The 56,897-nt window shown below is 68.3% G+C and carries 57 protein-coding genes and 2 tRNA genes (1 of these 59 running past the window's edge); 26 read left to right on the top strand and 33 right to left on the bottom strand.

Annotated elements, in window-relative coordinates:
* The 5 genes in view from H4281_RS25935 to pknB are tightly spaced (at most 3 nt apart) and all read left to right on the top strand, a layout consistent with a single transcriptional unit that may run on beyond the window.
* Positions 1-1,344, top strand: partial view of a PP2C family protein-serine/threonine phosphatase gene (locus tag H4281_RS25935; protein ID WP_182893540.1) — the 3' portion only. Its footprint begins 33 nt before the window's first position; 1,344 of the gene's 1,377 nt are visible here — the last part of the coding sequence; its start codon lies off the left edge, out of view; it ends in the stop codon at positions 1,342-1,344.
* Complete coding sequence (locus H4281_RS25930; RefSeq protein WP_182893539.1) at positions 1,344-2,831, top strand: FtsW/RodA/SpoVE family cell cycle protein; 1,488 nt, start codon at positions 1,344-1,346, stop codon at positions 2,829-2,831. Before H4281_RS25935 ends, H4281_RS25930 begins: the two co-directional genes overlap by 1 nt.
* Positions 2,828-4,291 carry a peptidoglycan D,D-transpeptidase FtsI family protein gene (locus H4281_RS25925; protein WP_182893538.1) on the top strand — a complete coding sequence of 488 codons (1,464 nt, stop codon included), beginning with the start codon at positions 2,828-2,830 and terminating at the stop codon, positions 4,289-4,291. The genes H4281_RS25930 and H4281_RS25925 overlap by 4 nt, the downstream gene beginning before the upstream one ends.
* Positions 4,292-4,294: 3 nt before the next feature.
* Positions 4,295-5,530 (top strand): serine/threonine-protein kinase, encoded by a 1,236-nt coding sequence (locus H4281_RS25920; RefSeq protein ID WP_182893537.1) that lies wholly within the window; start codon positions 4,295-4,297, stop codon positions 5,528-5,530.
* A complete protein-coding gene (gene pknB / locus H4281_RS25915) occupies positions 5,527-7,512 on the top strand; it encodes a Stk1 family PASTA domain-containing Ser/Thr kinase (protein WP_182893536.1) in 1,986 nt (661 codons plus the stop codon). Before H4281_RS25920 ends, pknB begins: the two co-directional genes overlap by 4 nt.
* Before the next feature lie 63 nt (positions 7,513-7,575).
* Here pknB and H4281_RS25910 read toward each other — a convergent pair whose 3' ends face one another.
* The 4 genes from H4281_RS25910 to H4281_RS25895 all read right to left on the bottom strand — a co-directional run bounded on the left by H4281_RS25910 (position 7,576) and on the right by H4281_RS25895 (position 10,130).
* Complete coding sequence (locus H4281_RS25910; RefSeq protein WP_182893535.1) at positions 7,576-7,905, bottom strand: effector-associated constant component EACC1; 330 nt, start codon at positions 7,903-7,905, stop codon at positions 7,576-7,578.
* A gap of 130 nt (positions 7,906-8,035) precedes the next feature.
* Positions 8,036-8,680, bottom strand: coding sequence for a hypothetical protein (locus tag H4281_RS25905; RefSeq protein WP_182893534.1), 645 nt, complete (start codon positions 8,678-8,680; stop codon positions 8,036-8,038).
* Entirely contained in the window at positions 8,668-9,471 is an 804-nt protein-coding gene (locus H4281_RS25900) for an ABC transporter ATP-binding protein (RefSeq protein WP_182893923.1), read from the bottom strand. The genes H4281_RS25905 and H4281_RS25900 overlap by 13 nt, the downstream gene beginning before the upstream one ends.
* 14 nt (positions 9,472-9,485) lie before the next feature.
* Entirely contained in the window at positions 9,486-10,130 is a 645-nt protein-coding gene (locus tag H4281_RS25895; RefSeq protein ID WP_182893533.1) for an aminodeoxychorismate/anthranilate synthase component II, read from the bottom strand.
* Positions 10,131-10,240: 110 nt separating this feature from the next.
* On the opposite strand from H4281_RS25895, the gene H4281_RS25890 reads away from it, so the two are divergent.
* The gene (locus H4281_RS25890) at positions 10,241-11,557 is read left to right on the top strand and encodes an FAD-dependent oxidoreductase (RefSeq protein WP_182893922.1); all 1,317 of its coding nucleotides are present in this window, start codon (positions 10,241-10,243) and stop codon (positions 11,555-11,557) included.
* Here the strand turns inward: H4281_RS25890 and H4281_RS25885 are convergent.
* Entirely contained in the window at positions 11,554-12,447 is an 894-nt protein-coding gene (locus tag H4281_RS25885; protein ID WP_182893532.1) for an NADP-dependent oxidoreductase, read from the bottom strand. The two genes, H4281_RS25890 and H4281_RS25885, sit on opposite strands and share 4 nt — an antisense overlap.
* A 62-nt stretch (positions 12,448-12,509) precedes the next feature.
* Here H4281_RS25885 and H4281_RS25880 point away from each other — a divergent pair, with 62 nt between their 5' ends.
* Both H4281_RS25880 and H4281_RS25875 read left to right on the top strand, forming a co-directional pair.
* Positions 12,510-13,109 (top strand): TetR/AcrR family transcriptional regulator, encoded by a 600-nt coding sequence (locus tag H4281_RS25880; protein WP_312872181.1) that lies wholly within the window; start codon positions 12,510-12,512, stop codon positions 13,107-13,109.
* Between the two features lie 130 nt (positions 13,110-13,239).
* Positions 13,240-13,626 (top strand): SCO5389 family protein, encoded by a 387-nt coding sequence (locus tag H4281_RS25875; protein WP_043831500.1) that lies wholly within the window; start codon positions 13,240-13,242, stop codon positions 13,624-13,626.
* Between the two features lie 24 nt (positions 13,627-13,650).
* On the opposite strand, the gene H4281_RS25870 is transcribed toward H4281_RS25875, so the two are convergent.
* From H4281_RS25870 to H4281_RS25860, 3 genes are read right to left on the bottom strand one after another with little or no spacing between them, the layout of a single operon-like run.
* On the bottom strand, positions 13,651-14,664 hold the full coding sequence (locus H4281_RS25870; protein WP_237597689.1) for an LLM class flavin-dependent oxidoreductase: 1,014 nt from the start codon (positions 14,662-14,664) through the stop codon (positions 13,651-13,653).
* Positions 14,634-14,792 (bottom strand): hypothetical protein, encoded by a 159-nt coding sequence (locus tag H4281_RS25865; RefSeq protein ID WP_182893530.1) that lies wholly within the window; start codon positions 14,790-14,792, stop codon positions 14,634-14,636. Before H4281_RS25865 ends, H4281_RS25870 begins: the two co-directional genes overlap by 31 nt.
* Complete coding sequence (locus H4281_RS25860) at positions 14,792-15,745, bottom strand: class E sortase (RefSeq protein WP_220507861.1); 954 nt, start codon at positions 15,743-15,745, stop codon at positions 14,792-14,794. Before H4281_RS25860 ends, H4281_RS25865 begins: the two co-directional genes overlap by 1 nt.
* Before the next feature lie 634 nt (positions 15,746-16,379).
* Between H4281_RS25860 and crgA the strand changes: the two genes are divergently transcribed.
* Both crgA and H4281_RS25850 read left to right on the top strand, forming a co-directional pair.
* On the top strand, positions 16,380-16,646 hold the full coding sequence (crgA, locus tag H4281_RS25855) for a cell division protein CrgA (RefSeq protein WP_037809181.1): 267 nt from the start codon (positions 16,380-16,382) through the stop codon (positions 16,644-16,646).
* Between the two features lie 85 nt (positions 16,647-16,731).
* On the top strand, positions 16,732-17,160 hold the full coding sequence (locus H4281_RS25850) for a PH domain-containing protein (protein ID WP_312872180.1): 429 nt from the start codon (positions 16,732-16,734) through the stop codon (positions 17,158-17,160).
* Here the strand turns inward: H4281_RS25850 and H4281_RS25845 are convergent.
* The gene (locus H4281_RS25845) at positions 17,146-18,108 is read right to left on the bottom strand and encodes a rhomboid family intramembrane serine protease (RefSeq protein WP_182893529.1); all 963 of its coding nucleotides are present in this window, start codon (positions 18,106-18,108) and stop codon (positions 17,146-17,148) included. The two genes, H4281_RS25850 and H4281_RS25845, sit on opposite strands and share 15 nt — an antisense overlap.
* A gap of 43 nt (positions 18,109-18,151) precedes the next feature.
* The gene (locus H4281_RS25840; protein ID WP_009085526.1) at positions 18,152-18,676 is read right to left on the bottom strand and encodes a peptidylprolyl isomerase; all 525 of its coding nucleotides are present in this window, start codon (positions 18,674-18,676) and stop codon (positions 18,152-18,154) included.
* 206 nt (positions 18,677-18,882) lie between these two features.
* Here H4281_RS25840 and H4281_RS25835 point away from each other — a divergent pair, with 206 nt between their 5' ends.
* Positions 18,883-19,524 (top strand): hypothetical protein, encoded by a 642-nt coding sequence (locus tag H4281_RS25835; protein ID WP_182893528.1) that lies wholly within the window; start codon positions 18,883-18,885, stop codon positions 19,522-19,524.
* Between the two features lie 63 nt (positions 19,525-19,587).
* On the opposite strand, the gene H4281_RS25830 is transcribed toward H4281_RS25835, so the two are convergent.
* Positions 19,588-20,040 (bottom strand): DUF6918 family protein, encoded by a 453-nt coding sequence (locus H4281_RS25830; protein WP_182893527.1) that lies wholly within the window; start codon positions 20,038-20,040, stop codon positions 19,588-19,590.
* A 140-nt stretch (positions 20,041-20,180) separates the two neighbouring features.
* Complete coding sequence (locus H4281_RS25825) at positions 20,181-20,708, bottom strand: DUF2020 domain-containing protein (RefSeq protein WP_182893526.1); 528 nt, start codon at positions 20,706-20,708, stop codon at positions 20,181-20,183.
* Between the two features lie 95 nt (positions 20,709-20,803).
* Between H4281_RS25825 and H4281_RS25820 the strand changes: the two genes are divergently transcribed.
* Together H4281_RS25820 and H4281_RS25815 are read left to right on the top strand one after the other, a co-directional pair.
* Positions 20,804-21,475, top strand: a complete 672-nt coding sequence (locus H4281_RS25820; protein ID WP_182893918.1) for a hypothetical protein — start codon at positions 20,804-20,806, stop codon at positions 21,473-21,475.
* 1 nt (position 21,476) lies between these two features.
* Positions 21,477-22,115 carry a pyridoxine/pyridoxamine 5'-phosphate oxidase gene (locus tag H4281_RS25815; RefSeq protein WP_182893525.1) on the top strand — a complete coding sequence of 213 codons (639 nt, stop codon included), beginning with the start codon at positions 21,477-21,479 and terminating at the stop codon, positions 22,113-22,115.
* On the opposite strand, the gene H4281_RS25810 is transcribed toward H4281_RS25815, so the two are convergent.
* Positions 22,112-22,999, bottom strand: coding sequence for a hypothetical protein (locus H4281_RS25810; RefSeq protein WP_182893524.1), 888 nt, complete (start codon positions 22,997-22,999; stop codon positions 22,112-22,114). The two genes, H4281_RS25815 and H4281_RS25810, sit on opposite strands and share 4 nt — an antisense overlap.
* Positions 23,000-23,106: 107 nt before the next feature.
* Between H4281_RS25810 and H4281_RS25805 the strand changes: the two genes are divergently transcribed.
* From H4281_RS25805 to H4281_RS25795, 3 genes are read left to right on the top strand one after another with little or no spacing between them, the layout of a single operon-like run.
* Positions 23,107-23,550: a helix-turn-helix transcriptional regulator gene (locus H4281_RS25805; RefSeq protein WP_009085513.1), complete on the top strand. Its 444-nt coding sequence runs from the start codon at positions 23,107-23,109 to the stop codon at positions 23,548-23,550.
* Positions 23,551-23,560: 10 nt separating this feature from the next.
* Positions 23,561-23,971, top strand: a complete 411-nt coding sequence (locus H4281_RS25800; protein WP_037809456.1) for a VOC family protein — start codon at positions 23,561-23,563, stop codon at positions 23,969-23,971.
* Between the two features lie 43 nt (positions 23,972-24,014).
* A complete protein-coding gene (locus H4281_RS25795; protein ID WP_182893523.1) occupies positions 24,015-26,393 on the top strand; it encodes an ATP-binding cassette domain-containing protein in 2,379 nt (792 codons plus the stop codon).
* Here the strand turns inward: H4281_RS25795 and H4281_RS25790 are convergent.
* On the bottom strand, positions 26,390-27,790 hold the full coding sequence (locus H4281_RS25790; RefSeq protein WP_182893522.1) for an amidase: 1,401 nt from the start codon (positions 27,788-27,790) through the stop codon (positions 26,390-26,392). The two genes, H4281_RS25795 and H4281_RS25790, sit on opposite strands and share 4 nt — an antisense overlap.
* Before the next feature lie 97 nt (positions 27,791-27,887).
* Between H4281_RS25790 and H4281_RS45715 the strand changes: the two genes are divergently transcribed.
* Entirely contained in the window at positions 27,888-28,706 is an 819-nt protein-coding gene (locus tag H4281_RS45715; protein WP_182893521.1) for a helix-turn-helix domain-containing protein, read from the top strand.
* A gap of 22 nt (positions 28,707-28,728) precedes the next feature.
* Positions 28,729-29,928 carry a glycosyltransferase 87 family protein gene (locus tag H4281_RS25780; RefSeq protein ID WP_182893520.1) on the top strand — a complete coding sequence of 400 codons (1,200 nt, stop codon included), beginning with the start codon at positions 28,729-28,731 and terminating at the stop codon, positions 29,926-29,928.
* Here the strand turns inward: H4281_RS25780 and H4281_RS25775 are convergent.
* Positions 29,910-31,985, bottom strand: coding sequence for a HelD family protein (locus H4281_RS25775; RefSeq protein ID WP_312872179.1), 2,076 nt, complete (start codon positions 31,983-31,985; stop codon positions 29,910-29,912). The two genes, H4281_RS25780 and H4281_RS25775, sit on opposite strands and share 19 nt — an antisense overlap.
* 64 nt (positions 31,986-32,049) lie before the next feature.
* On the opposite strand from H4281_RS25775, the gene H4281_RS25770 reads away from it, so the two are divergent.
* On the top strand, positions 32,050-32,673 hold the full coding sequence (locus H4281_RS25770) for a TetR/AcrR family transcriptional regulator (RefSeq protein ID WP_182893519.1): 624 nt from the start codon (positions 32,050-32,052) through the stop codon (positions 32,671-32,673).
* Between the two features lies 1 nt (position 32,674).
* On the opposite strand, the gene H4281_RS25765 is transcribed toward H4281_RS25770, so the two are convergent.
* From H4281_RS25765 to H4281_RS25755, 3 genes are all read right to left on the bottom strand, one after another.
* Positions 32,675-33,208 carry a GntR family transcriptional regulator gene (locus H4281_RS25765; protein ID WP_182893518.1) on the bottom strand — a complete coding sequence of 178 codons (534 nt, stop codon included), beginning with the start codon at positions 33,206-33,208 and terminating at the stop codon, positions 32,675-32,677.
* An 82-nt stretch (positions 33,209-33,290) separates the two neighbouring features.
* Positions 33,291-33,932: a hypothetical protein gene (locus tag H4281_RS25760; protein WP_182893517.1), complete on the bottom strand. Its 642-nt coding sequence runs from the start codon at positions 33,930-33,932 to the stop codon at positions 33,291-33,293.
* Positions 33,933-34,037: 105 nt separating this feature from the next.
* The gene (locus H4281_RS25755; RefSeq protein WP_182893516.1) at positions 34,038-35,132 is read right to left on the bottom strand and encodes an alpha/beta hydrolase family protein; all 1,095 of its coding nucleotides are present in this window, start codon (positions 35,130-35,132) and stop codon (positions 34,038-34,040) included.
* Between the two features lie 162 nt (positions 35,133-35,294).
* Between H4281_RS25755 and H4281_RS25750 the strand changes: the two genes are divergently transcribed.
* Complete coding sequence (locus H4281_RS25750) at positions 35,295-36,359, top strand: ankyrin repeat domain-containing protein (protein ID WP_182893515.1); 1,065 nt, start codon at positions 35,295-35,297, stop codon at positions 36,357-36,359.
* Here H4281_RS25750 and H4281_RS25745 read toward each other — a convergent pair.
* Entirely contained in the window at positions 36,356-36,988 is a 633-nt protein-coding gene (locus H4281_RS25745) for a TetR/AcrR family transcriptional regulator (protein ID WP_182893514.1), read from the bottom strand. The genes H4281_RS25750 and H4281_RS25745 overlap by 4 nt on opposite strands.
* A 72-nt stretch (positions 36,989-37,060) precedes the next feature.
* On the opposite strand from H4281_RS25745, the gene H4281_RS25740 reads away from it, so the two are divergent.
* Positions 37,061-37,501 (top strand): ester cyclase, encoded by a 441-nt coding sequence (locus H4281_RS25740; protein WP_182893513.1) that lies wholly within the window; start codon positions 37,061-37,063, stop codon positions 37,499-37,501.
* Here H4281_RS25740 and H4281_RS25735 read toward each other — a convergent pair whose 3' ends face one another.
* From H4281_RS25735 to dnaA, 14 genes are all read right to left on the bottom strand, one after another.
* Positions 37,502-38,134 carry an antibiotic biosynthesis monooxygenase gene (locus tag H4281_RS25735; RefSeq protein ID WP_182893512.1) on the bottom strand — a complete coding sequence of 211 codons (633 nt, stop codon included), beginning with the start codon at positions 38,132-38,134 and terminating at the stop codon, positions 37,502-37,504. It lies immediately after the preceding gene.
* A 251-nt stretch (positions 38,135-38,385) separates the two neighbouring features.
* A tRNA-Ala gene (locus H4281_RS25730) sits at positions 38,386-38,458 on the bottom strand.
* Positions 38,459-38,488: 30 nt separating this feature from the next.
* Positions 38,489-38,659: a DLW-39 family protein gene (locus H4281_RS25725; protein ID WP_020663676.1), complete on the bottom strand. Its 171-nt coding sequence runs from the start codon at positions 38,657-38,659 to the stop codon at positions 38,489-38,491.
* A gap of 159 nt (positions 38,660-38,818) precedes the next feature.
* On the bottom strand, positions 38,819-39,589 hold the full coding sequence (locus H4281_RS25720; protein ID WP_182893511.1) for a phosphotransferase: 771 nt from the start codon (positions 39,587-39,589) through the stop codon (positions 38,819-38,821).
* Positions 39,586-40,968 carry a hypothetical protein gene (locus H4281_RS25715; RefSeq protein WP_182893510.1) on the bottom strand — a complete coding sequence of 461 codons (1,383 nt, stop codon included), beginning with the start codon at positions 40,966-40,968 and terminating at the stop codon, positions 39,586-39,588. The genes H4281_RS25720 and H4281_RS25715 overlap by 4 nt, the downstream gene beginning before the upstream one ends.
* Before the next feature lie 90 nt (positions 40,969-41,058).
* A tRNA-Ile gene (locus H4281_RS25710) sits at positions 41,059-41,132 on the bottom strand.
* A gap of 50 nt (positions 41,133-41,182) precedes the next feature.
* Positions 41,183-41,833, bottom strand: coding sequence for a DUF3566 domain-containing protein (locus H4281_RS25705; protein WP_182893509.1), 651 nt, complete (start codon positions 41,831-41,833; stop codon positions 41,183-41,185).
* 35 nt (positions 41,834-41,868) lie between these two features.
* A complete protein-coding gene (gene gyrA / locus H4281_RS25700; RefSeq protein ID WP_182893508.1) occupies positions 41,869-44,472 on the bottom strand; it encodes a DNA gyrase subunit A in 2,604 nt (867 codons plus the stop codon).
* A 48-nt stretch (positions 44,473-44,520) separates the two neighbouring features.
* On the bottom strand, positions 44,521-46,488 hold the full coding sequence (gene gyrB / locus H4281_RS25695) for a DNA topoisomerase (ATP-hydrolyzing) subunit B (protein WP_182893507.1): 1,968 nt from the start codon (positions 46,486-46,488) through the stop codon (positions 44,521-44,523).
* A 197-nt stretch (positions 46,489-46,685) separates the two neighbouring features.
* The gene (locus H4281_RS25690; RefSeq protein WP_182893916.1) at positions 46,686-47,321 is read right to left on the bottom strand and encodes a DciA family protein; all 636 of its coding nucleotides are present in this window, start codon (positions 47,319-47,321) and stop codon (positions 46,686-46,688) included.
* Between the two features lie 109 nt (positions 47,322-47,430).
* A complete protein-coding gene (recF, locus tag H4281_RS25685) occupies positions 47,431-48,585 on the bottom strand; it encodes a DNA replication/repair protein RecF (protein WP_037809147.1) in 1,155 nt (384 codons plus the stop codon).
* A gap of 18 nt (positions 48,586-48,603) precedes the next feature.
* Positions 48,604-49,494: a phosphogluconate dehydrogenase (NAD(+)-dependent, decarboxylating) gene (gene gnd / locus H4281_RS25680; protein ID WP_182893506.1), complete on the bottom strand. Its 891-nt coding sequence runs from the start codon at positions 49,492-49,494 to the stop codon at positions 48,604-48,606.
* Between the two features lie 49 nt (positions 49,495-49,543).
* On the bottom strand, positions 49,544-50,677 hold the full coding sequence (gene dnaN, locus H4281_RS25675; protein WP_182893505.1) for a DNA polymerase III subunit beta: 1,134 nt from the start codon (positions 50,675-50,677) through the stop codon (positions 49,544-49,546).
* A gap of 913 nt (positions 50,678-51,590) precedes the next feature.
* Positions 51,591-53,282 (bottom strand): chromosomal replication initiator protein DnaA, encoded by a 1,692-nt coding sequence (gene dnaA / locus H4281_RS25670; protein ID WP_182893504.1) that lies wholly within the window; start codon positions 53,280-53,282, stop codon positions 51,591-51,593.
* A gap of 601 nt (positions 53,283-53,883) precedes the next feature.
* Here dnaA and rpmH point away from each other — a divergent pair.
* The 5 genes from rpmH to H4281_RS25645 are packed head-to-tail and all read left to right on the top strand — an operon-like array spanning position 53,884 to position 56,535.
* Positions 53,884-54,027, top strand: coding sequence for a 50S ribosomal protein L34 (gene rpmH, locus H4281_RS25665; protein ID WP_037363527.1), 144 nt, complete (start codon positions 53,884-53,886; stop codon positions 54,025-54,027).
* Between the two features lie 22 nt (positions 54,028-54,049).
* Complete coding sequence (rnpA, locus tag H4281_RS25660; protein WP_182893503.1) at positions 54,050-54,481, top strand: ribonuclease P protein component; 432 nt, start codon at positions 54,050-54,052, stop codon at positions 54,479-54,481.
* Between the two features lie 6 nt (positions 54,482-54,487).
* The gene (gene yidD / locus H4281_RS25655; RefSeq protein WP_037809137.1) at positions 54,488-54,814 is read left to right on the top strand and encodes a membrane protein insertion efficiency factor YidD; all 327 of its coding nucleotides are present in this window, start codon (positions 54,488-54,490) and stop codon (positions 54,812-54,814) included.
* Between the two features lie 4 nt (positions 54,815-54,818).
* Entirely contained in the window at positions 54,819-55,967 is a 1,149-nt protein-coding gene (yidC, locus tag H4281_RS25650) for a membrane protein insertase YidC (protein ID WP_182893502.1), read from the top strand.
* Positions 55,968-55,995: 28 nt separating this feature from the next.
* The gene (locus H4281_RS25645; protein WP_067578310.1) at positions 55,996-56,535 is read left to right on the top strand and encodes a Jag family protein; all 540 of its coding nucleotides are present in this window, start codon (positions 55,996-55,998) and stop codon (positions 56,533-56,535) included.
* Positions 56,536-56,897: the final 362 nt, after the last annotated feature.

The following is a 56,897-nucleotide window of genomic DNA, read 5'->3' as shown; positions in this document are numbered from 1 at the left end:
GACCGGGGCCTGGTGCGTTCCAACAACCAGGACTCCGTGTACGCCGGCCCGCGTCTTCTCGCGCTCGCCGACGGCATGGGCGGGCACGCCGCAGGTGAGGTGGCCAGCAAGGTCGTCATCGCCTCGCTCGCCCCGCTCGACGACGACGAGCCGGGCGACGACCTGCTCGCCCAGCTTCGCGAAGCCGTCCAGAACGGCAACGCGGCGATCGCCGAACTGGTGTCCCAGGACCCCGACCTGGACGGCATGGGCACCACGCTCACCGCCGTCTTGTTCGCGGGAAGCAGACTTGGTCTGGTCCACGTCGGCGACTCGCGCGCGTATCTGATGCGCGGCGGGCAGTTCGCCCAGATCACCCGCGACGACAGCTTCGTCAACGAACTGCTCGAACAGGGCCGCATCACGCCGGAAGAGGCCGCGGTGCACCCGCAGCGGTCGCTGCTGCTCAAGGCGCTCACCGGGCACGAGGTCGAACCGAGCCTCACCGTGCGCGAGGCGCGTCCCGGTGACCGGTACCTGATTTGCTCCGACGGTTTGTCCGGAATGGTCAGCGACGAGACACTCGCCGAGGCCGTGCAGATCCCGGATCCGCAGGACTGCGCCGACCGGATGATCGAACTGGCGCTCAAGGGCGGCGGCACGGACAACGTGACCGTCATCATCGCCGACGTGGTCGACGTCGATTTCGGCGACGACGCCCCGATCGTGGGCGGAGCCGCCGGCGACGGCAGCGACGAGATGCATCAGGGGGACTCTCCCGCGGCACGGGCGCGCGCGCTGACTCAGCCGCCGCCGCAGCCGCGACCGGAGCAGCAGCCTCCGCCGGAGGACCCGAAAGCGAAACGGCGGAAACGGTTCCGCTGGCTCGTGGGGGCGGTCGTGGTGCTGATCGTGCTGGGCGCCGCCGCGATCGCGACTCGATACTTCGTGCTCAGCCAGTACTACGTCGGAGAAGGCCCCGATCAGGAGGTCGTGATCTACCGCGGCGTCCCGGGCAGCATCCTCGGCATCGACCTGCACTCGCTCGAGCAGGGCTCGTGCCCGCCGGGCCAGCTGTGCACCGACAAGCTCCGCGTCTCCGCGTTGCAGGAGGACGCCCGGATCGCCGTGCAGAACGGCGTGAAGCGCGAAAGCCTCGACGACGCGCGCAAGTACATCGACGATTTCCTCCGTCTCAAGAAGAAGCTGTCGGACTGCAAGCCGGCCAATCCTCCGGGCGTCCCGCAGTCGGGCGCGCCCTCGTCCAGCGTGGCTCCTCCCGGGGGCACGCCTTCGTCGGCGAACCAGCCTGCGGGGAGGGACTGCTCGACGGCGGGTACGCCGCCGACGGGGGGCGGTAACTGATGGGCCAGCCGCTGGCCGACCCGATGTCCGCCCAGTTCGCCACGAATCCGCCGCGAGACCTGCCCAAGCGAAGGGGCACAGAGCTCGCGTTGCTGGCGTTCGCGGCGGGCATCGTCACGCTCGCGCTGGTCATCGTCGAGGCCAATCAGGAGCAGGAGCTGACGCTCTCGATCCTGTGGGTGGGACTCGCTTACCTGGGCGTGCTCGCGACGACGCACCTCGCCGTGCGCCGCTGGGCCCCGTACGCCGACCCGGTGCTGCTGCCGTGTGTCGCGCTGCTCAACGGGATCGGGCTGGTGATGATTCACCGGCTCGACCTGGCGAAGGCCGAATCGGCGTTGCAGCGCGGCAAGGAGTACTCGCCGGAGATCACCAAGCAACTGCTGTTCACCGCGGTTTCGCTGGTGCTGTTCGTGATCGTGCTGGTGGTGGTCAACGACCACCGCACGCTGACCCGCTACAGCTACATCGCCGGCCTGGTCGGGCTCGGCGCGCTCGCGCTGCCCGCGGTGCTGCCCGCAAGCCTGTCCGAGGCGGGCGGCGCGAAGGTGTGGCTGAAGCTGCCGTTCTTCTCGATCCAGCCGGGCGAGTTCGCGAAGCTGCTGCTGATGATCTTCTTCGCGTCGTTCCTGGTGTCCAAACGCGATTTGTTCATGGTGGCGGGCAAGAAGTTCCTCGGCGTGGAACTGCCGCGCGCCCGTGATCTGGGCCCGATCCTGATCGCCGCCGCCGTCGCGATCGGCGTGCTGGTCTTCGAGAAGGACCTCGGCACGTCGCTGCTGTATTTCAGCATCATCCTGGTGATGCTCTACGTCGCGACCGAGCGCGCGATCTGGGTCGTCGTCGGGCTGACGTTCTTCGTCGGCGGCTGCCTCATCGCCTACAACCTGTTCGGCCACGTCCAGCAGCGGGTGGAGAACTGGCTCAACCCCACCGGCCCGCGCTACGACGTGCTGGGCGGCAGCTACCAGCTCGCGCAGGGCCTGTTCGGGCTCGGCACCGGCGGCGTCGGCGGCACCGGGCTCGGCGCTGGCCGTCCGGACATCCCGCCCGCCGCGAGCACCGACTTCATCACCGCCGCGATCGGCGAGGAGCTCGGCTTCATCGGGCTGGCCGCGGTGCTGATGCTGTACATGCTGCTGGCGATGCGCGGCATGCGCAGCGCGCTGGCGGTGCGCGACACGTTCGGCAAACTGCTCGGCGGCGGGCTCGCCTTCACCATCGTGATCCAGATCTTCGTGGTCGTCGGCGGCGTCACCGCGCTCATCCCGGAAACCGGCGTCACCGCGCCGTTCCTGTCCTACGGCGGCTCTTCGCTGCTGGCGAACTACATCCTGGTCGCCCTGATGCTGCGCATTTCGGACGCGGCGCGCAGGCCGGCCACCCGGCCGAAGCCGCAGCAGCCGCAGGCTCCGATCGCCGAGGCGCACACCGTGATGGTGCGGCGTCCGCCAGTCGAAGGCGACCCGAACGGGAGGACCGCGTGAACGCCCCCCTGCGCAAGGTCGGCATGGCGATGCTCGCGATGATCGTGCTGCTGCTGGCCAACATCACCTACGTCCAGGTCATCAAAGCCGACACGTACCGCACCGATCCGCGCAACCAGCGCGTGCTCTACGACGAGTACTCCCGCCAGCGCGGCCAGATCGTCACGCCGGACGGCACCGTGCTCGCCGGCGTGAAGCCCTCGACCGACAAGTTCAAGTTCTTCCGCACCTACGCCGACGGCCCGATGTACGCCCCGGTCACCGGGTACTACTCGATCAACTACGGCGCGGGCGGGCTCGAGCGCGCCGAGGACGACGTGCTGAACGGATCGGATCCGCGGCTGTTCGTGCGCAGGCTTTCGGACATGGTCACCGGCCGCGATCCGCGCGGCGGCAACGTGAAACTCACCATCGACCCGAAGGTGCAGAAGGCCGCCTACGACCTGATGACGCAGCGCGGCTACACCGGCGCGGTGGTCGCGATGGAGCCGAAGACCGGCCGGATCCTGGCGATGGTCTCGACCCCGTCGTACGACCCGAACCAGCTGGCGACGCACGGCACCGACCAGAACAAGGCCTGGGACGCCTACTCCAAAGACAAGAACAACCCGATGCTGAACCGGGCGATCTCGGAGAACTACCCGCCCGGGTCGACGTTCAAGATCGTCACCGCCACCGCGGCGCTGGAGAGCGGGATCGGCCCGGACACCCAGATCAGCACCGCGCCGAACGTGCAGCTGCCGGGCACGAACACGACGCTGGAGAACTACGGCGGCGAAACCTGCCCCGGCAACACCTTCAAGGACGCGCTGGCGCATTCGTGCAACGTCCCGTTCGCGACCTTCGCGGGCCAGCTCGGCGCGGACAAGATGAAGGCGGCCGCGGTCAACTTCGGCATCGGGCAGACCGACCTCACCGTGCCGATGCGGGTCGTCGGCTCGACCGTCGGCCCGCTCGACTCGCCGGGCGCGCTCTACCAGAGCGGCATCGGCCAGCGCGACGTCCGGCTCACCCCGCTGCAGGACTGCCTGCTCTCGGCGACCGTCGCGAACAACGGTTACGCGATGAAGCCGCAGCTGATCCAGTCGATCCTGGCCCCTGACCTGTCGACGGTCGAGAACGTCGACCCGGAGCAGCTCACCGGCAAGCCCGCGCTGTCGCCGGAGAACGACAAGATCCTCACCGACATGATGATCGCGTCGGAGTCCTTCACCAAGGGCGGCGGCAAGAACGACGCGCTGAAGATCGCGTCGAAGACCGGTACCGCCGAGCACGGCGCCGACTCGAAGAACACCGCCCCGCACGCGTGGTACACCGCGTTCGCGCCGTCGGACAACCCGCAGATCGCCGTGTCGGTCATCGTCGAGAACGGCGGCAACCGCGGTCTCGCCGCGACCGGCGGCACGGTGGCCGCCGAGATCGGCCGTGCCGCCATCGCCGCCCGGCTCGGGGGTGGATAGCCGATGCTGTCCTCGGGTCAGCTGCTGGCCGAGCGCTACAAGCTGACGAACCGGATCGCCGTCGGCGGGATGGGCGAGGTCTGGCAGGCGAGCGACACCCGGCTCGACCGGATCGTCGCGGTGAAGGTGCTGAAGGCCGAACTGTCCGGCGACGCCGAATTCCTGCACCGGTTCCGGACCGAGGCACGGATGACCGCCTCGCTCAACCACGCCGGGATCGCCGCGGTGCACGACTACGGCGAGACGGTCAACGAGGACCTGTCCATCGCGTACCTGGTGATGGAGTACGTGGAGGGTGATCCGCTCGCGGGCATCCTCGCCAAGCACGGGCGGCTCACCGCGGACTACACGCTCGACCTGCTCGAGCAGGCGGGCACCGCGTTGCAGGCCGCGCACGAACAGGGCCTGGTGCACCGCGACGTGAAGCCGGGCAACATCCTGGTCACCCCCGCGGGCAAGGTGAAGATCACCGACTTCGGCGTGGCCAAGGCCGCCGACGCCGCGCCGGTCACGCGGTCCGGCATGGTCATGGGCACCGCGCACTACATCGCGCCGGAGCAGGCGCTCGGCCAGGACGCGGAACCGGCCAGCGACGTGTATTCGCTCGCGGTGTGCGGGTACGAATGCCTCGCCGGGCATCGGCCGTTCCTGTCCGAGAACGCGGTGACGGTCGCGATGATGCACATCCGCGACGTCCCGCCGCCGCTGCCGCCGGACGTCCCGCCGGGCGCGCGGGCGGTGATCGAGGCGACGCTCGTGAAGGACCCCCGGCAGCGCTACGCCAGCGGCGGCGAGTTCGCCGGCGCGATCGCCGCGGTCCGGGCAGGCCGCCCGCTGCCCACCCCGCTCGGCCTGGTCAACGCCGCCTACGCGGCAGGCCAGGCGCCGCCGGTGCCCCCGGTTCCGCCCGCAGTGCCGCAGGCGGCCGGCGCACCGGTCGGACCCAGTTCCAACCCGGCGTTCCGGCCGCTGTCGGCTCCGCCGGGTCCACCGGTCCCGCCGCCGAAACGGAACCAGTGGGGCTGGTGGGTGCTGCTCGCGGTGGTCATCGTCGTGGTCTTGGTGGCCGTGGCGTTCTTGATCGCGAGAGTGGTGTCCTCCGGCAACGGAGGACCGCCGCGAAGCGTGGACAGCGGGAGCGAACCGACCTCAGCCACCCCGGCCGGTACGAGCGAGGCCCAGGGCCTGCAAGGCATGATGACCACACCTTGGACGGAATGGAACGGCACGAAGCGATGACGACACCCAGACTGCTCTCCAATCGGTACGAGCTGGGCGACACGCTCGGGTACGGCGGTATGTCCGAGGTCCACCACGGGCACGACGTGCGGCTGGGCCGGGAAGTCGCGATCAAGGTCCTGCGCGCGGACCTCGCCCGCGACCCGCAGTTCCAGGAGCGGTTCCGCCGCGAGGCGCAGAACGCCGCCGCGCTGAACCATCCCGCGATCGTCGCCGTGTACGACACCGGCGAGGCGAACACCGACGTCGGGCCGCTGCCGTACATCGTGATGGAGTACGTCGAAGGCCGGACGCTGCGGGACATCGTCAAGACCGAGGGCCCGCTGTCGCAGAAGCGCGCGATGGAGGTCATGGCCGACGTCTGCGCCGCGCTCGACTTCTCGCACCGGCACGGCATCGTGCACCGCGACGTGAAGCCGGCGAACGTGATGATCACGAAGAACGGCGCCGTCAAGGTGATGGACTTCGGCATCGCGCGCGCCATGCACGACGGCCAGTCGGCGATGACGCAGACCGCGGCCGTCATCGGCACCGCCCAGTACCTCTCGCCGGAGCAGGCGCGCGGCGAGTCGGTGGACGCCCGGTCGGACGTCTACGCGGCGGGCTGCGTGCTGTACGAACTGATCACCGGAGAGCCGCCGTTCACCGGCGATTCCCCGGTCGCGGTGGCGTACCAGCACGTGCGGGAGGACCCGAACCCGCCGTCGTCGGTCAACCCGGCGGTGTCGCCGGAGCTGGACGCGGTCGTGCTGAAAGCGCTGGCCAAGGGCCCGGCGAACCGGTACCAGTCGGCCGCCGAGATGCGTTCCGACCTGGTCCGGACGCTGTCCGGGCAGCGTCCGTCGGCCCCGATGGTGATGTCGGACGACGAGCGCACCCAGGTGATGAACGCCGACCGGCGCCAGCCGCAGGCTTACGACGAGTACGCCGACGAGCCGGACGAGGACCCGCGGGCCAAGCGCCGCCGCCGGATCATCTTCGGGGTGATCGCCGCGCTGCTCGTGGCGGGCGTGGTGCTGTTGATCTTCTGGCTGAGCGGATCGTTCCGCGACAAGAACGAGACCGCGCAGATCCCGCCGGTGGTCAACCAGCAGGTCACCCAGGCGAAGACGGCATTGCAGCAGGCGGGCTTCTCGTCGTTCGCGCCGAACAAGACCGTGGTGTGCGGTCCGGAGGCGAACAACCCCGGCGGGCAGACCTGCACCGAGGACCAGATCGGCAAGGTCATCGCGATCGACCCGGAGGTCGGCAAGACGGTGCCGACCACGTCCACGATCACGCTCACCGTCGGGCAGAAGCCGGGCAGCACGACCGTGCCGGACCTGCACGGCAAGTCGGCGGACGAGGCGAAGGCGGCGCTCGAGCAGGCGAAGCTGAAGCTCGGCAACACGACGTCGCAGCCGGTCGACAACCCGAGCGACGTCGGCAAGATCGTGTCGCAGAACCCGACCGCGAACTCCTCGGCCACCGAAGGCACGCCGGTGGACATCGTCGTCGGGTCCGGCGTCAACCAGAAGGAAGTGCCGAACACGGTCGGCAAGGACTACGCGACGGCGAAGCAGATCCTGCAGAACGCCGGGTTCAAGCCCCAGCGGGTCGACCAGGCCTCGGACCAGCCTAAGGACCAGGTCATCGAGCAGCAGCCGAACGGCGGCAACCTGCCCCCGAACAGCACGGTGAAGCTGATCGTGTCGTCCGGCCCGCAGCAGATCCAGATGCCGGACCTGACCGGGATGACCGAGGATCAGGCGACGCAGAAGCTGCAGAGCCTGGGCTGGGCGGGCAGCATCCAGACGCAGTCGACGCACGGCGGCGGCGGCCAGCCCAACACCGTGGTGAAGCAGAACCCGCAGGCGGGCAGCCAGATCAGCCCGACCCAGTCGATCACGCTGACGATCAAGGAGGACGACGGCAGCGGCTCGACGACGTCCAGCTCCAGCGGCGGGATCTTCCCGCCGGGCGGAATCCGCAACAACGGCTGACCAGTTTCACGAGAAGGGCCCGCACGGTGCGCACCGTGCGGGCCCTTTTTTCGCGCCGGCCGATCAGTCTTGGTCGAGGAAACTCCGCACGCTCGCGAGCACCTCGTCTACGTCATGCCCGCCGCCGCAGTCGACGTCCAGCTCTTCGACGGCCCCGGACCGCTTCACCGTGAGCGACACCTGCCGTCCGGCGCGCTGCCGGTGCAGCCAGCCGAAAAGCGACCGGCAGAAGGTGCCCGCCGACCGGCTGCTCACCATCACGACCACTTCGCTGCCCGGCCCGGCGAGCCGCACCCGCCCGGCCAGTTCGTCCTCGGCGCCGAGCCAGGAAACCAGCTGCTGCAACTCGTCCGCGGAGCCGTCCACGGTGATCGCGGCGATCCCTGCCGTCACGAATGCTCCCCTCCCGGGCCCAACAGACGGCGCGAGGGTAACCGACTCGCCGCCTGACCCGGAACCCCCAAATCGGCATTTGCCGAATGCAATATGCAGACAGCCGACAAACTGAGGAATATTCCCGCTCTCAGGACCGATGCGCCGAGACCGCGCCCACCACAGTCATGCTCGCCGCCAGCAATACCACCGACGTGCCGATCGCCAAGCCGAGCGGGCCGCCGTACGGAGCGCCGCTCATCAACGCCTCCAGCAGCGGATGCACCAAGGGGACCCATTTCCCCAGCAATACCAAGCCAAGCACGAGAACAGCGGCGAGCACGGTCCAGCCGATGCGCGAAACCAGCAGCCGCGAGCACGGCAGGCCGATCGCGATGCCGACCAGAGCGCACGCGAGATGGGTCGCGAGCCCAGCGCTGATGATCTGCCCGTGCAACTGATTCCGATGCGTCGCGGCCCACGCGACGGTCACCACCGTGCACACCAGGGTCCAGCCGAACACTGTCAGCACCGCGCCGCCGATGGTCTTTCGGTTGCCGCCCGCGTGGTTGAGCGTGATCAGGCGCTGTACCGGATCTTCGATGTCCAGCAACGCGATCGTGAGCCAGCAGCCGAGTACGAGAACCCCCGCGCCGCTCACGCCGAACAGCGGAAGCACTGGCGAACTCGGGTCCGCGTAAAGGATTGAGCACAACGCGAGGTACGCGAGTGCGGCGGGCAAATAACGTTGCGAATGGCCGAGCAGCGCCAGGTAGTAGCGGCTCACTGCGAGCACGGTGCCACCTCCCGCACCGACCAACCGCCGGACAGCGCGCGCAGCAGCACGGCGTCGGCGTGTTCGGCGTCGACCGTCAGTACCACACCGCCCGCCTGGTCGGCGACCGCGTGCACGCCTGGTTCGGCGGACCAGTTGTCGACGCTCGACGACACCGGCAGCAACGTGATCCGCTTGCGTTCCGGATGCGTTTCCAGCGGCGCGACCCGGCCGGAGTCGAGCCGATATACCTCGTCCGCGTGTGCGCGCACCACGTCCGGCCGGTGGTCGGTGAAGACGACGCTCGCGCCGCGTGCGCGGGTTTCCGCTACCAGTTCGCCGAGCACCGTGTGAGTGCCGACGTCGAGGCCGGACCAGGGTTCGTCGAGGATCAGCAGATCCGGCCGCGCCAGCACGGCTTGGGCAAGACCGACCTTCTGCGCATTGCCTTTCGACAGCGTGCGCAGTTGCGCGTCCGGGCTGCCGACCAGTGCGAGCCGCTTCAGCAGCGGATCGATCCCGGAGAGATCAGCCAGCCCGCGGATCCGCGCGAGATGCCGCAGGTACGCCCGCGCACTCAGCCGCTGGCCTCCGGGGAACCGGTCCGGCAGATAGCCGACCGCCGGGCTCCCGGTGATGTCGCCGTACGACGCCCGCGACACCCCGGCGAGGATCCGTAGCAAGGTCGATTTGCCCGATCCGTTGGCGCCGAGGATGCCGACGACCTGCCCGGCGGGCACCTCGAAATCGATGTGCGTCAGGACGGGTTCGCCGCTGCCGTACCGTTTTCCGACTCCGCTGAGCCGGATCAGCGGGGTCGGCGCGGTCACGCAGTCGCGGCCTTCTGCAGGGTGCGGGTGGCCCGCTCCAGGTCGTCGACGACGGTCGGCGCGACCGGGTGGCCCGCCGAGGCCATCCAGTTCGCCAGCATCCGGTGGCCGCATTCGGTAAGCACGGATTCGGGGTGGAACTGCACACCCTCCAGCGGCAGTTCGCGGTGCCGCATACCCATCACGATGCCGCTTTCGGTGGTGCCGGTGACCTCGAAAATGTCCGGATCGATGGTGTCCGGCAGCACGGTGAGCGAGTGGTAGCGAGTGGCGGTGAACTCCTCCGGCAGCCCGGCGAGGATGCCGGAGCCGGTGTGCCGCACCTGGCTGGTCTTGCCGTGCAGCAACTCGTCCGCGCGGTCGACGGTGGCTCCGAAGTGCACGCCCAGCGCCTGGTGGCCGAGGCACACGCCCAGCATCGGCGTGCGCGTCTCGGCGCATTTCGCGATCACTTCAATGCTCTGACCTGCACGTTCCGGCGTTCCGGGACCTGGGGAGACGAGCACCGCGTCGAAGTCCGGCACGCGGTCGAGGTCGACGACGTCGTTGCGCCACACCGTGCAGTCGGCGCCGAGCTGCGCCAGGTACTGGACGAGGTTGTAGACGAAGCTGTCGTAGTTGTCGACGACGAGAACGCGCATGCCGCCAGCTTAGCGGCTCCCACCTGCTGGACCGTACGCCAGATCACAGTGAAAGTTAGGATCACCTAACTTACCGTGGACCGGTGAGCCGAATCCTTCGTGTCGCCGTGGTGGGCGCTGGCCCCGCCGGCATCTACGCCGCCGACCTGCTGGACAAGTCCGGCGCGAACGTCGAGATCGACCTGTTCGAGCGCATGCCCGCGCCGTTCGGGCTGATCCGCTATGGCGTCGCGCCCGACCACCCGCGCATCAAGGGCATCGTCAACGCCCTGCACAAGGTGCTGGACCGGCCGAACATCCGGCTGCTCGGCAACGTCGACTACGGCACCGACCTGAAGCTGGACGACCTGCGCGAGTTCTACGACGCGGTCATCTTCGCGACCGGCGCGATGGCCGACCGCGCGCTCGACCTTCCCGGCATCGACCTCGAAGGCAGCCACGGCGCCGCCGACTTCGTGTCCTGGTACGACGGCCACCCGGACGTGCCGCGCACCTGGCCGCTGAACGCGTCGTCGGTCGCGGTGCTCGGCGTCGGCAACGTCGCGCTGGACGTGGCGCGCGTGCTCGCCAAGACCGCCGACGAACTGCTGCCGACCGACATCCCGGCGAACGTTTACGAGGGCCTGAAGGCCAGCCCGGTCACCGACGTGCACGTGTTCGGCCGCCGCGGTCCTGCGCAGGCGAAGTTCTCGCCGCTGGAACTGCGCGAACTGGACCATTCGCCGAACGTCGAGGTCATCGTGCACCCCGAGGACATGGAGTTCGACGAGGCCAGTGTCGCCGAACTGCGGTCCTCGAAGCAGACCGACATGGTCGTGAAGACGCTGCAGGAATGGGCGATTCGCGACGAAGGCACTCGTCCGCGGCGGCTGCACCTGCACTTCTTCCACGCGCCGGCTGAGGTGCTCGGCGAAGACGGCAAGGTCGTCGGCCTGCGCACCGAACGGACTGAGTACCGCGACGGCAAGGTCGTCGGCACCGGCGAGTTCCACGACTGGGACGTGCAGGCGGTGTACCGCGCGGTCGGCTACCTGTCGTCGCACCTGCCGGAAATCCCGTTCGACCACACCGCGGGCGTGATCCCGAACCAGGGCGGCCGCGTGCTGGACCTGGACGAGAACCAGGTCCCCGGCGTGTACGTGACCGGCTGGATCAAACGCGGCCCGGTCGGCCTGATCGGCCACACGAAGGGCGACGCGGCCGAGACCGTCGCGAACCTCCTGGCGGACGCGGACACTCTCGCCGCCCCGCGGCATTCGTCGCCGGACGCGATCCTGGAATTCCTTGCCGCGCGCGGGATTTCGTTCACCACCTGGGAAGGCTGGGGCAAACTCGACGCGCATGAGAAGTCGCTCGGCGAGGCTGAAGGACGCGAGCGCGTGAAGGTCGTGGAGCGCGACGAGATGGTGCGGGTTTCGCGCGCCTAGTTCAGGTAGACGATCTTTCCGCGGGCGTGCCTGCTTTCGCTCAACTCGTGCGCGGCCGCGGCTTCGCTCAGCGGAAAGGTCGCTGCGACTGGGATCTTTAGACGTCCTTCCTCCGCGAGTTTTACCGCTGCGGCAAGCCCGTGTACTGCCAACGGATCCGCGCCGGGGAGCGCTGCGCTGTGCGAGAAGTGCACGCCGTGCTGCGGCGCGGTGGCGTCGGTGATCGTCACGACCCTCGCGGGTTCCCCGGCGATCTCGATCAAGTCCGGCAGTGCTCCCCCGGCACAGTCGAAGACCGCGTCGACGCTGCGGACTCGGTCGACCAGCCCCGGGCCGTATGCCGTCGCTTCAGCACCAAGGGAACGCAGGAAATCGTGGTTGCGCGGGCTCGCCGTGCCGATAACGGTGGCACCGCGCGCGATCGCCAACTGAACCGCGACCGCGCCGACCCCGCCCGCCGCGCCATGTACCAGGATCGTTCCGCCAGGAAGCTGGTCCAACACCCGGGTCGCGGTTTCGACCGCCCCTGCGGCGCCTCCTGCCTCAGCCCAGCTCCACGCGTCCGGTTTGACCGCCCAGTGCACCAGAACGGCGTATTCAGCGTTGGCTCCACGACGATTCGCGTCGGTCATCCCGAAGACGTGTGCACCGGGCTCAATCCCGGTGACCCCATCGCCCACTTCGTCCACCACGCCAGCCGCGTCGTATCCCGTCCGGAACGGGAGCCTCATGCCTTTGCGCGCCCCAGACCGGATGGCGGTTTCGCCCGCGGAAAACCCGGACGCACGCACGGAAACGCGAATCTCCCCAGGCCCCGCGTGTGGTTCGGCGACATCGACGACGTGCACGACGCTGGGCGGGCCATACTGGTCGAACTGGACGGCTTTCATGCGTTCGACGGTATTCCAGCAGGTCAGCGACCCAGCCGGAAGTGAGAGGGGTGACGGCCGAAGTGAGACGGACCGATGCCGCCCACAACCGCGTCCGCATCCTCGCGGCGGCCCGGGTGGCTTTCACCGTCCGCGGATACAGCGTGCCGATGCGGGAAATCGCGCGGCAGGCAGAGGTGAGCGTCGCGACGGTTTATCGGCATTTTCCGGCCAAAGACGCACTGATCGCCGAAGCGTTCGCCGAGGAGCTGGCGCTGTGCTCGTCAATCGTCGAGGAGGGTTTGTCGGCGGCTGATCCGTGGCAGGGTTTCGTCCTGGTGCTGGAAAAGCTCACCGAGGTGCATGCCCGTGAGCAGGGCTTCCGCGCATTCGTCGCACAACTGCCACGAAGACTCGACTTCGCCGCCGACCGCGCCCGCACGCTGCGGCTGCTGCTCGAACTCATCCGCCGAGCGAAGGACACTGGCCAGCTGCGGGCGGATTTCGTGCTGGAAGACCTCGTGCTGGCGTTGGTCGCCAACGAGGGAATCCAGGTGGAACCGGCTTCCGCGCGCGTCGCAGCGGTGCGTAGGTTCACGGCGTTGCTGCTCCAGTCGTTCCGGGCTCACCCGGATGCCGGACCGCTGCCGCCTGCCGTGCGGGTGCCGCTCACCCGGGCTTAGCAACGGCACTCGCCGTGCGGCTGTTCCGGTGGGAGTGATCCACCAAAGTGGTGATGAAACTCGTTTTCTCTTGTGGCCGGGTCCGGCGGGCCGGTAGCTCTGAGGGGTACCGCTGACCATGGAGGTTGTCTTGTCCTTGGACGTATCGCCCGCGCTGCTGGAAAAGGCCGAACGCGGGGAGGTCTCCGACGCCGAGTTCGTGGCCTGCGTGCGGGAATCGCTGCCGTACGCATGGGAGGTCATCACCGGAGTGATCGCGGAAGCGGACACCGCCGCGGACGGATTCGCGGACAACGAAACCCCGCCGCCGGACGAGACCGCCCGCGGGCAGCTGCTGCGAGCACTGGCCTCGGACGCGATCCGGGGCGGGCTGGAACGGCACTTCGGGGTGAAGCTGGCGTTCCAGAACTGCCACCGGGTGGCCGTTTTCCGGGACACGGACGGGGATCGGTACCGGGCGTTCGTTTCGCCTCGGGGGCAGTTGCTGAACCAGAGCCCTGAACTGCGGGACTGCTGAGCACCGAGGGCTCGAACCTGCGACCTAGAGACTAGAAGGCGCAAGTCCCCGCAGCGCGGGCAACACCTCAGCACCGATCCGCGCGATATTGGCGAGAGTCCCCTCCGGCGTGCCGGACCCTTCCACGAACATGATCACGTGGGACACCCCGGTGCGCCGGAGGCTCGTCCGCAGAGTCTCGACGCACTGCTCAACCGGACCGACCGGATGGATCGCGCACAGCTTTTCCGTGTATTCCCAAGGATCCCGAGCCGGACCAGGACGATCGTCCACCGGCACGTGGGCGGCTAAGCCATCCGACAGCCAACCCGGCAAAGCGCGGCGCACCACCGCGGAAGCATCGTCGCCGACCTGGCACAGCACCGTTGACACGTGGGCCGCGGGGGCACCGTAAGCGGCGACAGTTGCCGCCTTCTCCGCGTCATCCGCGTGCAGGCCGAGCAACAACGGCAACTTACGTTCCGCGGCAAGCCGGACCGCGGAGGAAGTGGGGCCGCCGCAGGCCACTACAACGTTCAAAGATCGTTGCGGGACCGGGCGAAGCCCGACTTCCCGGAAAGCAAAATGCGAGCCCTCGGCCGAGACTCGGCCAGTCGCGGCGGTCAGCAGAAGATCCACCGACTCGGCGAAACCTGTTTCGTAGCGCGGCAATCCGGTGCCGAAGACTTCGAGATCTTGCCACGGCCCACCCCGTCCGACGCCTAAGCGCAGGCGGCCGTCGGAAACGGCGTCGAGCATGGACCACTGCTCCGCCAACGCGACCGGATGCGTCGTCGACAGCACGCTCACCGCGGTGCCGACGCTGATTCGCGACGTCTGGCCGAGCACGTGCGCGGCGAGCGTGATGGCCGACGGGCACACGCCATACGGCATGAAGTGGTGCTCGGCCAGCCACACGTCGTCGAAACCAGCGGCTTCGGCGGCGCAGGCCGCACGGACGGTGCGCCGCAGGACGGCGGCGTCGTCCTGGCCCGGGAAGCGGCCCGAGACCAGGAAGACCCCGAACCTCAGTTGTTCACCGACACGTTGTTGAACCACAGCAGCGGGTCCAGCCACGGGAACACCACGAACATCAGCAGCGCCACGATTCCCAGCACCAGCACGAGCGCGAGCACGAATTTCACCGCGAACGGTCCGGGCAGATGCCGCCAGAGCCAGCCGTACATCAGGACGCCACTCCGATCTTCTTCAGCAACGTCGTGTAATCCGGCACCTGCGTCTTCGGCACCTGGCGGGTCAGCACCGAGGTGATGATCAGCCGCTCCTTCGCCGAGAACTGCGGGTGGCACGTGGTGAGCGTGAGCAGCGAAGCCTGCTGCGCCTTCGGCAACGCCCCGGCCGGCTTGTACGGCACCGGGTTCACCGCGTCGCCCTGGCTCGGCTGGACTACCTTGCGGCCGAACGTCTCGTCGTACGGACCACCGCCGGGGATGCTCGAGTTGCGCAGCGTCCCCACGCCCTTGCACTCCGGCTGCGCGCCCTTGCCGCTGCTCCAGCCCTTGATCTCGTCGTCGTACGGCAGCACCTGGTAGATGAAGAAATCGGTGTGCGTTTCGATCACGATCTGGTCGCAGGAACTCAGGTTGTCCAGGTCGTTGAACGGCGCGCCCTTGCCGACGCGGTGCCCGGCGATGCCGAAGTTGCCCGGTTCGCCCGGCAGCGCGGTGCCCTTGTAGTGGCCGGGGCCGACCGCGAGCGAATCCTCGCCGGTGCCTTCCTGGATGGTGAAGTTGAAGTCCGCGCCGAACGACGGGATGTGGATGCGCGCGAACGCCTTGCCGTCGATCAGCTCGGGGTGCAGCGTGCGGTCCTTCGCCCAGTCGCCGTCGAGCTGGTCGCTCGCGGTGTGCTGTTTCTCGGCGGAGAACAGGTCGGTGACCCACACCTCGTACACCATGAACAGCAGCACGACCACGCCGAGCGTGATGAAGATTTCGCCCGCGGTGCGGATCGCGAGCCCGCCCTTGCCCAGCGGCGGCGGGGTCTTCTTGGCCTTCTTGTCGTCCTCGTCGGCGACCGCGACCGCCGAGAACACCTCGGTCGGCTGCTCGGCGAACTCCGGGCCGGTCATCCGCCGCCGGGACGGATCCGGGGCCGCGGCGCCCACCCGGCGGGGCATCTGACGGCCTTCTTCCGGCTGACGACGGCGTCCGGCGGGGTCTCCTGGCTGTGCGGCGCGGGGATCTCCGGTACGACGCGGGTCGCCGGGACGTCGCTGCGGGGCTCCTTCGGCGCGGAACTCAGCGGTACGGCGGGGCCCGTTCTCGCGCGGGAAATCACCGCCGCGGGGGTCACCCTCGCGAGGCCTGCCTTCGCCCGTCCGGCCCTGCCCGGGCCGGTTTTCGCCGCCGTCCCGGCGCGGCCCGCCCCGGTCGATCGGCGTGCGCTGTTCGGGTGATCTCCGGCCTGGGTCCCCGGCCACTCTTCGCCGCGGCGGGGTCTCCCCGGATTGCCTTCTCGGCGGCGGCGCCTGGCGGCGGACCGGGCGGTCAGGTCCCGTGCCGGGGCGGCGGTCGTCCTCGCCCGGCCAATCTTGCGGCGTCACGCAAGCTCCTCCCGCGCCCGGCCGGAGTCCTCCTCGGCACTCCAGGTGGCGCTATTGTCACAGTCTGAGAAACCCGACCGCTCCCGCCCGGTGCTGCGGAGCCGTCCTTTACGTTAACGTGTGCACGTGGCGCTGGTTGCGCACCCCGACAGCGGGACCTCGTCCAGGATGCCGCCACCAGGAATGCCCGAGAGCACGCGAGGAAACGATGCCGAAGTCGAAGGTCCGCAAGAAGACCGCGTACACCCCGCCTGTCGACCGCCGCACCCCGGTGAAGGTCCAGGCCGCGGGACCGTCGAACCTGTTCTACAAGATCGTCATGTTCGGCCTCATGCTCCTCGGGCTGGTGTGGCTGGTCGTGAACTACATCGCGGGCGACAAGGTTTCGTTCCTCAGCGAGCTCGGAAACTGGAATTTCGCGATCGGATTCGCCGCGATGATCGCCGGTCTGCTGATGACGATGCGGTGGCGCTGACCATCCGCCGGATCGGCTTTGCTCCGGTCGGCCGATTGACACCGAATCACACCGGTGTGACTCATCCCCAGTGTGGATAACCCCTGTGGATAACCACCCGACCTCGTGGGCCCCGCGCCGAAACCTCGTGGTAGTGGCGTGGGGCCTGACCACGTTGCTGCTGGTCGGAACGGTCCTGGACACGCTCTTCGGCGACGGAAAGGGCGCGGTGCTCACCGGCCTCGCGACGCTGGCAGTCGGCGCGTTCGCGGTCCACTGGACGCTCGTGCGGCCGCGTCTGTCCGCCGACGAGCACGGTCTTCAGACCCGCACGCTCACCGGCACGCACCAGCTCCCCTGGACCGGCACGACGGTCCGGCTGCGCAGCACCCGCCGTCTCGGCCGCGACGGCGTGACGCTTGAACTGGAGCACGACGAGCAGCTGTTCATCTTCGGGCAGACCGACCTCGGCGAGGATCCTCGCGACGTGCTGGACGTGCTGACTGAACTGCGGGCCCGCTCAGCCGGAGCGTGACTGCGTGCAGCCGTAATCAGTCCGGCCTTGGAACTGGTGGAACTCGCACGACACGGTGGGGATCTGGGTGGCTCGCCAGCTGATCAGCCCGACGAGCGCGACCGCGACGATGACCGTGCCGATCGCCTGCCACCTGGCCAGGTTCCGGGCCGGCGCGTACAGCATCGCGGCCGTCACCAGTGCCCCGGTGACCAGCCCGCCCGCGTGCGCGTAAATCGAGATGCCGGGGATGGCGAAGGTGACGTAGGCGTTGATCACCAGGTTGACGAGCAGCGCGGAGGGGTTCAGCCGGAGCTTCAGCACGATGACCGCGTAGCTGCCGAGCAGTCCGAAGATCGCCCCGGACGCGCCCGCGGTGGCGCCGTCGACGTCCTGGAAGAGCAGCACCGCGGTCGAAGCGCCGAGCATCGACACGAAGTAGAGCGCCAGGTACCGGATCTTGCCGAAGACCTGCTCCAGCGCCCGGCCCATCATCCACAGCGAGAAGGCGTTCGCCGCGATGTGAATGGGCCCGTAGTGCAGGAAGCCGGAGGTGAAGATCCGCCACAGCTCGCCGCCGCCGAGCGTGGCCGACGGCCACAGGACGCCCGCCTGTTCGACGGGAGCGACCTGGTTGGCGAACAGGCTCTTGGCCTGGAGAACGGTGATCAGGAAGACCACCACGTTCACCGCGATCAGCGTCGCGGTGACGGTGTAAGAATTCGAAAGCCGGGCCCCGGCGATCGTGCGGGAGCCCATTCCGGCGTCGCGGTACTGCCGGTGCTGCTGTTTCTGCTGTTGCGCCCCGGTCTGGACGCAGTCCGTGCACTGGAACCCCACCGGGGCTTCGCGCAGGCAGTCCGGGCAGGCCGGACGTCCGCAGCGGGCACAGCTGAGGCCGGTCGGGCGGTTCGGATGCCACCAGCAACCGGGAAGAGACGGCGCGGACGGGTTCGGCGGTTGGCTCACGATGACTCCAACCTACCGAAACCCCATCCCTGCCTGCGGCGCGTCAGTCTTCGACGGTGATCTTCTCGATGACCACGTCGGACAGCGGGCGGTCCGCCGGTCCGGTCGCGGTCGTCGCGATCGCGTCGACGACGTTGCGGGACTCCTGGTCCGCCACCTCGCCGAAGATCGTGTGCCGGAAGTTCAGGTGCGAGGTCGGCGCGACGGTGATGAAGAACTGCGAGCCGTTGGTGCCCGGCCCGGCGTTCGCCATGGCCAGCAGGTACGGCTTGGAGAACTGCAGCTCGGGGTGGAACTCGTCGCCGAACTTGTAGCCGGGGCCGCCGCGGCCGGTGCCCGTCGGGTCACCGCCCTGGATCATGAAGCCGTCGATGACCCGGTGGAAGATCGAGCCGTCGTAGAACGGACCGGAGTTGCCGCCCTTCGCGTTCGGCTGGGTGTACTCCTTGGAGCCGGTGGCCAGCCCCACGAAGTTCGCCACGGTCTTCGGCGCGTGGTCGGGCAGCAGGTTCACGTGGATGTCACCCTGGTTGGTGTGCAGGGTGGCCTTGCGGGCGCTTTCAGTCACGCCGCCATCGTGCCACCCCTTCGCACAAATGGGGGGTTCAGGGGGCGTCCCCGGCCCGTCGCGCTGGACACCGGCCCAGGAAGAGGGCACTTTCCCGAGGTTTCCGGAAGGCCCGCAGCGGGAAGCCGCAGCGGTGCGGGCGGAAAAAGGGCAGGATAGATGTCAAGCAACAGATCTGTTTCACAACGATTGATGAGGTGAAGACCATGACCCGGGCCGTGGAATCGGTCGGTGAGTCGGCCAAGTCCGGCTCGGCGGACCTGCGGAAGCTGGTCGTCGAGGCGGGCAAGGCGGGCGCGAAGGCCGCCGAGGCCGGCGCGGAGGAGCTGGGCAAGCGGGGCCGTCGCGCCCAGCGCAAGCTGGCGAAGAAGACGGAGCTGACTCGCAAGGAGCTGAAGAAGAGCTCCGCCGCGGCGCGCAAGGAAGCGCTCGCCCGCATCGCCGAGCTGAAGAAGCCGGGCCGCAAGGCCAAGAAGGCCGCGATCAAGGCCGCCGCGTCGGCCGGTGAGTCGAAGCGGCGCGGCAAGAAGGACTTCAAGGCGGCGAAGAAGGAATTCCGCGCCGCTCTGGAGGAGGCGAAGAGCGCCGCCAAGGGCACCCGCAAGCGCCGCCGCTGGCCGTGGCTCCTCGGTCTCGGCGCGGTCGCGGTCGGCACCGCTGTCGCGTTGAAGTCGCGGCAGCAGGAGCCGCCGGTCGCACCGGCCCCGCCGAAGGCCACCCCGCCGGCTCCGCCCGCCCCGCCCGCGAAGCCGGCTCCGGAGGCCAAGGACGCGAAGGACGCCAAGCCGGGCGAGCCGAAGACGAACGGCAAGGCGCCGAGCACGTCGGCTGCGGAGAAGAAGAACTGAACGCGCGAAAAGGGCCCCGGGAAGTGCGTCCCGGGGCCCTTTTTCGTATGTCGCTCAGCCGGTTCAGGCCGCGGCGGCGTGCTTGTCGATCAGCTGGCCGAGACGCGGCAGCGCCTCCTCGACGTTCTTCTTGCCGTTCGGGCGCAGCTTCGAGTAGACCTTCTTGATGCTGTCGCGGCTGCTGCGCTCGGCGCGGGCGTCGGTAACCCCGAGCAGCGCGTCCGAGGCCTCGTCCGAGCGGCTGGTCAGGTAGGCGCCGAAGTCGTTGCCGCCCTGGGCGCGGAAGTCGCCGTAGAAGGGCTCGAGAGCGTTGGAGAAGTCGTCCAGCAGGCTGTCGATCGCGGACGGGATGATGCCCGGCTTGATCTTCTTGACGGCGGCGAAGCCGGTCTTCACGACCGCGCCGGAGACCCCGCCCTTGTCGGCGACCTCGGCGTCCACGAGCTCCGCGAAGTCGGAGACCACGGTGGGGCGACGGCTCGAGTCAAGCAGGATTTCCTTGAGGGTGTCAGCCACGAATCTGTCCTTGTCGTCGAAAAGGGGTAACCAAGTATGTGGTGCCGGACCGGCACCCGGCGCGCGAGTGTTGGGGGGACCGCGCGTGCTGCTTAGAGTAATACAAGATCAACTTCACTCACCCGTGCGGAGCCCGTTACTCAGAGCTTCAGGGCAGCGATAGCCTTTTTCGCCACTGTGCGTGCTTTGATGCTCTGCTTTTGGTTGCTCGTCACGATGACGGCGGCCTCGCCCTTCGCGACGGCGTAGACCACCCCGTCGCCGGCCGGCTGATAGCCGCCCTTCCACCCCGCCGGTTCCGTCGCCGGATTCGACGTGTCGACCGGCGCGGCCTTGTTGACCAGCGCCGTAGCGACGTCGCTCTTGCCCACGTACACCCGCACGGTCAGCTGGAGACTGCCGTCCGGGCGGTAGAAGAAGCACGTCGGATGCGGCTCGTCGTCGGACACGCTCACCTTGGTGACGTGCTGTCCGTTCGCGTCCTGCACCGTCTCGTTCGACAGGTACGGGCACTCCGCGGTGCGCACGGGCTGCGGATCGGGCGGCAGCCCCGCCGACGCCGACGCGGAACTAGCCGGCGCCGAAGACGGGGTCTCCTTCGCCGGGCTCGACGGAGTGCAGCCGGCGAGCAGGACCAGGGCTGGGGCGAGAACGAGAAGTCGGCGCATGGCGGGCACAGTCAACCATGCCCGGTGAAGTCCGTGCGAAGGCGGCGCGTGCGACGATGGCGGCGGATTCCGCTCAGCCCGGGGAGGTCGCGGACGTGCTCACGCCCGAGCAGTATTTGCAGGTGGTCGCCGAACGCGTGGTGCGCAGCGGCGGCAGGCTCAACACCGTCCAGATCGGACCGGTGACGTGCGCGGTCGGCCTGTTCACCGAGTCGATCATGCTGTCCACGATGAACTACTGCGTGGTCGCCGGGGCGTATCCGAACATCGACGCGGCGACGCTGCAGCAGTTCACCGGCATGGCCACCCAGCACGCCCGTGCCAACGTGCAGGGCACGATCGGCTGGACCGCGGCGTCGGTGGTGATCTGCGGGCTCGTCGGCCACGTGCACCCGGACGCCGCGCAGTTGGCGAGCGCGAAGACGAGCAACCAGTTCGGCGGCGAAACCCGGATGGTCGCGGTGGATCCGCACGCGGGCATGACCTACGCGTTCACCGGAGGGAAGCTCTGGGGCGCGGCGATGCACGGCGCGATCAACGCGAAGCTGACGTTCTGCTTCCCGCAGCCGGGCGAGGCTTTCCAGCAGGTGCAGTGGCAGCAGCAACAGGCCGCTTACCAGCAGCCTCCGCAATCGGGTCCCGGCGGTTTCCCCGGGCAGATCCCGCAGGGGCCGATGCCGCAGACTTCTCCCCCGCCCGCCGCGGGGCCGGCCGGGCCGCAGCCGCCGCACTACCCGCCGCCGGGGCAACCGCCGTACGGTCGGTGACATGGTTTCGTTGCGCGGCTGGCAGTCGTTTCCCGAACAGCTCCCGGAATTCGATCCGGACCACACGCCGGAAACGCCGGAGGAGCTGTTCCTCGCCTGGCTGACCGAAGCGGGCGAGCACGTGCTGGCCCCGCACGCCGTCACTCTGTCCACAGTGGACGCCGATGGGGCTCCGGACGCTCGCGTGGTGATCCTGAAGAACGTCGACGAGGACGGCTGGGCGGTCGCGACCAGTTCGGAGAGTCCCAAGGGCCAGCAGCTGGCGGCGAACCCGCGCGCGGCGTTGACGTTCTTCTGGCCCGGCCGCGGACGTCAGGTCCGGGTGCGCGGCTTGGTGGTCCCGGCCGCGCCCGAGGTGTCCGCCGACGACTTCCTCGCCCGGCCGCCCGCGTCGCGGGCCGAGGCGTACGTCGGGCATCAGTCGGAGGTGCTGTCCGATCCGGAGAAGCTCGTCGAAGCAGCCGCGGCGGCCGCGGATTGGGTAGCGGAAAACCCGGACGTGGCACCGGAAACGTGGACGCGCTACCTGATCCAGCCGGAATCGGTGGAGTTCTGGCAGGCCTCGCACGACCGGCGGCACCTCCGGGTCCGCTACCGCCGCGAACCCGCGGGCTGGGTACGCGAACGCCTCTGGCCCTAGCCGAGCCGCGAGTTGGCGCGCAGCTTGGAGATCGCGCCGACGGTGGCGTAACCACGCCATTCCAGCGCGGCCGCCGGGGAGAAGCTGGCGAAGTCGACCGTCCAGCCGCCGTCGGGCTGCTGGCCCTGTTCCAGCCGGGTCAGGTCCGCCTCGATCGCTTCCGCGGTGAACAGCCGCCGCGACGGTCCCGGCACCGGGCTGAAGTCCAGCGGACGCAGCACCTCGCCCTCGGAACCGCCCTGTACCGGCACGATTCCGCTCTCCGGCAAGAACTTCCCCAGCTTCGTCAGGAGTTCGCCCGCTTCCGGATACCGCTCGTACCCAGCGTCGAGCAGGTGGATCGCGAAGCTCAATTCGATGACGTGCGGCATCTCCTCAAGCTCCCGGATCGCCCGCAGGCACCTCTCGGTCGCCCGCGCGAGCCACGGATGCGCCGCGACCGCCTCGTCGTGTTCGGCGACCCGCCACGCGGCCGAAGTAACGAACGCGGTGCTCTGCAACGAGAACACCGTCGGATCGGCTCCGGTCCAAAAGGGAGCGCACGCGGTCGGGTCGGCGACCGGGAACGCGAACGGCAGCCCGCCGTCCGGGAACGCCACCGATTCCAGCCAGTCGCACAACTGCACTGCGTGCGGCGTGGTCACCGGTGCGACGTCGGCGAACATCTCGAACGCGTGCAGCGCGCCGCCCGGCTGGCTTTCCGGCGCGCGCAGGTCCGGTTCCAGGCCCCAGCCGTAGCCGCCGTCCGGATTCCGGTAGGCCGCGACCGCGGCGAGCACCTCGTCTGCCCGCCCGTCTCCGTTCAGCAGCTCGAACCGCCGCTGGTCCAGCAACCTGCCGTGCCCGGCGAGGAACGGGGCGACGGCTTCCAGTTTCACAGTCACCCGGAGACCGTCGCACGAGCCCGGCGCGCGGGTCTTGAACGAATCGGCCACCAGCCCGAAAGAGCGGATTACTGGGGCTTGGGCGATCGCCGTGGCACGATTCGGAAGTGACCAGCAAACCGGACGACGCGCAGCGATTGGCCGATCTCGCACGGTTGCGCCGGGTGCGCGACCGGATCGACCGCGAGTACGCGCGTCCCCTGGACGTCGAGGCGCTCGCGCGGAGCGTCAACGTGTCCGCCGGGCATCTGAGCCGGCAGTTCCGCGCCGCTTACGGAGAGTCGCCGTACTCGTATTTGATGACCCGCCGCATCGAGCGCGCGATGGCGTTGCTGCGGCGAGGCGACCTGAGCGTCACCGAGGTGTGTTTCGAGGTCGGGTTCTCGTCGCTCGGGACGTTCAGCACGCGCTTCACCGAGCTGGTCGGGAAGCCGCCAAGCGTTTACCGCCAGGAGGAGACCGGGGCGACCGAGGGCATGGCTCCGTGCGTCGCCAAACAGGTCACGCGACCGATCAGGAATCGAGAAGCACCCCGCTCGGCGCGAACCTAGTGTGATCGGCATGGACATGACGATTCACGCGAGCTTCCTCCCGCACACCGATCCGGAAGCGACACTGACCTTCTACCGCGACGTCCTCGGCTTCGAGGTGCGCAACAACGTCAAATACGGGGACATGGCCTGGATTACCGTCGGCCCGCCCGGACAGCCGGACACCTCTCTCGTGCTGCAGCCGGTCGCCGCGTTTCCCGGCCTCACCGACGACGAACGCCGGATGATCACCGAAATGATGGCCAAGGGCACCTACGCCGCGCTGAACCTGGCCACCAAGGATGTCGACGCGACCTTCAACCGGTTGCAGGCCAGCGACGCCGAGGTCGTGCAGGAGCCCACCGACCAGCCCTACGGCGTTCGCGACTGCTCGTTCCGCGATCCCGCAGGCAACCTGATCCGCATCCAGCAAGCGAGCTGAAGAAGTCCGAGCCGGACATCTGGGGAAGAAACAGGGAGAGACGATGACCAAGGCCAAGGGGAAGCCCACGCGGGAGCACGCCGCGGACAGCCATGACCTGATCCGCGTGCAGGGCGCCCGCGTGAACAACCTCAAGGACGTCAGCGTCGAACTCCCGAAGCGCCGGCTGACGGTGTTCACCGGGGTGTCCGGCTCGGGCAAAAGCTCGCTGGTGTTCAGCACGATCGCGGCCGAATCGCAGCGGCTGATCAACGAGACCTACAGCAGTTTCGTGCAGGGTTTCATGCCGACGCTCGCCCGGCCCGAGGTCGACGTGCTCGACGGGCTGACCACCGCGATCATCGTCGACCAGCAGCGGATGGGGGCCGATCCGCGCTCGACGGTCGGCACCGCCACCGACGCCAACGCGATGCTGCGGATCCTGTTCAGCAGGCTCGCCGTGCCGCACATCGGCTCGTCGCAGGCGTTCTCGTTCAACGTCGCCTCGATCAGCGGCGCGGGCGCGGTCACCGTGCGGCGCGCCGGGAAGGAGGTCAAGGAGCGGCGCAGCTTCAGCGTCACCGGCGGCATGTGCCCGCGCTGCGAGGGCCGCGGTTCGATCAACGACATCGACCTTTCCCAGCTGTACGACGACACGAAGTCGCTCGCCGAGGGCGCGCTGACCATCCCCGGCTACACCCCGGGCGGCTGGAACTACCGGCTCTACACCGGATCCGGACTGGTCGATCCGGACAAGCCGATCCGCAAGTACACGAAGCGCGAGCTGCAGGACTTCCTGTACAAGGAACCGACGCGGATGAAGATCGAAGGCATCAACATGACCTACGAGGGTCTGGTGCCGAGGATCCAGAAGTCGTATCTGTCCAAGGACGTCGAGGCGATGCAGCCGCACATCCGCGCGTTCGTGGACCGCGCGGTCACCTTCGCGACGTGCCCGGAGTGCGACGGGACGCGGCTGAGCGAACTGGCGCGGTCGGCCAAGATCGACGGGATGAGCATCGCTGACGTGTGCGCGATGCAGATCAGCGACCTCGCCGACTGGGTCGGGAAGCTGTCCGACCCGTCGGTCGCGCCGTTGCTCAAGTCGCTGCACGAAACGCTCGAATCGTTCGTGGAGATCGGTCTCGGCTATCTGTCGCTGGACCGGCCGGCGGGCACGCTGTCCGGCGGCGAGGCGCAGCGGGTGAAGATGGTCCGGCACCTCGGCTCGTCGCTCACCGACGTCACGTATGTCTTCGACGAGCCCACTATCGGCCTGCACCCGCACGACATCCAGCGGATGAACGACCTGCTGCTCCGCTTGCGGGACAAGGGAAACACCGTCCTCGTCGTCGAGCACAAGCCGGAGGCGATCGCGATCGCCGACCACGTGGTCGACCTCGGGCCGGGCGCGGGCACGAACGGCGGCACAGTGTGTTTCGAGGGCACTGTGGACGGTCTGCGCGCGAGCAAGACGTTGACCGGCAAGCATTTGGACGACCGGGCTTCGCTCAAGCCGTCGGTGCGGGAGCGCACGGGCGTGCTGGAAATCCGCGGCGCGAACACGCACAACCTGCAAGACGTGGACGTCGACATCCCGCTCGGCGTGCTGTGCGTGATCACCGGGGTCGCCGGATCGGGCAAGAGCTCGCTGATCCACGGGTCGATCCGGGAATCCGACGACGTCGTTTCGGTCGACCAGGCCCCGATCCGCGGTTCGCGGCGGAGCAACCCGGCGACTTACACCGGGCTGCTCGAACCGATCCGCAAGGCCTTCGCCAAGGCCAACAACGTGAAGCCCGCGCTGTTCAGCGCCAACTCCGAGGGCGCGTGCCCGAACTGCAACGGCAACGGCGTCATCTACACCGATCTCGGGATGATGGCCGGGGTGGCCACCACCTGCGAGGTCTGCGAGGGCAAGCGGTTCGACGCCTCGGTGCTGGAGTACCGCTTCGGCGGCCGCGACATCAGCGAGGTGCTCGCGATGTCGGTCGCGCAGGCCACCGCGTTCTTCGCCGACGGCGACGCGAAAACCCCGGCGGCGCACCGGATTCTCGAGCGGATGGAACAGGTCGGGCTCGGCTACCTGACCCTCGGCCAGCCGCTGACCACGCTGTCCGGCGGCGAACGGCAGCGGCTGAAGCTGGCCACGCACATGGGCTCGAACGGCGGCGTGTACATCCTCGACGAGCCGACCACCGGCCTGCACCTCGCCGACGTGGAACAGTTGCTCGGGCTGCTGGACCACCTGGTCGAATCGGGCAAGTCGGTGATCGTCATCGAGCACCACCAGGCCGTGATGGCGCACGCCGACTGGATCGTCGACCTCGGTCCCGGTGCCGGGCACGACGGCGGCCAGGTGGTCTTCGAGGGGACGCCCGCCGAGTTGGTGAAGAAGAAGCGGACGCTGACCGGAAAGCACCTGGCCGCCTACGTCGGCTAGTGCAGCGGCGGCCGCCGGTCCGTCCAGGGCAGCGCCTGCTCCAGGGTGCGGGAGACCTGCAACAGCAGGTCCTCCCGCCAGGGCGCGGCGACCAACTGGACGCCGACCGGCAGGCCGCTGGCCTCGTCGTGGTGCAGCGGGAGGGAGATCGCCGGCTGGCCGGTCACGTTGAACAGCGACGTGAAGACGCCCATCGGGTACGCGGCCACCACCGGATTTCCGCTCTCTCGCCACGCGCCGATCTTCGGCGGGAGACCCGCCATGGTCGGCGTGACCAGCAAGTCGAAGTTGTCGACGAAGGCTTCGACAATCCGGCGGGAGAACACCTGGGTCTGGTGCACGCTTTCCGCGTAAGTCCAGGAATCGACCGACTTCGCGGCTTCGCGCTGGGCCCGGTTGTGCGGTTCGATGCGGTCCGGGTCGACCACCGGGACGCCTGCGCTGGCGACGTTCCAGACCTTCAGGAACGTCGAGAGCAGTTCCTCGGACTTCGGCAGCGGAAGCGGTTTGTCGACGATCTGGTGTCCGGCTTCTTCCAGCGCGCGAAGGGTTTTCCCGACCGCGGTCAGGCAAGCCGGGTCGACGGTGATGCCGTCGATCAGCGAGGCCGTGAGGACACCGATCCGCAGGCCAGGCGGCGCTTCGACGGCCAGTGCGCCGGCGAGCGACCGCGTGGGCGTCGGCTGCGACCACCACGCGCCCGGGTCGTGCCGGGTGAGGACGTCCAGCGCGGCCGCGGTGTCGGCCAGCGTGCGGCTGACGACGCCGCTCGTCGCGAAGCCCTCGACCTCCACCACGGCGTTCGTCACCAGACCGCGGGTCGACTTGAGCCCGACGAGACCGGTGCACGACGCCGGGATGCGGATCGATCCGCCGCCGTCCTCCGCGTGCGCGACCGGGGCCATTCCGGCGATGACGGCGACCCCCGCGCCGCTCGACGAACCGCCCGGCGTGCGATCCGGGTCCCACGGATTGCGCGAGATGCCCTGCGCCTCGCTTTCGGTGAACGGCACCGCGCCGAACTCCGATGTCGTGGTCTTGCCGAGCGGGAGGAAGCCCGCTTCGGTGAACCGCCGCACGATCGGGTCGGGTTTCGGCTGCGGGGAACGGTCGGTGGCCAGCGAGCCGTACGTGGTCGGCCAGCCTTGGACGTGGACGAGGTCCTTGATCGGCAGCGGAACCCCGTGGAACGGCGGCAGTTCCTCCGGCGAGCACCGCAGCACGGCGTCGGCGGCGGCCTTCGCGGCAGTGCGGACCTCGTCGTCGGCGCGGAAGCAGAAGGCGTTGAACTTCGGATCCAGCTCGGCGATGCGGTCGAGGTAGCAGTCGGCGACCTCGACCGGGCTCACCTCCTTCGCGCGGATGGCGGCGGCGAGTTCAACAGCGGAATTGATCATCACGGATCCCCTTTCCGGTACCCGTTCAGCCTGGTCGGGGCGGTGGCGGCCGGTCTTGGAGAAATGTCGCGCCGCCGGATCTGGCTACGATGGCGGCATGCCACCAGCCGAGTGGGCGCGCGACGGGGCAGCGGTCTGGGGAATCACCGTGCCGTCCCGGCCGCTCCGGCTGCCCGGGGTGCAGATGGCCGGATTCGTCGGCGACACCGTTGATCTGATCGACCTGACAGTGGTCCCGTATCCAGCGGTCACGATGTTCGTCAATCTCCGCGAAGGGCTGTTCGTCAACGGGGTCGCGCGAGACAGCGCCGTCACCGGCATCGCGCCGCGAGAGATGCGCGTGCGCGGGCAGAACATCGAATGCGTACAGATCCGGCTGTCCCCCGAGGTCGCGCACGCGGTGCTGGGGATGGATCTGACCGGCGAGATCGTCCCGCTCGAGGACGTCTGGCCTGCTGGGCTGCCCGACCGGCTGCGCGCGCTCGACTCCTGGAACGACCGGTTCGCGCTGGTGGAAGCCACGCTGGGCAAGCGGTACGAGGCCGGTCGCGCGGTCGATCCGGAGGTCGCCTTCGCCTGGCAGCGGATGGACGCGCACCACGGCCGGGTGCGGATCGAGCAACTGGCCGACGAGACCGGGTGGAGCCGGAAACGGCTGTGGTCGCGGTTCCGCGGCCAGCTCGGGCTCAGCCCGAAACGCGCCGCGCAGCTGGTCCGGTTCGACCACGCGGTGCACCGGCTCGCCGCCGGGGAAAGCCCCGCTTCGGTGGCCGCCGAGAGCGGCTACGTCGACCAGTCCCACCTGCACCACGAGGTCAAAGCGTTCGCCGGAGTCACCCCCTCCGCCGCCGCGAACGCGCCGTGGCTCGCGGTCGACGAGGTCGCCTGGTCTCGCCCCCACTGCGCGAACGGGTGATCGCAGTAGGCATGATCGCGGGGTGACTTCCATCCGGCCCCCCGCTGTCGCGCTGCGCCGGTGGCTTGACGACGCCGGCACCCGCCGTCCGGCAGTGTTCGCGCTGGTCCTCGCCTCAGTGGCGGTGGCGGTGGCGATTCTCTGGCTCGTCTGCACGATGTGGCCGCTCGACCTGGAGATCTACCGCTCCGGCGCGCGGGCGCTGGCCCAGGGCGAGGACGTTTACGGCCCGCTCCCGCCGACCCGCGCCGGGCTGATCCTGCCCTTCATCTACCCGCCGTTCGCGGCTGTCGTGTTCCTGATCTTCGCCGCGATGCCGCTGCCGCTGGGCGCGATGCTGATGCTCGCCGTCTCGCTGACCTGCCTGTGCGGGACCGTCTACGTCGTGGTCCGGCCGCATGCCAGGCGCCGGACCGCCTTGCTGGCCGCACTCGTGATCGGTGCCGGTTCGCTGGCCTTCGAACCCGTCCGCGAGACGTTGTGGTTCGGGCAGATCAATCTGCTGCTGATGGCGCTCGTGGTGATCGACTGTCTCGGCCCCCGGACGCGGCTGCCCCGCGGCGTCCTGCTGGGCCTCGCCGCCGCCATGAAGATCACCCCGGCCGGGTTCCTGCTGTTCTTCCTGCTGAAAAAGGACTTCCGGGCGGCACTGACCACGGTGGTCACCTTCGTGCTCGCCGGAGCGGCCGGGTTCGTGATCGCGCCGGAAGCGTCGATGAAGTACTGGTTCGGCGGCGGATTGACCGGTGCGTCCGGGATGAGCGGATCGATTTTCGCGACGAACCAGACCATCCAGGGCGCGGTGCACCGGTTCGGGCTCTCGGAAACGCCGACGCTGATCCTGGTCGCGGTGCTGACCCTGGCCGCGCTCGCGCTGACCGTTCCGGCGATGCTGCGCGCCGACCCGCCGATGGCGTTCCTGCTCAACACGGCGGCGATCCTGGTGTGTTCGCCGATTTCGTGGTCGCACCACTGGGTGTGGATCGTGCCCGCGATCGTGCTGTTCGCCGCTCGCGCGCACACCCGGATCGCCGTTGCCGGATTGGCTGCCGTGGCGGCGATTTTCGTGATCGCCCCGCATTCGTGGCTGCCGAAGAACGGGTACCTGGAGCTGTCCTGGGGACCGGTCGAGCACGTAATCGGGAACAGCTATTTGCTGCTGGCACTGGGTTTCCTGGGCTGGCAGTGCTACTCGACGCGCCGTCAAACCGCCGCGGTCTGAGCCAGCAACGGCTCCGGCAACGGGTCAGCGTGGATTACGTGCAAGGTGCTGACCGCCCGGGTGAGCGCGACGTACAACCGTTGCAGCCCACGCTCTTCCGCCGCCACGATGCGCGCTGGTTCGACCACCAAGACCGTGTCGTACTCCAGCCCCTTCGCCAAACTCACCGGTGCCACCGTGATCCGGGCCGTGCCCTCGGTACCCAGCACCGTGTGGTCCAGCCCGCGCTCGGCCAAGGCACGGCTCAGTTCGGGGATCTCCGCGTCCGCAGCCAGCAGCCCGATCGACCCTTCCTGCGCTAACGCCTTCGCACAAGCATCAACCGCCGCGGCGAGCGTCTCGCCCGTTTCGGTCAGGTGCAGGGCATCCGCGGAATGCCGGAACGACGTGGGACTCCGCAGCTCCGGCGCGATGTGCGGGAGCAGCCGAGCCGCGAAGTCGAGAACATCCGCCGGAACGCGGTAGCCGTGCGTGAGTTCTTCGATCCGCCCGTCGGGCCGGTCAAGGTGAGTCAGCACGGTCGTCCAATCGCGGACCGCGGAAGGACTGGTCGCCTGCGCGACGTCGCCGAGCACCGTGCACGCACCGGCCAACCTGCGCGAGATCGCCCGCAGATGCATCGGGCTGAGGTCTTGCGCCTCGTCGACCACGACGTGCCCGAGCTTCGCGGGCCGCTCGATCAACGCCGCGACCTCGTCCAGCAACGCGAGATCGAGCGTCGACCAGGTCATCGCCTTACGACTGCGCGGTCGCGGACGGATGAGCGCTTCCTGTTCCTCAGCAGTGAGAATCCCGTCGGCCGCTTCGGCGAGAAGTGCTTCGTCAGTAAGCAAGTCGTAGACCAACCGCGCAGGCTCGACGGCAGGCCACATGTCCCGGACCGCCTTGGTGATCGCGGCATTGCGGCGAAGCTGATGCAGGGTCGCGCTCGTGCCGCCGGACCGCTCCATCTCGCGCAGAACCCGGTGCGCGAGCCGCTGCGCCAGCAATTCGCGGCCGGCGCTGTAATCCGCGCCGCGGCTGAGGATTTCCGTGAGTTCCTCGGCGATGTCCTCGGGATACAACCGCCAGGTCCGGTGCTGGTACTTCACCTCGATCGTGCGGTCGACCGGCTGGATCCGCGCCCACAGTTGTCTCCGGACGACCTCCGCCATCCGGACGTCCCCCTTGATGCGCGCCGTCCGCGGATCGTCGACGCACTCGGCCGGCCGTCCCGCCCCGGTCAATTCGTCAATCGTGGCTTGGGAAACCGCGACCTCGCCGAGCGCCGGAAGCACCCCCGCGATGTAGGCGAGAAACGACCGGTTCGGCCCGATCACCGCGACCCCGCCGGCCTTCTGCAGCCGCGTCCGCTCGGTGTAGAGCAGATACGCCAGCCGATGCAGCCCCACCGCGGTCTTGCCGGTCCCCGGTGCGCCCTGAACGCAGATCGTCCGATCGACCGGCGCGCGAACGAGCCGCATCTGATCCGGCTGGATCGTCGCGACGATGTCCCGCATCGGCCCCTGCCGCGGCCGCTCGATTTCCGCGGTGAGCAGCCGATTCGCCGACGAACCGGGCCGATCGAGCGGTTCGTCCTCGTACGCGCTGAGCACTCCCGCCTGGTCGAACCCGTAGCGCCGCCGGACCCGCACACCCATCGGATGCTCGTGATCGGCTTCGTAAAACGCCCTCGCGAGCGGTGCCCGCCAATCGATCACCAGAGGTTCGCCGTCGTCGTCACGAATCCCTCTGCGCCCCAGGTAAACCAGGTCATGCTCAGGCGACCGAGTATGCGACCCGCGCGCGGCCTCGTAGACCTCGCCCGGCGGGTAGTCGAGGCGGCCGAAGAAGAGCGGCGCCTCGTCGATATCCGCTAGCTCCTCGGCGATCTCGATGCGAAACTGCCTGAGCACGTGGTTGAAGTACTTGTCGTCGATCGCGTCGCCCTCGCCCATCCCCGTCGCGATCGCGGTCTTGATCTCTGCCCGCATGCGGTCCAGCTCTGCGTGACAGGCCTGGAGATACTCGCGCTCCGCCCGGATCTCTGGTTCCACTCCCGCCCCCTGGTTCTTCACTAGGTTAAATATACAACCGAGTCAAGTTTTTATCCGGGTTCGGGTTCCGGCTAGGCTGACGCCCGTGTCAGGACTGCGCGAGCTCAAACGCCGCCGCACGAGGGAAGCCATCGCCTCGGCGGCGCTGCGGCTGTTTCGGGAATCCGGCTTCGACGGGGTGTCAGTAGCCGACATCGCCGCCGAGGCCGAGATCTCGAAGCCGACGCTGTTCGCGTACTTCCCGACCAAGGAAGACCTGGTCATCCACCAATTCGCCGACGACAACGGCCCCGCGGAAATCGTCCGCGCCCGGCCGCCGGAGACATCGGCCCTGTCCGCGCTGGAACGGTCCTTCCTGGACCGCCTGGCCGCCCGCGACCCGCTGACCGGCCTGAACGACTCGCCGGACGCGATCACGTGCCACACCCTGCTGTACTCAACGCCCGCTTTGCTGGCCCGGCTTGCCACGTACCTGCTGGAGAAGGAACAGCAACTGGTCGAGGAACTGCGGGCTTCGTGCGGGATTTCGGACGAGTTCACCGCGCGGTTGGCGGCTGCGCAGATCTTCGGGGCGCAGCGGATCTTGGGGTTTCACAATGCCCGGGAGATCCGCGGTGGGCGAAGCGCGGATGAGACTTACCCGGACGCGGTTGCGCGGGCGGAGGCGGCTTATCGGATGCTGCGGGAGGGGCTGTCTTCGCTGCTGTGACTCAGTCCGCAGGCCAGGTGTAAGACAGCTGATAGCGGTCGGCGGTGAGGACCATGTCATTGACCTCCAACGGAGAACCGTCCTCGCCGTGCGCGACCCGAGTAACCGTCAGGACGGGCGTTCCTTCGGAGAGCTGCAGAAGCGCCGCCTCCTCCGGGGTCGGCATCCGCGCGCCGACGTGCTCGACGAACGATCCGAGCGAATGACCAGCTTCTTCGAGCCGCGCGTAAGTTCCGCCGGACTCGACTTCCTCGATCGCAGTACCGCGCGTCAGTTCACGCGAGAGGCAGGACACCGAAAGCTGAACAGCCTGCCCGTCCGCTCGCAGGATCCGATCCCGCACCGTGATCTCGGTGCCTTCGGCAATCGCGAGATGCTGTGCCACGCGGGCATCTGCCTGCTCGAACCGGACTTCCACCGCGACGGAGGGCACGAATCCGCTGGCCTCAGCGTCCGCGAGAAACGCGGCCCGGTTCGTCGCCCGCGACAGTCTGGTCTGAGAGTCGCGCTGGATGTTCGCGGTGCTGAACGCCATGCACCCATTTTCGCCTCAATACCCACCACACGAAAGGGGCCAGGCCCCGCAAGGCCCGGCCCTTTCCGCATCTCACCCGAGCTCAGTTCTGGTCCGGGCTGTCGACCGGCACACCCTGGTACCCGGTCCCCTGGTCCTGCGCGTTCGGCTGGTCCACCGGAACGCCGTCGTAGCCGGTGCCCTGGTCCGCGGGCGGGTCGATCGGCACCCCGTTGTAGCCGGTGCCCCGTTCCTGCGGGTCCGGAGTGTTCTCGTCCTTGGGCGGGGTGGTGTGCAGCTTGAGACCGTCCTTCTCGCAGCGGATCTCGTGCGTGCCCTCCGCACCGGTGTCGGTCAGGCACTGCCAGCCCTGCACGGTCAGCATGTAGTTGGATCCGACGGCCTTGTCGATATTGTCGAAGTATTCGGTAATAACGTTGAACGCTTCGGTGCATCCGACCGTACCGGCCTTGGTTGCGTCCGCGATCAAATCAACCTTGCGCGGTCCGACAGTTCCACCGTGCGCACTGCAATTAACATCCCCCGCACTGGCTCCGCCACCACCGCTGCCGCCCTTTTTCACCGGCGTCTCCGGCTGCTGGACCTGGCTCTTCGCCGCGACGTTGACCGGGGCGGATTGGTTGCTCGCCGGGGCTGCCGAATTCTGGCCAGAGCACGCGGAAAGCAGTGCGACCGCACCGAGGGCCGCTCCGACGGTGGCCAATTTGACAGTCTTCATGAGCATTTCAATTCTCCCCTGACCAGCTCTTGGCTTTCCCTTTGCCTCTAGAGACGCACACCGCCGGAGAGGGTTGCGAAGAAATTCCGCGGACTTGTCCGGGAAAGAGCCTCAGCCCCAAAACCGCACTTCGGGGTACCGCGGCGACGGCCCGTCCAGCAGTCGCTGGTGCACTCCGCGCAGGTGCTGGTCGAGGAACGCGGTCAGGTACGCCTCGCTGACCCGGATCGCTCGCAGCGGATCGATCTTCAACCCCGGTATCGGCACCCCAGCCTGCTGAACGAGCAGCAGTTCATCGGTGAACATGCTGTGCTCGCCGTCGTTGACGGTGATCCACCGCTTCCACCCGGTCATCTCGCGCCACGCCGAGTCCCACGACGGATCCACTGTCCCGCCCGGCTCGTGCACCGGTGCCCCGAACTGCAGAAACGGCCGATCCAGCCCGGTCACCGGGAGGTAGTACATGCCGTCCAGCATCGCGCCGGCGCGGATCCGCCGGTCGGCCAGCATCGCCGGCGCCGTGCTGGCTCCGCCGATCGAATGCCCGATCATCGCGATCCGGCGCGCGTCGATCAGCCGCCCGCCGCCCCACACGGGACGCCGCCCAATCAACTGCTCAAGTACGAACGACACATCCGCGGCCCGGGTTTGGACGAGCTTTTTCCAGTCCTGGATCTGACAGGCCACGCATTCCGTCGTATGCCCATCCGGGAAGGTGATCGCCGTCGACTCGTAGTTGTGGCCGATCCCCGCCACGACGTATCCGCGGCTGGCCAGTTCCTCCGCCAGCGACGACAACGTCGCGCGCGGCAACGTGAACCCCGGCGAGAGCACCACCAGCGGCATCCGCCGGAACTGGGGTAGAGCGTCCACAGTGGAATGCGTCCGCACCTTCGTCAGCACATCCTCAGGCACTGACTTGTCTCCCAGTTCCCGCACCATCAGCTCCGACTCGCGCTGAGTGAGGTACTGCGTGGCCCGCCATCCCGGATACTGCGCTGGATACCACAGCGTCACCATCATTTCCCGCCGCTGCGAAGGAACCCACGGATCCGCGCGGGAAGTGTCGGTGAAGTGGAAGGTCTTAGTACCGACCGGGCTTGCCCCGCCAGGTGCTGGCAACGCCAAGCGCGGCGCCGCCTGCGCTGTCCCTGCCCCGACCACGACGAGCATCGCCGCGATGACCGCTATTACGCGTAGTCTCATGACCTCAGCTTGGAGCCGCACGGCACCCGGCAGCATCGGTGATGTCCCGGATGAGCCCCCGATGTCGAAGTCATCTTCCTGGACGATAGCCAGCTGACCCCGGTCGCACTTCCTGATCATTAGGCTGGCGTCACCGGATGCCACGCCAAGGAGAAACCCGCGATGCGCAAGCGAAAAACGCTGCCCAAGAACTTCAGCGAAATGCTGGCCTCCGCGTCGCTCGCCGAACTCCAGGCAGTGTTCGAACGCACCGAGGTGGACGCCCGCGGCGGCTACGGCAAGGAAACGGCGATCGGCTTCCTCGACTGTCCGGACGAACTCATCGTCTGGCTAGTCGGCCAAGGCCTCGACGTCGACGCGGCCAACCAGTACGGCGAGACTCCATTGTGGACTCGCGCCGCGAGAGGCGCGGCAGCACAAATCCCGCTGTTGCTTTCGCTCGGCGCGGACATCGAACGGCCACGTGCCCACAGCGGCACCCCACTGCACGGCGCGGCCAGCAGGCAGCGATCGGAGACCGTGCGCGTCCTGATCGAACACGGCGCGAATGTCCACGCCACGATCGATGGCAAGCCAGGCCTCACCCCGCTCCTGCACGGCCTTCGACTCACCGAGAACATCGGGATCGCCGGCATGGCCGAATCCGCCGCGCTGCTGCTCGAAGCCGGCGCTCCCGTGCCGGACGAGGCGCGAGATCTGGTCCGTCGGATCGGTGCCAGTTTCGAGTTCCACCGCACGAATTTCAGCCACGATCTCCTCGACGCGACCGACGCCGGACTGCACGAGCTGTACCGCTTGTTCGACGTCGAACCGGTCCCGCCGCGGCTGATCCACGACGGAATCTCTCCGATCGCGGTGCCCGCCGGAACCTGGCAGAAGCAGCACGCCCACCTGTGGGAACTGCTCGTACCGTCCTCGGGCGCGGCGAAAACCATGCAGGGAGAAGCAATTCGCGTCTCCGGCAAGGTCGCTCGCGAAATCCTCGACAACGGCAGCGGCAACTGGGACCGTTCCTTCCGCGCGATGACCGACGCGCTCCCCGGTTACTTCGCGTCGGGCACCCCGCTGCCCGACGCCGAACTCCAGGAAGCACAGGCTCTCGCCAAGCGCACCCGCTCCGGCAACGGCGACGATGAAGAACTGGCACGGCTTTCCGAACTCGCCGTCGCGTGGGTCCGGCTCAACGCGACGCCACTGCCGATGGCTCCACCCACCTACAACCGTTAACCGGACAGCACCGCGCCCAATTGGTTGGCCAGCCACCGTTCGAAGGCAGCCGGCGTCCATCCGCAGCGCCGCACGAGCCGGTCGTACACCTCGGGCGCGGTCAGCGTCCAGACGGCGTCGACCGCCTCGTTGAATTTGCCCGACGGCAGATGCCCGCGTTCCGCGAGGCCGCGCAGGCTGTTTGTGTTGCCCTTCCTGCGTTCGGAGTCGATGGTCGCCACAAAGGCCTCCAGCACCTTGTCGCCACCGGGCCCGTGCGCGACCAGCACACCGAGCAGCGGCCCGACCCGATCGGAGATCGCGCGCACCCAAGCGGCGTACGCGGCCGCATAGGACGGCACGTCAGTCGCGTCGGCCACCTGGCGAAACTCGGGACGTTCGCTCATCGGCGTCTGGTCCTCGTCGCCGGCGAGCATCACGTCGTAAACCGCCTTGATGACCTCAGCTTTGCCGCCGACGGAGTTGTACACCGTCTGCGGACTGACCCCCGCTGCCTCGGCAAGGCCGGTGATCGTCATGCCCGCGTAGCCGCCACCGCCGAGGAGCAAGCCACGCGCCGTCCGCACGATGTGCGCGCGCGTGGCCTGGGCCTTCTCCTCTCGCTGCGGGGCACTGTATTGCCTTGCCACAGCCCTCCCAATCCGCTAGATTCGCATTCCACTGGATTTGGATTCCAGTCAAGTTCGAAGAGGAGCATAGCCGTGACCAACCCCGCACGCACCGCCGCCCTTGCCGTGTTCGACGCGATCAACACCGGAGAACTCTCCGTCCTGGACGATCTGGTCACCCCGGACTTCGTCGACCACGGGTCCCCGTTCCCGCTGCCGCCCGGACCCGCGGGCTACCGGCAGATCCTCACCTTCGTGCACCACGTGCTGAACATCAGATACGCCGTCGACGACGTCTTCGACACTGACGACCGCGTCGTGGTCCGCGCGACTGCCACCGGAACCGGGGTGGATGCGGTGCACGGCACGGGCACCGGCGGCAAGCCGTACCAGATGACCACGGTGCACATTTACCGCACCGAAGGCGGTTTGCTCGCCGAGCACTGGGGCGTCCGAGACGAACTCGGCGCCCGCATCCAACTCGGCGCGCTCCCCGCTCCCGACGCGGCCGCCTTCGCTCCGCAAAGCGCCTGATCAGGCTGATTCCTTTGCGGACAGTCCAAGACTTCGCACCATCCGATACCGCCGGAACCCGCTGCCGCGCACTCCCGGAAAGTCCTGCACCTTCTGCCATTCGTCGGACACGCCGACGGTCCCCCTGCCGGAGCGCGCCAACGCGTCGCGATGCGACTGTTCGTCGGTCCACTCCGCATAATTGAGCACTCGGGTCCCGTCGGCGCTGACATGGAAATGCCCGGAGATCCCGCCCGGCGCGGGCGTCTCCTCACCGGCCAACGCGCCGAACACTGTGTCCACCCAACGACGCTGCCGCTGAGCATCCGCATCGTCGAACTCGACGCTCACCACGACAATGCACCCTGGAACCGTTGCGTTGTCCCGATTTCCGCTGCGATACAACCGATATTCCATCGGATCGCCACCGGAGACTCCGCGGACGAACGCGGGATCAGCTGCGTTCTCCGCCCACTGGGTGTAGACCAGCGACGCTTCACCCTCGGTACTGGCCAGCACATGGAACGAGATCAGACCCGCGGGCCACGGCTCTTTCTCCAGCCGTGCCAGGACTTCCGCCGCCTCGACGGTCGTTTCGGCAACCAGCGCAGCGGCGAAGTCCGTGCGCGCGAAGTCAGGCCGGTTGATAGTCATTGAATGTCCCTCCGAGATCAGCGATGACTATCGAAGGATGGAACTTCAAGAGAAGTTGAAGTCAAGCCAGCAGCCCGGCTCTCGTTACGCTGACCGTCACGAAGGCAGGTGTTCTTTGATGATTTCCAAGCAGGCTGTCTCGCACTCAACCACGTGTTCGGGGAAGCGATCTTCAAGATCATCAACCGGTTGAAGCAGCTCCCCCTGACGCACGAATCCCCGTCCGGCTTCGGCCGAACGGGGAGTGCGGGTGGACCTGAGGGGAATCGAACCCCTGACCCCCGCCTTGCAAAGGCGGTGCTCTACCAATTGAGCTACAGGCCCGGTGCGGACCGAGGTCCGCGAAGTACTACGTCAGTTGCGCGACGCGTCCGCGGCCTTGGCCGGCGCGCTGCCGTTCGCCGACGGGGCGGCAGGCGTGGTGGCTTCCCGCCACAGGTCAGCCTCGGCCTTGGCCGCCTTGTTGCGCTTGACGACGAACAGGACGCCGCCCGCGACGACCGCGAGTGCCAACAGCTTCTTCACCTGAAGCCCCCTTCTGAGTGCTTGCGCTACCCCACGATGCTACCGGACCCGCCGAGCGTCCCGTCCAGCGGTTCCATCTCTCTCGTTCCACGTGGAACACCGGGAATATCCGGAGCGAGCGGTCCGTTGGACCAGACGGCCACCGCGGCCGCGCATCATTTAGCCCTGCCGGTCCTTCTCTTCACGGCAGGGCTGACTCGTCTCCACGAGCCGGGCCCTGGTACCCGCGAGACCGGATTCGACCAGGTCAGGTCGGTCGTTCTCCAGTCCGTACGTCACCTCGTACCACGGCCCCACCTGATTCCACGCCCAAGCACGGCGTCGCAGTTCCGCCGTGACCTCGTACTCCGCGGAGAACGCCGCGACGCACTCCGCCGAGGTCCAGTGCAACAGCCACGCCAGGTCCCGCGCGGGGTCGCCGAGCGACACGTCGGTCCAGTCGATCACTCCGCTCAGCTGGCCGTCCTGCTTCAGCACATGCTCCGGACCCAGATCAGCGTGGATGACGGTGTCTGCTGGATAGCTCCGGACCTCCGCCAGCAGCTCGCGTCCGCGATCGGCAAGCGGGCCGAGCAACGGCGGGACCGCGTCCAGCGCCAGGACCTCCGGTTCAGCACCGAGTTCCCGCGCCTTGGCCACGTCCGCACTGTGCAAAGCGCGGAGGAACCAGCCGAGCGCGCGACCGTCGTCAGCGGTCAGTTCACCCGGCTCGCCCGGCACCAGTTCGTGCCGGACGACCAACGGATCTTCCCGCCACACCAACGGAATCGGCACCGCCAACGGCAACTGCGGAGCCAGCCACGGCAACACCCGCGTCTCGCGGAGCAGCCACGCGCGCACCTCGTCCCGTTTGGGCCGTCGCTCGACCCACCGTCCGTCGACGAGGGTCGCGACGCTGTCCCAACCCTCGCCCAGTTCCTCGCCGCTCACGTCGGAAGCCCAGCCGCGAACGCGATCCCCGAAACCGGAACGCCGCTAAGGGAAAGCGCGTCGAGCAGGTCCGCGATCCGTCGCTGCTGCGCGGCAGTCGGCCGGAAATACATCGGCAGCTCCAACCGGTCCCGAAACGCCCCGGACTCCAGGTCGGCGATCACCGCCTCCCAGCCGCCGAGACTGCGGTGCAACCACCATCCCCGACGCTGGACCACGACGTCCTCGGATTCCTTCAGCACAGCCAAATCCGCCAGCGACCACAGCTGCGGACTGCTGCTCAGCACATCCCCCGCCAACCGGGCCACCCGTGAGTCTTCCCCGGCCATTTCCCGCAACAGCCAAGGCACTTCCGCGGCGACAGCTTTGCCGCGCAGCAACGACAATCCGGTCTTCTTCAACGCCAAGTCCGCACTCCGCGCCAGCTCGACGATCTCCGCACGGTCAACCTCAGCCCTGATCTCCGCGAGCCCGGCGTATGCACGAGCCCGTACCGCCGGCTTGGCGGCAGAACGCGCGACCGCGGCATAAACCTCGACCGGATCCCGGCCCATTTCCTGCCAGCGCAGCCGCGCCCACAGCCGCACCAGCACCGACCGGTCAACCAGAAGTTCTTCCACCGCAACGGGATCGAGCTGCGCCGCGGTCAGCTTCACCAACCCCAGCACCCGGCTTTCCGCGGACCGGCCGCGAAGCAACGTCTCGGCAATGACCTCCGGCGTCGCCGTCTCGGCAATCACCTGAATCAACTTCCGACGGACGACCTGATCCCGTTCCCGAGGCAGCAACCGGACCGCGTCCGCAGAGCCGAGCAGTCCGGTTTCGAAACTGTGCCGGAACGCCGACCGCCGTACGTCAAAGTCATCGAAGTTTCGCAAGCACGCCCACACCGACGTCTCATCATGCGCGGCGACCAGCGCCTGCAGATAGCGCGCATGCACCTGCGAACCCCGCCCGCGCTGCGAAATCCGCTGCAGCAACGGCACGATCCGCTCCGCTTGCGCCAACGTCGTTCGCCGCAGCACCTCTTCTTCGGCCAGCTCGCGGACCACCTCCACATGGTCGGTGACCCGCACCGCCAGCGCCCGATCGCTCACCGCACCTTCCAAGGTGCACAACACGCGAACGGCCTGCTCCCGGAGACGACCGTCGGGATGCATCGAAGCCAGCGCCGCGACAACTGGCGTGGTGTTCCCCAGCTTCCAGTCCTTCGCCTGTCCCAGCAGAGGCACCGGATAGCGGGCCTGGCGGGCGTAGTGATCGATCCGCAGCAACTCGCGTGCAGTCGCCGACGCGAGCCAAGCCTCGGTCTCGGCCAGTTCAACCTGGCGACCCGCGACGAGGCTCAGCTGCTCACGGATCTGGGCTGGGGTTCGCATGCGGCTGATTCTGGCGAGAACACCGCCCGGCAGTCATCCGAAATACCAGAAAGGCCGGTCCGCTGCTGCGAACCGGCCTTCCGGGAAATGTGGGCCCACCAGGACTTGAACCTGGGACCTCTTCGTTATCAGCGAAGCGCTCTAACCGCCTGAGCTATGGGCCCGTCGAACGAGGAGAACTCTACCGGACTCCCCATCCGCCCTTGCAACCGGGTTACTCTCGCTCCGAGAGCGTGACCTCCAGGCCGCCCGCGAGGTCTGCCGACACGTTGTAGATGAAGGCGCTCACCGTGGCCAGCGCGGACACCAGGACGATGTTGATCGCCCCGAGGATGGCCGCGATGCCGAACACGCGACCGGCGCTGATCAGCGGTTCCGCGGACGCGTTCGCGCCCTCGCCGCCGACCAGGGACGAGTACGTGCCGTTCAGCTTGTCCCACACGCCCATGCCGTCGAGCACCGTGTAGAGCACGCCGACCGCGACCAGCCAGACGAAGAACATCGCCACGCCGAGCACCAGTGCCAGCTTCAGCACCGACCACGGGTCGAACCGTTTGATCTGCAGACTCGCCCGCCGCGGGCCTCGGCCAGGACGGCGCAACGCGCTCGGCGTCGGCCGGGTGCGGCCCGCGGGCGGCACATCGGCCGCGGGCGGCGGTGCCTCGGCTCCGAAGAGCCGGGGCGCCGCCGAGCCGGTCACCGGGTAGTCGTTCTCGGCCGCGGCCGGTTCGGCAGCCGCGGTGGGCACGTCCTCGGTCGCGATCCGCGCCGTGGCCATGGCCTCGGAGTCGCCGCCGCCGTCCTTGGCGGTGCGCTGCCAGGGCGGGTTGGCCGACGCGTCGTCGGCCTTGTCGGATGGTGCCACGTTGAGTCAGTCCTTACCCGTGCGTGGGGCGCCGATCACTGCTCCGGCGCCGTGCCGTCTTCTGCTGTGGGCTCCTCTGGCGTAGCCTCCGCCGCCTCTTCCGAAACCGTCTCGGAAGCCGAAACTTCCGAACCTTCGGTAGCTTCCTCGGCGGAGTCCTCGCCACCATTGGCGACGTCCGAACCCTCGTCCGCGTTGCGTGCGACCGCGAGAAGAGTGGTTCCGTCACCCAGGTTCATCAGCCGAACGCCCTTGGTCTGCCTGCCCGCCTTGCGCACGTCCCGCGCCGGCGTGCGGATGACCCCGCCGCTGGACGTGATGGCGAACAGCTCGTCGTCCTCGTCGACGATGAGTGCCCCCACCAGCCTGCCACGTTTGCTGTCGTGCTGAATGGTGAGCACGCCCTTGCCGCCGCGGCCCTGGACCGGATAGTCCTCGATGGGCGTCCGCTTCGCATACGCGCCGTCCGTGGCGACCAGCAGGAACTTGTCCGGTTTGACCACGCTGATGCCGAGCAGCTCGTCACCCTCGTTGAATCGCATGCCCAGCACGCCCGAGGTCGGCCGTCCCATCGGGCGCAGCGCCTCGTCGGTGGCGTGGAAGCGAATCGACTGCCCGCCCGCGGACACCAGCAGCAGGTCGTCCTCGGCCGCGGCCAGCACCGCGCCCATCAGCTCGTCGCCCTCGCGCAGGTTGATCGCGATGAGCCCGCCCGCGCGGTTGGAGTCGAAGTCGGTGAGCTTCGTCTTCTTCACCAGGCCGCGCTGCGTGGCGAGCACCAGGTACGGCGCGACCTCGTAGTTCGGGATCTCGATGACCTGGGCGATCTGCTCGTCCGGCTGGAACGCGAGCAGGTTCGCCACGTGCTGGCCGCGCGCGTTGCGGTTGGCCTCAGGCAGGTCGTAGGCCTTCGCCCGGTACACCCGGCCCTTGTTCGTGAAGAACAGGATCCAGTCGTGCGTGGAGCACACGAAGAAGTGCTGGACGATGTCGTCCTGCTTCAGCGTCGCGCCCTGCACGCCCTTGCCGCCGCGTTTCTGCGACCGGTACAGATCGGTTTTCGTCCGCTTGGCGTAGCCCGTGCGGGTGATGGTGACGACGACGTCTTCCTGCGCGATCAGGTCCTCGACCGACACGTCGCCGTCGAACGGGATGATCTGCGTGCGCCGGTCGTCGCCGTACTTGTCGACGATCTCCATCAGCTCGTCGCGGATGATCGACCGCTGCCGCTCCGGCTTCGCCAGGATGTCCTTGAGGTCGGCGATCTCCAGCTCGATCTCGGCCAGGGTGTCGATGATCCGCTGGCGCTCCAGTGCGGCCAGCCGGCGCAGCTGCATGTCCAGGATCGCGGTGGCCTGGATCTCGTCGATCTCGAGCAGCTCCATCAGGCCCGGCCGGGCCTCGTCGGCCGAGGGCGACCGCCGGATCAGGGCGATCACCTCGTCCAGCATGTCGAGCGCCTTGACCAGACCGCGCAGGATGTGGGCCCGCTCCTCGGCCTTGCGCAACCGGAACCGGGTGCGCCGCACGATCACGTCGACCTGGTGCTTCACGTAGTGCCGGATGATCTGGTCGAGCCGCAGCGTGCGCGGCACGTCGTCGACCAGCGCCAGCATGTTCACGCCGAAGTTCTGCTGCAGCTGGGTGTGCTTGAACAGGTTGTTCAGCACGACCTTCGCCACCGCGTCGCGCTTGATCGTGATGACGATCCGCATGCCGGAACGGCTGTTGGACTCGTCCGCGATGTCCGCGATGCCGGTGATCTTGCCGTCGCGCACCAGGTGGGCGATGTTCTCCACCAGGTTGTCCGGGTTGACCTGGTACGGCAGCTCGGACACGACCAGGATGGTGCGGCCCTTCGCGTCCTCCTCGACCTCGACGACCGCGCGCATCCGGATCGAACCGCGGCCGGTGCGGTAGGCGTCCTCGATGCCGGACGTGCCGAGGATCATCGCCTTGGTCGGGAAGTCCGGGCCCTTGATCCGCACGAGCAGCGCGGCCAGCAGTTCGTCGTCGGTCGCTTCCGGGTTCTCCAGCGCCCACACGACGCCCTCGGACACCTCGCGCAGGTTGTGCGGCGGGATGTTCGTCGCCATCCCGACCGCGATCCCGGAACCGCCGTTGACCAGCAGGTTCGGGAACCGCGACGGCAAAACGTCGGGCTCCTGGGTGCGCCCGTCGTAGTTGTCGCGGAAATCGACGGTGTCCTCTTCGATGTCCGCGAGCATCTGCATCGCGAGCGGCGCGAGCCGGGACTCGGTGTACCGCATCGCGGCCGCGGGGTCGTTGCCGGACGAGCCGAAGTTGCCCTGGCCGTCGATCAGCGGATAGCGCAGCGACCACGGCTGGGCGAGCCGCACGAGCGCGTCGTAGATCGCCGAGTCGCCGTGCGGGTGGTAGTTGCCCATGACGTCGCCGACGACGCGGGAGCACTTGTTGTACCCGCGGTCCGGGCGGAACCCGGAGTCGAACATCGAGTACAGGATCCGGCGCGCCACCGGCTTGAGGCCGTCGCGCACGTCCGGCAGCGCCCGCGACACGATGACGCTCATCGCGTAGTCGATGTAGGAACGCTGCATCTCCTGCTGGATGTCGACCGGTTCGATCCGGTCGTGTTCCGGCGGCAAGGTTTCCGTCATGGGGTCCTTCTTGTGAGCAGTCCTGGGAAGCGGGTGAGAAGGGGACGCCTACACGTCCAGGAAGCGCACGTCCTTGGCGTTGCGCGTGATGAACGAACGGCGGGCTTCCACGTCCTCGCCCATCAGCACGGAGAACAGTTCGTCGGCCTGCGCGGCGTCGTCGAGGGTGACCTGCCCGAGCAGCCGGTTCGCCGGGTCCATCGTGGTCTCCCACAGCTCCTCGGCGTTCATCTCGCCGAGACCCTTGTACCGCTGGATCGCGTCGTCCTTGGGAAGACGGCGGCCCGCCTCGACGCCGGCCTGGATGACCGCGTCGCGTTCCTTGTCCGAGTACGCGTACTCCGGCTCCGACCGCGGCCACTTGATCTTGTACAGCGGCGGCCGCGACAGGAACACGTGGCCGTGCTCGATGAGCGGCGTCATGAAGCGGAACAGCAGCGTGAGCAGCAGCGTGGTGATGTGCTGGCCGTCGACGTCGGCGTCGGCCATCAGCACGATCTTGTGGTACCGCAGCTTCGAGATGTCGAAATCGTCGTGGATGCCGGTGCCCAGCGCGGTGATCAGCGACTGGACCTCGGTGTTCTTGAGGACGCGGTCGATGCGGGCCTTCTCGACGTTGATGATCTTGCCCCGGATCGGCAGGATCGCCTGGTACATCGAGTCGCGGCCTTCCTTGGCCGAACCGCCCGCCGAGTCGCCCTCCACGATGTAGAGCTCGCACTCGCCGGGGTCATTCGAACGGCAGTCCTTGAGCTTGCCCGGAAGACCGCCGATCTCCAGCGCGCCCTTGCGCCGCACCAGGTCGCGCGCCTTGCGGGCGGCGAGCCGGGCCTGCGCCGACGAGATCGACTTGTTGATGATCGTCTTGGCTTCGCTCGGGTTGCGCTCGAACCAGTCGCCGAGCCATTCGTTCGACTGCTGCTGCACGAACGTCTTGGCCTCGCTGTTGCCCAGTTTGGTCTTGGTCTGGCCCTCGAACTGCGGTTCGGACAGCTTGATCGACACGATCGCGGCGAGGCCCTCGCGCACGTCGTCGCCGGTCAGGTTCGCGTCCTTCTCCTTGAGCAGCTTCTTCTCGCGCGCGTACGCGTTGACCACGCGGGTGAGCGCGGCGCGGAAGCCCTCTTCGTGCGTGCCGCCTTCGTGCGTGTTGATCGTGTTGGCGAACGTGTACACCGACGGCGTGAACCCGGTGTTCCACTGCATCGCGACCTCGACCTCAAGGCCGGAGCCCTTCGCGTCGAAGGAGATGACGCTCTCGTGGATCGGGTCCTTGCTGCCGTTGATGTGCTTGACGAAGTCCTCGAGCCCGCCCGGGTAGCAGTAGACGACTTCCTTGACCCTTGCCTGCTTGCCCGCGGCGTCCTCTTCGGTCTCCTCGTCGGCGACGCGCTCGTCGCGCAGCGACAGGGTGAGGCCCTTGTTGAGGAACGCCATCTCCTGCAAGCGGCGCGAGATGGTCTCGAAGTTGTAGGTGGTGGTCTCGAAGATGCTGCCGTCGGCCCAGAAGGTGATGGTGGTGCCGGTGTCGCTGGCCGGGCCGAGGTCCTCGAGCGGGCCGGGGACCTGGTTGGTGTACTCCTGGCGCCAGCTGCGGCCGCCGACCTTGATCTCCGCGAGCAGCTTCGTGGACAGCGCGTTCACCACGGAGACGCCGACGCCGTGCAGACCGCCGGACACCGCGTAGGAGTCGCTGTCGAACTTGCCGCCCGCGTGCAGGATGGTGAGCACGACCTCGAGGGTCGGCTTCTGTTCCTTCGGGTGGATGTCGACCGGAATGCCGCGGCCGTCGTCGACGACCCGCACCCCGCCGTCCGCGAGCAGGGTAACCTCGACCTTGGTGGCGTACCCCGCCATCGCCTCGTCCACGGAGTTGTCCACCACCTCCTGGACCAGGTGGTGGAGGCCGCGCTCACCGGTGGAACCGATGTACATGCCGGGGCGCTTGCGAACTGCTTCGAGGCCTTCGAGCACGGTGATGGACGACGCGTTGTACTCGCTCTTGTTCTCGGTCACCGGCGTTGTTTCTCCTCGTCTCGCCCGAGCGGACGCCCGCTACTACAACAGTGTACTTGCCCGCACGCGCTCACATGCGGCTAGGACACCCCTCAGCCGGTCGCAGAGGGACGAAATCACCCTCAGTTGAGTCATCTCGTATCCGAAGCTGCGCGGCCCGGTCCTCGGGGAACTCATCCGCCGGAGCGCAACCCCCGTCAGCCGTACGTGTCACGCGGCCCGCGACCAGGCACGTGCCGGGGCCCTTTCCGCCAGCTCGGAGCGGTCGGACCCTGGATCCGCATCCGCTTGACCACGCCGTTCCCGACGCCCGCGGCGATCTTCGCCAGCAACTTGCCCTGCAGCAACCGCAACTGCGTCGCCCACGCGGTGGAACTCGCGCGGACGGTCAGCTCGCCGTCTTTCAGCGCCACCGGCTGGGCGTGTTCGGCGACGTCCTCGCCCACGAGCCGGGCCCACTGCCCGAACACGCGCGCGTTGGTCATCGTGTCCTGCCAGCCGCTGTCGGAGATCAGCCGCGAGACGAGCCTGCCGAGCGGCTGCGGGTCGCGCGGATCCGCGCCGGGCCCTGACCAGCGCCTGCGCGCCCGGTTCTGCCCGCCGCCCCCGGTGATCCGGCCGCGCCGGAGGTTCGGCGGGGCTCCGCGTTCGCGGGCTTTCGCCTTCGCCGCTTCGAGCGCGGCGTGCGCGAGGTCGCGGCCGCTCGGTTTGTCCCCAGCGGACGTCTCGTTCGGCCCAGTGGAACTGTCACGCTCAGTCGCGCCACGCGCGGGATTTCCGGAAGTGTCGCCCGCTTCCGGGGTGTCAAGACCGCCATCCGGCCGGTTCGTCACGCGCGGCGATAACGCGGCTTCGGGTTTATCCACACTGTCCACAGGTTTGTCCCCAGATCGGTGGGCAACCCGCGTGACCCCGGTCACCCCGCGTGGTCGTCGTGGCTGTTCAGGCACGGTTCACCTCCCCGTCGGCCACCGTGAACCTCGCGCCGGCGAGCTCCTCGGGCACGTCCTCGGCCACCGCCGCGGTGATGAGCACCTGCTCGGCGCTCGCGGAGACCTCGGCCAGCCGGGCCCGGCGCTTGCGGTCGAGTTCGGCGAACACATCGTCCAGCAACAAGACCGGTTCGCCCGCTTCGGCGCGCAGAAGTTCGTAACTTCCGAGCCGCAGCGCGAGCGCGAACGACCACGACTCGCCGTGGCTCGCGTATCCCTTCGCCGGCGCTTCGCCGAGGATCAGCTCCAGTTCGTCCCGATGCGGGCCGACCAGACTGATCCCTCGTTCCAGTTCCTGCCGCCGCGTATCGGCCAACGCCTTCAGCAACAGTTCACGCAGTACCTCTGCCTCGGCACGCTCTCCGCCCGGCACTCCGTACGAGGGCGGAAGCGCTTCGCCGAGCGAAGACTTGTACGCGATCTTCGCTGGGCGAGAGTCGGGTGCGACCCCCATGTAAGCGTCGGCGGTGTACGGCGCGAGGTCTGCGATGAGGTTCAACCGTGCCGCCAGCAGCTGCGCGCCAGCCACCGAGAGATGGTCGTCCCACACGTCGAGCGTCGACAGCGCGTACGGGTCTTCGCGACCAGTACGGCGTTTGCCTGCGGTCTTGAGAAGTGCGTTGCGCTGCTTAAGGACCTTCTCGTAGTCCGCGCGCACGCCCGCGTACCGAGGCGCGCGAAGCACGAGCAGTTCGTCCATGAACCGACGGCGTTCGCTCGGATCGCCGCGCACGAGCGAGAGGTCCTCCGGAGAGAACAGCACCGTACGCAGAATGCCGAGCACGTCGCGCGGCTTGCCGACCGCACCGCGGTTCACCCGCGCACGGTTGGCGCGACCAGGCGTGATCTCGAGTTCGACCGTCAGCTCGCGGTCTTCGTTGACGACCGCGACCCGGACGAGCGCGCGCTCACAGCCGTGGCGGACGAGCGGGGCGTCCGTGGCGACCCGGTGCGAACCGAGGGTCGCCACGTAGCCGATCGCTTCGAGCAGGTTCGTCTTCCCCCGGCCGTTCTGACCGACGAGCACGACCGGCCCCGGTTCGAGGGCGAGGTCGGCCAGCGGCCAGGACCGGAAGTCGGTGACCTGGAGATGTCGCAGATACACGGGCGGGGACCGCGGGAGCTAGCTCCCGGCCTTCTTCACAGCGTGGCCGCCGAACTGGTTGCGCAGCGCGGCGACGGCGCGCATCGCGGCGGAGTCCTTCTGCCGGGAGGAGAACCGGGCGAACAGCGCGGCCGACAGCACCGGCGCGGGCACCGCGTTGTTGACCGCTTCTTCCAGCGTCCAGCGGCCTTCGCCGGAGTCTTCGACGTAGCCTTCGAGGTCGTCCAGTTCCGGGTCCTCGTCCAGCGCGCGCACCAGCAGGTCGAGCAGCCAGGAGCGGACCACGGTGCCGCGCTGCCAGCCCTTGATCACGGCGGGCACGTCGTCGACGATCTTCGCGGCTTCGAGCAGTTCGAAGCCCTCGGCGTAGGCCTGCATGATGCCGTACTCGATGCCGTTGTGGATCATCTTCGCGTAATGCCCGGCACCGACCGAACCGGCGTGCGAGAAGCCTTCCTCGCGCGGACCTTCCGGACGCAGCGCGTCGAAGATCGGCATCGCGCGCTGGACGTCCGACGCCGCGCCGCCGACCATCAGGCCGTAGCCGTTGTCCTTGCCCCACACGCCGCCGGAGACGCCGCAGTCGAGGTAGCCGACGCCGTGCGAGGCGAGCAGATCGGCGTTCAGCTTGTCGTCGGTGAACTTCGAGTTCCCGCCGTCGATCACCAGGTCGCCCTCGGACAGCAGCTGCCCGAGCTCGGTCACGGTCTGCCGGGTCGGCTCGCCTGCCGGGACCATGATCCACACGATCCGCGGACCGGACAGCTGGGAGACCATGTCCTCGAGCGAGGTCGAGTCGCTGACGTCCGGGTTGCGGTCGTAGCCGACCACCTCGTGCCCGGCGGCGCGCAGCCGCTCGCGCATGTTGAAGCCCATCTTGCCCAGGCCGACGAGACCCAGCTGAACCATGAGATCCCCTTTGGATTGGATCGGTTTTCCTCGGTTGGACGCGCGGCGCTCAGCCCGGCAGCCGGACCGGCATGAGCAGGTAGAGATACCCGGGGACGACGTTGCCCTCGGCGTCGGCGGGCTTGATCAGCGCCGGGCGGTTGGGCGTGGTGAACGTCAGCTCGGCCCGGTCGCTGTGCAGCGCGCCGAGCCCGTCGACGAGGTAGCCGGGGTTGAACGCGATGGTGACCGACTCGCCCTCGTAGTCGACCTGGAGTTCTTCCTCGGCGCTGCCCTCGTCGTCGCCGCCCGCGGACAGCCGCAGGGAGCCGTCGCCGAATTCGAGCCGCACCTGAGTGCCGCGCTCGGCGACCAGCGACACGCGCTTGATCGACTCGGTGAGCGCGCTGACCTCGATAACCGCGCGCGAGGTGTGGTTCGCGGGCAGCAGCTGGCGGTACGGCGGGAACTCGGCGTCGAGCAGCCGGGTGGTCGTGTAGCGGCCCGCGCCGGACAGGCCGAGCAGGCCGTCGCCGGAAGCGAGCGCGAGCTGCACGGTGGTGCCCGCGCCGCCGAGCGTCTTGGCAGCCTCGGCGAGCGTCCGTGCCGGGACGAGCACCGCGGCGTCGGACAGGCCCTCGGCCGGCTTCCAGGTGAACTCGCGCATCGCGAGCCGGAACCGGTCGGTGGCGACGAGGGTGAGCGTCTCGCCGGAGATCTCCAGCCGCATGCCGGTGAGCATGGGGAGCGTGTCGTCCTTGCCTGCCGCGGTGGCGACCTGGGTGACCGCCTGGCCGAAGACGTCGCCGGTGAGCTCGCCCGCGTGCGCGGGCTGGGACGGCAGCTGCGGGTAGTCCTCGACCGGCATGGTCGGGAGGCTGAACCGGGCGCTGCCGCAGGTGATGGTGGCGCGGGCGCCGTCGACGGAGATCTCCACCGGCTGCGCGGGCAGCGCCTTGGTGATGTCGGCCAGCAGGCGGCCGGAGACGAGCAGCCGTCCACCGTCGGCGATGGTCGCGGGCACACCGACCGTGGCCGAGACCTCGTAGTCGAAGCCGGAGACCGTGAGCGCGTCGGACTCTCCATCCGCGCCCGCGTCGAGGAGAACACCGCCCAAGACCGGCACTGGAGGCCGGGAGGGGAGGCTTCTGGCCACCCACGCGACGGCGTCGGCGAGCCCGTCGCGCTCGACGCGGATCTTCATGCGCGCTTCCTTTCGACAGCCGAGCCCCTCGGCTCGTGAAGGGGTCGCTGGGCACCAGTCGTGAGCACCGCGCGCGACCGGGTCCCCGCTCGGTCCGGTCCGCCCCGCGCGGGAACGGACCAGCTGCAGACATCCACGTTAGGCCGTCGCCGGGGGTGCCGTCACCTCGGCCTCCCCTTCACTTTGTCGACATAACGACACGAATCTCAGCTTGTCCCCAGTTTCGTCCTCCGCCTGTTTTTGTTCTGTTCTTTCTTAGAAGAGATGAAAAACCAGTAGCAGTAATAGGGGCTGTGGATTGTGTGGACAGCACTCGTTCGCGCTGGTCGTGGCGTGCGGCGGCCTGTGGGCAGCCCTGGTGGCGGATCGGTGGATGGTTCGGGCGATCCGTGGATGGTTTCGGGCCGTCCCGGATTCATCCACAGTTGTCCCCAGTTATCCCCATGGTTGTCCCCAGGTTGGGACCGAGTTGTACCCAGGCTCTGGGGGCAGCCGAAGCGGCCGGGATCGCCCTGGTGAGTGACGACCCACAGTTGTGGACTACCTGTGGGCAACCTGGGGAATCCGCGTGGACAACCATGGGGACAACCTGTGGATTCGGTGTGAGCGGGATGTGGATCGAATCCGGGTCGTCGCAGCTCCGGGATCCGTTGGCACTGTGGGCAAACTGCCCACACCCTGGGGAAAACCCCTTGTGTATCAATAAGTTTGAGAAATTCTCTGTACACAGGCTGTGGACGTCTGTGGATACGTACGCGCGCTTCGCTCCGCTGCCGATGCGTACGCACGCTTCAGCTGCGTACCGGCGAGAAGCCCGTCAGGGCAACGAAAAGGGGCACCACGGGAGTCCGTGGTGCCCCTAGAACGTCGAAACAGGACTGTCTAAATGCGAGTGTCCAAACGCGGCAGTCGGCTACTGGCGAGCGCGCTGCTTGATTCGCGAGGTCAGCTCCTGCACCTGGTCGTAAATCCGCCTGCGCTCGGCCATCTCCTTGCGGATCTTCTTGTCCGCGTGCATGACGGTCGTGTGGTCGCGGCCGCCGAACGTCTGGCCGATCTTCGGCAGCGACATCTCGGTCAGCTCGCGGCAGAGGTACATCGCGATCTGGCGGGCTGTGGCGAGCGCCTTCGTCTTGCCGGGTCCGCACAGCTCGTCGAGCGTCACGTCGAAGAACTCCGCGGTGACGCCCATGATGGTCGGCGCGGTGATCTCCGGCGTGTGCGAGTCCGGGATCAGGTCGCGCAGCACGATCTCGGCGAGCCCGACTTCCACCGGCTGCTGATTCAGCGACGCGAACGCGGTGACGCGGATCAGCGCGCCCTCCAGTTCGCGGATGTTCGCCTCGACCCGCGACGCGATGAACTCGAGCACCTCGCCGGGCACCGCGAGCCGGTCCTGTGCCGCCTTCTTGCGCAGGATCGCGATCCGGGTCTCCAGCTCAGGCGGCTGGATGTCGGTGATCAGGCCCCATTCGAACCGCGTCCGCAGCCGGTCCTCCAGGGTTTCCAGCCGCTTGGGCGGCCGGTCGGAGCTGACGACGATCTGCTTGTTCTGGTTGTGCAGCGTGTTGAAGGTGTGGAAGAACTCCTCCTGGGTGCCTTCCTTGCCCTCCAGGAACTGGATGTCGTCCACCAGCAGGATGTCGACATCGCGGTAGCGGCGCTGAAAAGCGACCTTGCGGTCGTCTCGCAGCGAGTTGATGAAGTCGTTCGTGAACTCTTCGGTCGAGACGTAGCGCACGCGCATGCCGGGGAACAGCCGCTGCGCGTAGTGCCCGACCGCGTGCAGCAGGTGCGTCTTGCCGAGCCCGGACTCGCCCCAGATGAACAGCGGGTTGTACGCGCGTGCCGGCGCCTCGGCCACGGCGACTGCGGCGGCGTGCGCGAAGCGGTTGGACGCGCCGATGACGAACGTGTCGAAGTTGTACTTCTCGTTCAGCTTCGTCTTCGAGGTCTGCGGCTGCGCCGGAGCGGTGTAGGGCTGGCCCGCGATCGGCTGCCCGGCGAACCGGGGCCAGATCTCGTTGGCGGTCGCCAGCGCTTCGCCCTCTTCGTCGACTTCTTCGTCCGGGTCCTCGAGGTCGTCCAGGCCGGGGTGGACCGGGTGCAGCGGCTGCTGAGGAGGCGGTGGCGGCGGCGGGTCGACCCGTGCCGGCGGAAGCCCGGCCGCTTCGACCTGCGGCCGGCGAGGCGGCGGCTTCGGCTTCGGGCGCTCTGGGCGCACGTGGTCGGCCTGGCCGTTCTCCAGGTGCGGGCTCGGCTGCGGCGCCGGCTCCGGCCGAGGAACGTCGTTTTCCACCCGGGCGGGTGACGCCGCATAGCGGGGGGCGGGCGCGACCGGTTCGGTGCTGTCGACCTTCACCGCGAGCGACACCGGGCGGCCGAGCCGCCGCGACAGCGCTTCGGTGATCGAGGTGCGCAGCGCGCGTTCGATGGCTTCCTTCGCGAAATCGCTCGGCGCGGCGAGCAGCGCGGTGCCGTCGAGGAGACCGATCGGGCGGGTCACCCGCATCCAGGCTCGTTGCTGCGGGGAGAGGGTGCCGTCGGACAGCTCCCGCACCACCTGCTCCCAGATGACGCCCAGATTGTGCTGGTGCTCCGACACCGGTCTGACTCCCCTCCCCTCGTCGGCGCGCACGCCTCGGACCCACCCCCGAGCACGTCCTGGAAGCTCGCCTCGAGCACGCGGTCCGGACTCACCCGCGCGACGGCACAGCGATATCCACAAAGTTGTCCACAGCTGTGCACTAATGTACGGCCGTCCGCAGCCACGCGACCTGCGGGCTCGGCGTACTCCCCGGGCGCCTCCACACCCCCCGACGTCGGCGAGGCCTCATCGGTCCTGCCCGGAGGTCGAGAGAGGCACGCTAACAAGCCCTGCTCGATGCCACAAGACGTGGTGCTGCGCAAGCATTTCACGGTGTACGGCGTGTTGCCATTCGGTGCCGCGCCGTGCCGGGAGGCAGTCTCGCGGGTCGGTCGCCGAGGGTGGCGGAGGGGCGCCTGCGGCGTTCACGACCGGGGTGCGTACCCTCGTAAGGTCTCCCGTATGCGACGGGTGCGTTTCGCGTGCCTACGTATGTCGTCGCTCGTCGTGACGAGGCCACCCGGTGGTAGGAGACAGCACGAACTTCCGTGCGACCCGCACGACACGCCGGGCGCCGGGGAATCCGCCGTCGCCCGACGGCCGAGACACAGGAGAAGCAGTGAGCAAGGGCAAGCGCACCTTCCAGCCGAACAACCGTCGTCGCGCGAAGACCCACGGTTTCCGCCTGCGCATGCGGACCCGTGCGGGCCGGGCGATCCTCGCGGCGCGCCGTCGCAAGGGCCGCGCCGAGCTGTCCGCCTGATCCGGCTCCGCCGAACCGCGTCGTGCTGCCCGCTGGCGCACGTCTGCGGCGGAGCGAGGACTTCCGGGTCGTCCTCCGCCGGGGGTCCCGGGCCGGCAGGCGCCGCCTCGTCGTCCATGCGTTGACCACGGACCCGTCCGTGGCCGCCTCGTTCGCGGCCAGGGCGGGTTTTGTGGTGAGCAAGGCCGTCGGGAACTCGGTGGTGCGCCACCGGGTGACCCGGCGGTTGCGGCACCTGGTTTCCGCGCGTCTCGGAACACTGCCCGCGGGCACTTCGTTGGTGGTACGGGCACTGCCTCCGGCCGCGTCCGCGTCGAGCGCTGAGCTCGGCGCGGATCTCGACGCCGCGCTGCGCCGGCTCGGCCTCCGGCCGTCCGGCCGTCCGGCCGGGGCCGATGCTCCCCGGCAGCCGCGTCAGCAGGGCGCGGCACCCGACCACGGATCAGCGGTGTAAACGGCCATGGACGCCACCTCCGAACACAGCACCACCGAAGTACCCGAGGACGAGTCGCCGCCCCGGCCGGGACCGGTCGCGTGGGTGCTGCTCCTCCCCGTGCGGTTCTACCGCAAGGCGATTTCGCCCTTTCTTCCTCCGGCCTGCCGGTTCTACCCGAGCTGCAGCGCGTACGCAGTCGAAGCCCTGACCCGCCACGGCGCGGCCAAAGGCTCCTACCTCGCGCTGCGCCGGCTGCTTCGCTGCGGCCCGTGGACCCCGCCCGGCCGCGACCCGGTGCCCGAGAAGTTCTCGTGGCGACACCGCACGCCTGAAACACCGATCGAGGAGTAGCTCAGTGCTCGATTTCATCTACTACCCCGTGTCCTTCATCTTGTGGTGTTGGCACAAGGTCTTCGGGTTCGTCTTCGGGGAAGCGACCGCGATCTCGTGGATCCTCGGCATCATCTTCCTGACGTTCACCGTCCGCGGCATCATGTTCAAGCCGTTCGTGAACCAGGTCCGGTCGATGAAGAAGATGCAAGACTTCGCGCCGGAAATGAAGAAGATCCAGAAGAAGTACGCGAACGACCGGCAGCGCCAGGCGCAGGAGATGCAGAAGCTCCAGCGCGAGCACGGCGTCAACCCGCTCGGCAGCTGCCTTCCGATGATCCTTCAGATCCCGGTCTTCATCGGCCTGAACCACGTGCTGCGCGCGTTCACCATGCCGCCGCCCGGCGGCGGGGACAAGACCGAGAACTACTTCTTCAACGCGCAGGACGTGCACTCCTACGTCAGCGCGAAGCTCTTCGGCGTCAACATGGGCGAGGCGGTCAACAACGGCGTCGGCGCCGTCGCGGGCCACGTCGCGAACGGCGGCTGGCACTGGGAGGTCCTCCCGGTCGCGCTGCCGCTGATGATCATCGCCTCGATCGCCACGCACCTCACCGCGCGGCACTCGGTCTCCCGGCAGAACGCGTCGGCCGCGGGCACCCCGCAGACCGCGATCATGAACAAGCTCACCATGTACGTCTTCCCGCTCGGTGTGCTCGTGTTCGGTGCCTTCTTCCCGCTCGGCCTGCTCTTCTACTGGCTGGCGAACAACGGCTGGACGCTCATGCAGCAGCGCCTCGTCTACACGAAGATCGACAAGGAAGAGGCGGCCCGCAAGGCGGAGGCGGCCGAGAAGCGCGCGTCGCTCGGCCCGAAGCCGGGCCAGAAGCCGACCGCGCCGAAGGTCGGGCAGAAGCCGGTGCAGCAGAAGAAGAACCAGCAGCAGGGCCAGCAGGGCAAGGTGACCAAGGCGGGTTCGGCGCACGGCTTCGCGCAGACCTCGTCCTCCGGCGGCAAGTCCGGCGGCGTCGCTTCCACGGAGAAGAAGGCGGCCGAACCGGCGGAGAGCGCGCCCGAGCAGACGTCGAACCAGAACGGATCGAAGGAGAACGGCACCGGGGTGCCCGGACTCCTCAAGGACTCGAACAGGAAGTCGGGCCGGAAGCGTCGCTGACGCTTCGGGTTCGGAGAGGAGACTGAAGATGTCGGAGACGGTCGACACGATCGACGCCGATCAGGAAGAGACGAGCGCACCGGCCGAGCCGAAGGCAGGCGGTGACGATGCTCTCGTGCAAGAGGGCGACATCGCCGGCGACTACCTCGAGCGTCTGCTGGACCTGCTCGACTACGACGGCGACATCGACCTTGATGTCGAAGCGGGCCGCGCCATCGTCAGCATCGACGGCGGCGACGACTTGGAGAAGCTGGTCGGCCCCCGCGGCACGGTGCTCGAAGCGCTGCAGGAGCTGACCCGCCTCGCGGTCCAGCAGGAGACCGGCTCGCGCAGCCGGCTGATGCTGGACATCGCGGGCTGGCGCGCGGACCGCCGCGAGGAGCTCCGCGAACTCGGCCGGTCCACCGCCGAGTCGGTGCTGTCGAGCGGCGAGCGGGTTCGCCTGCAGCCGATGAGCCCGTTCGAACGCAAGGTCGTCCACGACGCGGTCGCGACGGTCAAGGGCGTCACGAGCGAGAGCGAGGGCGAAGACCCGAAGCGCCGCGTGGTGATCTTCCCCGAGGACTGAGCCCCTCGGACGCGTTGCGCGTTGCGCGTCTCGCGTCTCGCGTTGAGTACTGAGCCGAAGCGGCCCACTGGAGTTAATCCCGTGGGCCGCTTCTTTTGTGTCCGCTCTTCTTACGCGTACCGGTGGCGGGTCACGGAACCGCGCTGACTGTCGCGATCTCGGATGCTTCACGTACCCGGCCCCGCTATGCGGACCCGCCGCCCGGCGTTAGCTTCTTCCCGAGCCGAGCCGAGCCGAGCCGAGCCGAGCCGAGCCGAGCCGAGCCGAGCCGAGCCGAGCCGAGCCGAGCCGAGCCGAGCCGAGCCGGGCTGATGGCGGCGGGGCTGTCGAAGACCGCGAACAGCGAGGTCGGCCCGGCGCCG

It is taken from the genome of Amycolatopsis dendrobii (assembly GCF_014145675.1).
Classification (GTDB): Bacteria; Actinomycetota; Actinomycetes; order Mycobacteriales; family Pseudonocardiaceae; genus Amycolatopsis; species Amycolatopsis dendrobii.
This window is presented reverse-complemented; position numbering and strand designations above follow the sequence as displayed.

What these genes read in the sequence shown, in the direction of transcription:
- H4281_RS25715 (WP_182893510.1), bottom strand. Translation starts at nt 40,968, where the DNA reads ATGCGAACCCCAGCCCAGATCCGTGAGCAGCTGAGCCTCGTCGCGGGT.
- H4281_RS25645 (WP_067578310.1), top strand. Translation starts at nt 55,996, where the DNA reads ATGTCGGAGACGGTCGACACGATCGACGCCGATCAGGAAGAGACGAGC.
- H4281_RS25920 (WP_182893537.1), top strand. Translation starts at nt 4,295, where the DNA reads ATGCTGTCCTCGGGTCAGCTGCTGGCCGAGCGCTACAAGCTGACGAAC.
- H4281_RS25815 (WP_182893525.1), top strand. Translation starts at nt 21,477, where the DNA reads ATGGTTTCGTTGCGCGGCTGGCAGTCGTTTCCCGAACAGCTCCCGGAA.
- H4281_RS25825 (WP_182893526.1), bottom strand. Translation starts at nt 20,708, where the DNA reads ATGCGCCGACTTCTCGTTCTCGCCCCAGCCCTGGTCCTGCTCGCCGGC.
- H4281_RS25790 (WP_182893522.1), bottom strand. Translation starts at nt 27,790, where the DNA reads ATGATCAATTCCGCTGTTGAACTCGCCGCCGCCATCCGCGCGAAGGAG.
- gnd (WP_182893506.1), bottom strand. Translation starts at nt 49,494, where the DNA reads ATGGTTCAGCTGGGTCTCGTCGGCCTGGGCAAGATGGGCTTCAACATG.
- yidD (WP_037809137.1), top strand. Translation starts at nt 54,488, where the DNA reads ATGGACGCCACCTCCGAACACAGCACCACCGAAGTACCCGAGGACGAG.
- H4281_RS25885 (WP_182893532.1), bottom strand. Translation starts at nt 12,447, where the DNA reads ATGAAAGCCGTCCAGTTCGACCAGTATGGCCCGCCCAGCGTCGTGCAC.
- gyrA (WP_182893508.1), bottom strand. Translation starts at nt 44,472, where the DNA reads ATGACGGAAACCTTGCCGCCGGAACACGACCGGATCGAACCGGTCGAC.
- H4281_RS25760 (WP_182893517.1), bottom strand. Translation starts at nt 33,932, where the DNA reads ATGCTCATGAAGACTGTCAAATTGGCCACCGTCGGAGCGGCCCTCGGT.
- H4281_RS45715 (WP_182893521.1), top strand. Translation starts at nt 27,888, where the DNA reads ATGCCACCAGCCGAGTGGGCGCGCGACGGGGCAGCGGTCTGGGGAATC.
- dnaN (WP_182893505.1), bottom strand. Translation starts at nt 50,677, where the DNA reads ATGAAGATCCGCGTCGAGCGCGACGGGCTCGCCGACGCCGTCGCGTGG.
- H4281_RS25895 (WP_182893533.1), bottom strand. Translation starts at nt 10,130, where the DNA reads ATGCGCGTTCTCGTCGTCGACAACTACGACAGCTTCGTCTACAACCTC.
- H4281_RS25765 (WP_182893518.1), bottom strand. Translation starts at nt 33,208, where the DNA reads ATGGCGTTCAGCACCGCGAACATCCAGCGCGACTCTCAGACCAGACTG.
- pknB (WP_182893536.1), top strand. Translation starts at nt 5,527, where the DNA reads ATGACGACACCCAGACTGCTCTCCAATCGGTACGAGCTGGGCGACACG.
- H4281_RS25800 (WP_037809456.1), top strand. Translation starts at nt 23,561, where the DNA reads ATGGACATGACGATTCACGCGAGCTTCCTCCCGCACACCGATCCGGAA.
- H4281_RS25865 (WP_182893530.1), bottom strand. Translation starts at nt 14,792, where the DNA reads ATGTACGGCTGGCTCTGGCGGCATCTGCCCGGACCGTTCGCGGTGAAA.
- H4281_RS25795 (WP_182893523.1), top strand. Translation starts at nt 24,015, where the DNA reads ATGACCAAGGCCAAGGGGAAGCCCACGCGGGAGCACGCCGCGGACAGC.
- H4281_RS25860 (WP_220507861.1), bottom strand. Translation starts at nt 15,745, where the DNA reads ATGCCCCGCCGGGTGGGCGCCGCGGCCCCGGATCCGTCCCGGCGGCGG.
- H4281_RS25930 (WP_182893539.1), top strand. Translation starts at nt 1,344, where the DNA reads ATGGGCCAGCCGCTGGCCGACCCGATGTCCGCCCAGTTCGCCACGAAT.
- crgA (WP_037809181.1), top strand. Translation starts at nt 16,380, where the DNA reads ATGCCGAAGTCGAAGGTCCGCAAGAAGACCGCGTACACCCCGCCTGTC.
- H4281_RS25750 (WP_182893515.1), top strand. Translation starts at nt 35,295, where the DNA reads ATGCGCAAGCGAAAAACGCTGCCCAAGAACTTCAGCGAAATGCTGGCC.
- H4281_RS25735 (WP_182893512.1), bottom strand. Translation starts at nt 38,134, where the DNA reads ATGACTATCAACCGGCCTGACTTCGCGCGCACGGACTTCGCCGCTGCG.
- H4281_RS25835 (WP_182893528.1), top strand. Translation starts at nt 18,883, where the DNA reads ATGACCCGGGCCGTGGAATCGGTCGGTGAGTCGGCCAAGTCCGGCTCG.
- H4281_RS25755 (WP_182893516.1), bottom strand. Translation starts at nt 35,132, where the DNA reads ATGAGACTACGCGTAATAGCGGTCATCGCGGCGATGCTCGTCGTGGTC.